At 46.1% G+C, this 57671-nt stretch carries 44 protein-coding genes and 1 CRISPR repeat array (2 of these 45 running past the window's edge); of the genes, 16 read left to right on the top strand and 28 right to left on the bottom strand.

The annotated features are described in order from the left end of the window. From ACU70B_RS02145 to ACU70B_RS02125, 5 genes are all read right to left on the bottom strand, one after another. Positions 1 to 133, bottom strand: partial view of a class I adenylate-forming enzyme family protein gene (locus ACU70B_RS02145; RefSeq protein ID WP_447184718.1) — the beginning only. It extends 1466 nt beyond the left edge of the window; the window shows 133 of its 1599 coding nt (coding positions 1-133); its start codon is at positions 131 to 133; the stop codon falls past the left edge of the window. A gap of 158 nt (positions 134 to 291) precedes the next feature. After that, entirely contained in the window at positions 292 to 2124 is a 1833-nt protein-coding gene (locus tag ACU70B_RS02140) for an acyl-CoA dehydrogenase family protein (RefSeq protein WP_447184717.1), read from the bottom strand. Positions 2125 to 2221: 97 nt separating this feature from the next. Further along, positions 2222 to 3565: an acetyl-CoA hydrolase/transferase family protein gene (locus ACU70B_RS02135; protein ID WP_447184716.1), complete on the bottom strand. Its 1344-nt coding sequence runs from the start codon at positions 3563 to 3565 to the stop codon at positions 2222 to 2224. Between the two features lie 98 nt (positions 3566 to 3663). Then, a complete protein-coding gene (locus ACU70B_RS02130; RefSeq protein ID WP_447184715.1) occupies positions 3664 to 4797 on the bottom strand; it encodes a 2-hydroxyacyl-CoA dehydratase subunit D in 1134 nt (377 codons plus the stop codon). 12 nt (positions 4798 to 4809) lie between these two features. Further along, complete coding sequence (locus ACU70B_RS02125) at positions 4810 to 6033, bottom strand: 2-hydroxyacyl-CoA dehydratase subunit D (RefSeq protein WP_447184714.1); 1224 nt, start codon at positions 6031 to 6033, stop codon at positions 4810 to 4812. A 537-nt stretch (positions 6034 to 6570) separates the two neighbouring features. Between ACU70B_RS02125 and ACU70B_RS02120 the strand changes: the two genes are divergently transcribed. The 8 genes from ACU70B_RS02120 to ACU70B_RS02085 all read left to right on the top strand — a co-directional run bounded on the left by ACU70B_RS02120 (position 6571) and on the right by ACU70B_RS02085 (position 21788). Beyond that, positions 6571 to 7380 (top strand): acyl-CoA dehydratase activase, encoded by an 810-nt coding sequence (locus ACU70B_RS02120; protein ID WP_447184713.1) that lies wholly within the window; start codon positions 6571 to 6573, stop codon positions 7378 to 7380. A gap of 55 nt (positions 7381 to 7435) precedes the next feature. Beyond that, positions 7436 to 8596, top strand: coding sequence for a YkvI family membrane protein (locus ACU70B_RS02115; protein ID WP_447184712.1), 1161 nt, complete (start codon positions 7436 to 7438; stop codon positions 8594 to 8596). A 273-nt stretch (positions 8597 to 8869) separates the two neighbouring features. Continuing rightward, positions 8870 to 10273 (top strand): sigma-54 interaction domain-containing protein, encoded by a 1404-nt coding sequence (locus ACU70B_RS02110; protein ID WP_447184711.1) that lies wholly within the window; start codon positions 8870 to 8872, stop codon positions 10271 to 10273. Positions 10274 to 10551: 278 nt separating this feature from the next. Beyond that, positions 10552 to 11985 carry a sodium:solute symporter family protein gene (locus ACU70B_RS02105; protein ID WP_447184710.1) on the top strand — a complete coding sequence of 478 codons (1434 nt, stop codon included), beginning with the start codon at positions 10552 to 10554 and terminating at the stop codon, positions 11983 to 11985. Between the two features lie 338 nt (positions 11986 to 12323). Beyond that, a complete protein-coding gene (locus ACU70B_RS02100; RefSeq protein ID WP_447184709.1) occupies positions 12324 to 14783 on the top strand; it encodes a tetratricopeptide repeat protein in 2460 nt (819 codons plus the stop codon). Positions 14784 to 14964: 181 nt separating this feature from the next. Beyond that, complete coding sequence (locus tag ACU70B_RS02095; RefSeq protein WP_447184708.1) at positions 14965 to 17667, top strand: M4 family metallopeptidase; 2703 nt, start codon at positions 14965 to 14967, stop codon at positions 17665 to 17667. 353 nt (positions 17668 to 18020) lie between these two features. Then, positions 18021 to 21148: a CRISPR direct-repeat array (repeat unit 30 nt; unit sequence GTTTTTAGCGTACCTATCAGGAATTGAAAC). Between the two features lie 163 nt (positions 21149 to 21311). After that, entirely contained in the window at positions 21312 to 21515 is a 204-nt protein-coding gene (locus ACU70B_RS02090; RefSeq protein ID WP_447184707.1) for a hypothetical protein, read from the top strand. Between the two features lie 12 nt (positions 21516 to 21527). Beyond that, a complete protein-coding gene (locus tag ACU70B_RS02085) occupies positions 21528 to 21788 on the top strand; it encodes a spore coat protein (RefSeq protein ID WP_447184706.1) in 261 nt (86 codons plus the stop codon). Between the two features lie 191 nt (positions 21789 to 21979). On the opposite strand, the gene ACU70B_RS02080 is transcribed toward ACU70B_RS02085, so the two are convergent. The 7 genes from ACU70B_RS02080 to ACU70B_RS02050 form a co-directional block, all read right to left on the bottom strand. Then, positions 21980 to 23511 (bottom strand): IS3 family transposase gene (locus ACU70B_RS02080; protein ID WP_447184705.1). Its coding sequence is split into 2 segments (ribosomal slippage): positions 21980 to 22410 and positions 22410 to 23511, totalling 1533 coding nucleotides; the frame shifts between segments, so codons are not numbered across the junction. 134 nt (positions 23512 to 23645) lie between these two features. Beyond that, positions 23646 to 24761, bottom strand: a complete 1116-nt coding sequence (locus ACU70B_RS02075) for a YVTN family beta-propeller repeat protein (RefSeq protein ID WP_447184704.1) — start codon at positions 24759 to 24761, stop codon at positions 23646 to 23648. Positions 24762 to 25125: 364 nt separating this feature from the next. Further along, positions 25126 to 26085 carry a precorrin-6B methylase gene (locus tag ACU70B_RS02070; RefSeq protein ID WP_447184703.1) on the bottom strand — a complete coding sequence of 320 codons (960 nt, stop codon included), beginning with the start codon at positions 26083 to 26085 and terminating at the stop codon, positions 25126 to 25128. 69 nt (positions 26086 to 26154) lie between these two features. Continuing rightward, positions 26155 to 27093, bottom strand: a complete 939-nt coding sequence (locus tag ACU70B_RS02065; protein ID WP_447184702.1) for a thiamine pyrophosphate-dependent enzyme — start codon at positions 27091 to 27093, stop codon at positions 26155 to 26157. After that, positions 27090 to 28280, bottom strand: coding sequence for a transketolase C-terminal domain-containing protein (locus ACU70B_RS02060; protein ID WP_447184701.1), 1191 nt, complete (start codon positions 28278 to 28280; stop codon positions 27090 to 27092). Before ACU70B_RS02060 ends, ACU70B_RS02065 begins: the two co-directional genes overlap by 4 nt. Continuing rightward, entirely contained in the window at positions 28277 to 28585 is a 309-nt protein-coding gene (locus ACU70B_RS02055; protein WP_447184700.1) for a 4Fe-4S binding protein, read from the bottom strand. The genes ACU70B_RS02060 and ACU70B_RS02055 overlap by 4 nt, the downstream gene beginning before the upstream one ends. Next, the gene (locus tag ACU70B_RS02050; RefSeq protein WP_447184699.1) at positions 28582 to 29166 is read right to left on the bottom strand and encodes a 2-oxoacid:acceptor oxidoreductase subunit gamma family protein; all 585 of its coding nucleotides are present in this window, start codon (positions 29164 to 29166) and stop codon (positions 28582 to 28584) included. The genes ACU70B_RS02055 and ACU70B_RS02050 overlap by 4 nt, the downstream gene beginning before the upstream one ends. A gap of 814 nt (positions 29167 to 29980) precedes the next feature. Here ACU70B_RS02050 and ACU70B_RS02045 point away from each other — a divergent pair. The 3 genes from ACU70B_RS02045 to ACU70B_RS02035 all read left to right on the top strand — a co-directional run bounded on the left by ACU70B_RS02045 (position 29981) and on the right by ACU70B_RS02035 (position 31211). Next, a complete protein-coding gene (locus ACU70B_RS02045) occupies positions 29981 to 30124 on the top strand; it encodes a hypothetical protein (RefSeq protein ID WP_447184698.1) in 144 nt (47 codons plus the stop codon). 12 nt (positions 30125 to 30136) lie between these two features. Continuing rightward, entirely contained in the window at positions 30137 to 30595 is a 459-nt protein-coding gene (locus ACU70B_RS02040) for a rhodanese-like domain-containing protein (protein ID WP_447184697.1), read from the top strand. 142 nt (positions 30596 to 30737) lie between these two features. Further along, complete coding sequence (locus ACU70B_RS02035; protein WP_447184696.1) at positions 30738 to 31211, top strand: MarR family winged helix-turn-helix transcriptional regulator; 474 nt, start codon at positions 30738 to 30740, stop codon at positions 31209 to 31211. A 194-nt stretch (positions 31212 to 31405) separates the two neighbouring features. Here ACU70B_RS02035 and ACU70B_RS02030 read toward each other — a convergent pair whose 3' ends face one another. Both ACU70B_RS02030 and ACU70B_RS02025 read right to left on the bottom strand, forming a co-directional pair. Next, positions 31406 to 32365: a zf-HC2 domain-containing protein gene (locus ACU70B_RS02030; protein ID WP_447184695.1), complete on the bottom strand. Its 960-nt coding sequence runs from the start codon at positions 32363 to 32365 to the stop codon at positions 31406 to 31408. Further along, on the bottom strand, positions 32362 to 32841 hold the full coding sequence (locus ACU70B_RS02025) for an RNA polymerase sigma factor (RefSeq protein WP_447185685.1): 480 nt from the start codon (positions 32839 to 32841) through the stop codon (positions 32362 to 32364). Before ACU70B_RS02025 ends, ACU70B_RS02030 begins: the two co-directional genes overlap by 4 nt. A 484-nt stretch (positions 32842 to 33325) precedes the next feature. On the opposite strand from ACU70B_RS02025, the gene ACU70B_RS02020 reads away from it, so the two are divergent. From ACU70B_RS02020 to ACU70B_RS02010, 3 genes are read left to right on the top strand one after another with little or no spacing between them, the layout of a single operon-like run. Continuing rightward, a complete protein-coding gene (locus ACU70B_RS02020) occupies positions 33326 to 33973 on the top strand; it encodes a TetR/AcrR family transcriptional regulator (protein WP_447184694.1) in 648 nt (215 codons plus the stop codon). A 56-nt stretch (positions 33974 to 34029) separates the two neighbouring features. Further along, positions 34030 to 36726, top strand: coding sequence for a PEP/pyruvate-binding domain-containing protein (locus ACU70B_RS02015; RefSeq protein ID WP_447184693.1), 2697 nt, complete (start codon positions 34030 to 34032; stop codon positions 36724 to 36726). A 4-nt stretch (positions 36727 to 36730) separates the two neighbouring features. Continuing rightward, positions 36731 to 38119, top strand: a complete 1389-nt coding sequence (locus ACU70B_RS02010) for an MATE family efflux transporter (RefSeq protein ID WP_447184692.1) — start codon at positions 36731 to 36733, stop codon at positions 38117 to 38119. A 170-nt stretch (positions 38120 to 38289) separates the two neighbouring features. On the opposite strand, the gene ACU70B_RS02005 is transcribed toward ACU70B_RS02010, so the two are convergent. From ACU70B_RS02005 to ACU70B_RS01985, 5 genes are all read right to left on the bottom strand, one after another. Beyond that, a complete protein-coding gene (locus tag ACU70B_RS02005; RefSeq protein WP_447184691.1) occupies positions 38290 to 39903 on the bottom strand; it encodes a DUF4153 domain-containing protein in 1614 nt (537 codons plus the stop codon). After that, entirely contained in the window at positions 39904 to 40131 is a 228-nt protein-coding gene (locus ACU70B_RS02000) for a helix-turn-helix domain-containing protein (RefSeq protein WP_447184690.1), read from the bottom strand. Positions 40132 to 40151: 20 nt separating this feature from the next. Further along, complete coding sequence (locus tag ACU70B_RS01995; RefSeq protein WP_447184689.1) at positions 40152 to 40601, bottom strand: DUF2975 domain-containing protein; 450 nt, start codon at positions 40599 to 40601, stop codon at positions 40152 to 40154. 431 nt (positions 40602 to 41032) lie between these two features. After that, the gene (locus ACU70B_RS01990) at positions 41033 to 41602 is read right to left on the bottom strand and encodes an SPW repeat protein (protein ID WP_447184688.1); all 570 of its coding nucleotides are present in this window, start codon (positions 41600 to 41602) and stop codon (positions 41033 to 41035) included. A 107-nt stretch (positions 41603 to 41709) separates the two neighbouring features. Next, a complete protein-coding gene (locus ACU70B_RS01985; protein WP_447184687.1) occupies positions 41710 to 43290 on the bottom strand; it encodes a phytoene desaturase family protein in 1581 nt (526 codons plus the stop codon). A 477-nt stretch (positions 43291 to 43767) separates the two neighbouring features. On the opposite strand from ACU70B_RS01985, the gene ACU70B_RS01980 reads away from it, so the two are divergent. Continuing rightward, complete coding sequence (locus ACU70B_RS01980; protein WP_447184686.1) at positions 43768 to 45807, top strand: sigma-54-dependent Fis family transcriptional regulator; 2040 nt, start codon at positions 43768 to 43770, stop codon at positions 45805 to 45807. A 308-nt stretch (positions 45808 to 46115) separates the two neighbouring features. On the opposite strand, the gene ACU70B_RS01975 is transcribed toward ACU70B_RS01980, so the two are convergent. After that, positions 46116 to 47444, bottom strand: coding sequence for an MFS transporter (locus tag ACU70B_RS01975; protein WP_447184685.1), 1329 nt, complete (start codon positions 47442 to 47444; stop codon positions 46116 to 46118). A gap of 638 nt (positions 47445 to 48082) precedes the next feature. Here ACU70B_RS01975 and ACU70B_RS01970 point away from each other — a divergent pair. Further along, positions 48083 to 48286, top strand: coding sequence for a hypothetical protein (locus ACU70B_RS01970; protein WP_447184684.1), 204 nt, complete (start codon positions 48083 to 48085; stop codon positions 48284 to 48286). 381 nt (positions 48287 to 48667) lie between these two features. Here the strand turns inward: ACU70B_RS01970 and ACU70B_RS01965 are convergent, their stop codons facing one another. From ACU70B_RS01965 to ppsA, 8 genes are all read right to left on the bottom strand, one after another. Beyond that, positions 48668 to 49357, bottom strand: a complete 690-nt coding sequence (locus tag ACU70B_RS01965; protein WP_447184683.1) for a response regulator transcription factor — start codon at positions 49355 to 49357, stop codon at positions 48668 to 48670. Further along, complete coding sequence (locus tag ACU70B_RS01960; protein ID WP_447184682.1) at positions 49354 to 50808, bottom strand: sensor histidine kinase; 1455 nt, start codon at positions 50806 to 50808, stop codon at positions 49354 to 49356. The genes ACU70B_RS01965 and ACU70B_RS01960 overlap by 4 nt, the downstream gene beginning before the upstream one ends. Before the next feature lie 210 nt (positions 50809 to 51018). Continuing rightward, on the bottom strand, positions 51019 to 51918 hold the full coding sequence (locus tag ACU70B_RS01955) for a hypothetical protein (RefSeq protein ID WP_447184681.1): 900 nt from the start codon (positions 51916 to 51918) through the stop codon (positions 51019 to 51021). 54 nt (positions 51919 to 51972) lie between these two features. Next, positions 51973 to 52407, bottom strand: a complete 435-nt coding sequence (locus ACU70B_RS01950) for a DUF6010 family protein (RefSeq protein ID WP_447184680.1) — start codon at positions 52405 to 52407, stop codon at positions 51973 to 51975. A 371-nt stretch (positions 52408 to 52778) separates the two neighbouring features. Next, positions 52779 to 53381 carry a TetR/AcrR family transcriptional regulator gene (locus tag ACU70B_RS01945; protein WP_447184679.1) on the bottom strand — a complete coding sequence of 201 codons (603 nt, stop codon included), beginning with the start codon at positions 53379 to 53381 and terminating at the stop codon, positions 52779 to 52781. Between the two features lie 127 nt (positions 53382 to 53508). Beyond that, a complete protein-coding gene (locus ACU70B_RS01940; RefSeq protein WP_447184678.1) occupies positions 53509 to 54885 on the bottom strand; it encodes an aminotransferase class V-fold PLP-dependent enzyme in 1377 nt (458 codons plus the stop codon). Positions 54886 to 54921: 36 nt separating this feature from the next. After that, positions 54922 to 55431, bottom strand: a complete 510-nt coding sequence (locus tag ACU70B_RS01935; protein WP_447184677.1) for a rhodanese-like domain-containing protein — start codon at positions 55429 to 55431, stop codon at positions 54922 to 54924. Positions 55432 to 55839: 408 nt separating this feature from the next. Further along, positions 55840 to 57671, bottom strand: the 3' portion of a protein-coding gene (gene ppsA / locus ACU70B_RS01930; RefSeq protein ID WP_447184676.1) for a phosphoenolpyruvate synthase. The gene runs 781 nt beyond the window's last position; only the last 1832 of its 2613 coding nucleotides appear in the window; its start codon lies beyond the right edge, outside the window; its stop codon occupies positions 55840 to 55842.

Genomic DNA, 57671 nt, shown 5'->3' with positions numbered 1-57671 from the left:
CTACCCTATGGTCAAATTCCTGATAGCTGATACGCCGGTCGTTATAAATCAAAGCGGTTTTATCCGGGTAATCACGGGCGTTTTGCTTTAAATAATCGGAAAGCAACCTTAAAGCATTCTCGGTTCTGTTCATTGCTATTACTCCTATCCAATCTGCGTCGGCTGCCGGAAGGCCCAATCAAAACGGGCCTATGCCGCCCGTTTCAAATCAGGCCGGTAAACCGGCAAATAATCGCTGCAAATGTCTACAGGCTTGTTTTTAATCCTGCTTCCAGCTCAGCATTATAATCTTTATCCCAGGTACTCAGGTTTAAGCTCAATAACCGATGAGTCCGAACTCTCAAGATTCCTGGCGATACTAAAGATTTTAGGAACTTCATTCAAAACATAGAAACGGGCACTGGCGATTTTGCCGTTATAGAAGTTGGCGTCAAAAGAGTCGCCGCCCAGTTCATCCAGCTTCTTTCGGGCCAGCATGCCCTGATCCAGAATCAGCATTCCGCAATAGACCATGGACATGGCAAACATGATCCGGTTGGCCCACAGAGGCTGATAGCTGATCCGGCCTGCACTCATCTTGGCTGCCAGCAATTGCAGCATATCGGAAAAGGTATCAAAGGCTTCAGCCAGCATCTGTATTTCTTCGGCAAAGTTTTTATCTTTCCGGTGGGTTTCGATAAACTGCCCCAGCTCACTCATCCATCTTTGGAATGGTTTTCCCCCGCCCATGCTGAACTTGCGGCCCACCAAATCCATAGACTGAATAAAAGTGGTCCCCTCCCAGATGGAGTAGATTTTTACGTCCCGAGCCAGCTGAGCCACCGGATATTCTTCTATGAAGCCATACCCGCCATAACACTGAATAGCTTCCCCGCACAAGCCCCAGGCCATTTCGCTGATGTAGGCCTTACACAGCGGGTTGTTTATCATATACATGTCGTGGTAGTGCTGCTTGGCTTCCGCATCGTCCGAAGCCAGGGCCATATCGGTATACCAGTAGGTTTTGAGGAGCAAGGCCCGCATGGCTTCAGTGCAGGCCTTCTGATGAAGAAGCATCCATTTTACATCTTCATGCTCGATGATGGGTACCCGGGGGCCCTTGGGATCAGTGATCTTTTTACCCTGAATGCGGATTTTGGCATATTCGCGGGCATTGTAATATGCTTCTTCGGCGCAGCTTAAGGCCATCAGCCCGGTACTGAGCCGGGATTCGTTCATCATCATAAACATCTGGGCCAGACCCTGGGCTTTGCCGTCTTCGCCTAAAGCCCGGCCGATAAGCCAGCCGTAGCAGTCATTGTTTTCCCCGTAGGACAGGGTGCAGGTGGACGACCCGTGCAGGCCCATTTTGTGCTCTATGCCGACCGTAGTGACATCATTCCATTGAGTGATGCCGCCCTGATCGTCAAAGCGGTTTTTGGGCACGGCAAATAGTGAAATACCCGCGGTTCCTTCACGGGCGCCTTCGATACGGGCCAGCACCAGATGGATAATGTTATCCCATAAATCGGTGTCTCCCGAGGTTATAAAGCACTTGGTCCCTTTAATTTTATAGAGGCCCGCAGTATCGGTAGGATAAGCTTTGGTTGCAGTGGCTCCCAGGTCAGAGCCGGCGCCGGGCTCGGTAAGATTCATGGTACCGCCCCATTTTCCCGCATACATATTAGGCAGAACTTTGGCCTTCAGTTCGTCGTCACCATAGGAGTCAATCACATCGGCAGCGGCTCCGCCGGTAATCCAGTACAGTATCATACAGGGAGCGGCAGCGGTCAGCATCTCGTTTTGACAGGCGCTGAATAAACGGGGAACATGTCCCTCTTCGCCGTAATTGAATGCCGAAGGCCCCATACCTGCGTCCCGGACGGTGTAATAGGCTTTCTTCATCGATTCCGGCAGGTATACCTTGCCGTCTTTAAACTGGGCGCCGATGGTATCGGCGTCCCCATTGGCAGGCGCCAGGACATCCCGTGCAATTTTATAGGCGACGTCTATAAAGGCGTCAAAATCGTCTACGGAATAATAATCCCGGTACTCGCCGCAGGCCAAAAGTTTTTCCGTATCGAGCCATTCCTTAACGACAAACTTAAGCTCCCGGGTATCGAACAGATAATTTGTTGCTGACATAGCAGTTCCTCTCTTTCCAAGGTTTCATATATGGGTTTGCTCCGGGCAAGGGGGTGCAGTACCTTGCCCGGAGCGATGAGTGATTTTTAACAGCATCTCAGCGTTTGTTGGTTTTTCTCCATATATTGGCTTCTTTGGAGGCCCGAACCAATTCATCCTGACAGTCGGGATGGGCAATCGATATCAAGGCCTCGGCCCTTTCCCAGGTGGATTTTCCTTTGAGATTGACCATACCGTACTCGGTAGTTATATAGCTGGTCAGTGAGGCCGGCATGGTTACCACCGTACCCGGTACAAAGGCCGGAACTATATTGGAAACATATTTACCCGTCTTTTTGTCCCAACGGGCCGAGTGCAAGCCTAATATCCCCTTTCCGCCTTGGGAATGGTAAGCGGCATAGTGAAAATCCATCAGCCCGCCGGTTCCTGAGACCTGTTTGCGCCCAATCGATTCCGCGGATACCTGTCCGATTATGTCAACATTCAAGCAGTTGCAGATGGACATTACTTTGTCGTTCTGCATAATAATCCACGGATTATTGGTATAACTGGGGCAGGCGATATTTACCGACGGATTATGGTCGATGTAGTCATATAACGCCTGCGAACCCAAGGCAAAGGAGCACATAGTCATGCCTTTATCAATATTCTTTTTCCGGTTGGTTATTTTCCCGGCAGCAAACAGTTCCAGGTAGGCATCGCAAATCAGTTCGGTATGAACCCCCAGATCTTTTACATCTGATCGGGCAATTATTTTGCCGATCTGATTGGGGGTACCCCCGACACCTAACTGCAGGCAGGCGCCGTCTTCAATAACCGGCACAATGTTATCGGCTATCTTGATGTCGATTTCGTCTGCGTGGGCTTCGGGCAGGCACATCGGCAACTGGCTGTTCTCGACTTCCACTATATAATCCACTCTGGAGATATGGAGCCAGTTGTCATTCCCATAAGCTACCGGTAATTTGTCATGGATTTCAACGATAATGCGCTTGGCGTGTTTCAACTCGCCCACTACCTTGACTCCCTGGGTACTGAGGTTAAAATAGCCTTTTTCATTCATAGGCGTAACCGATACAAATGCCACGTCAACCGGGTAATCACGGTATATATCGGGGTACTCATGGAGAACCGACGGAATCAAATAATCCAGTCCGTCCTCCTGCATGCGCCTGTCCCAGGGTGAAAATGAAATATTGTTTAGAATAAAATGTTCCTGACTGGGGTCTGCTTTCACGGTCTCACAGTAATGAAATACATTGCCTGCCATGAGATAAACCCCCAGTAATTCATCTTTACGTTTAGCCAGAGCTTTATCCAGTTCCAGGGTAGGATAGGCACATTCGCCGTAACCAACCCGGTCCCCGGATTTAATTATCTTTACCGCTTCATCAGCGCCAGCCAGCTTGCTTTTATATTCATTCCAGTAACCGTTGCTCATAATCTGCCTCCTATTTCTAAATAACCGCTACATACTTCAGATAAAGTGAGGGATGTTCTGTAGGCTGATAAGTTTTATAACCTTACTTATTGCCACTGCTAACTGTTAAGCATCTCGGCAAAGCTTTGTATCCGGGTTCTTTCCCGTTCCATTGACTGCTGCTGCTGGTCAATTTCCAAATATAGCGAAGGGATCCCCGCCGCTTCGAATTGTTCCGCAATTATGGGGTGATCAAATTCTTCCGGGTCGCAGAATTTCATCATACAGAATATTAACCCGTCGGCACCGGTTTCTCTAACCAGCTCAATCAGCATCTCCACCCGCTTTTTCTGCGGGTCGTAAGCCAACGAACACCCTTCGATCAAAGACCATTGCCGGGCCAGACAAAGCAGCGGCTCCTCTCCGGCGGGGACGTCGGTTCTAAATTGCCTGGATTCCTGGGCCAGATCGTCAGCCACCACCGTGATTTGGTTTTCGTCAAAGATTTCCAGGAGCGCGTCCGGTTCGGCGGTGATTCCGGTTAGAACCACCTTCTTGCCCTGCCATTCCTCCGGCGGCAATTTTTTGAGCTCTTTGCTCAGTTCGTCTACCAGCATGGCATGTTGGCTTTTTTCCATAAAATACCCGCTCTTGATAACCAGATGCCGCACCGCCGGGGTTATGGTTCGAGGGTAGTTCCTGGCTATGCTGCAAAACTCGCGCATGCTTCTGCGGTGCCGATTATAGACCCCAATACTCTCCTTCAGAGCCGCATCGGTAATGGGCTCACCGGTTATGGCTTCGATTGCCTGCTTAACCCGCAGAAATTCGGTTTTAAGATACTCCACCCCACCCTCAATTTTTCTCATCTGCGGATACACAATCTGGATTACTTTAATATCCGGAACGACATAGCCCCAATCCTGGGGGATCGATTTCAAGGTATCGCAGGGAGAGGACATGATTACTGCGTCCAGGTCTTTATATACGCCCTTCAAAGCCAGCTCGATGTTGGATTGCATAATGGAACAGCAGAATGATGGGACAATAGTAAGGGCCTGGGATATCTGGGTTTGCCCTCCCCACATCCCCACCGGCAGCATACCGGCCGCATGCACTATCTCTTCCGGGCAATAGATGGGGAAACAGCCGACTACGCCTTGGCCGGTCTTCTGTCGGTAGTTTTTAACTGCCTGACCGGGATGGGAAGCCACTTCTTTCATCGCTGCCAGAATTTTTTTAATACTTTCCATTCTTATCACCTCCTAATTTTCTTGGCGTCGGGCTTTGTTATTCTCCATCATTTCGACCAATGCCTGAATCCTGGTCTCAAACTGGGCCTTGGCAAAATTGCGGGGATCGGTCTGGTCTCCGTCGAAGAACACATAGGGCACTCCAGTCCGTTTATAGACTTCTTCGGAAATCTTGTAATGCATAAAATCGCACAGCTTGCAGCTCCGGTTCAGGTGATAGACGGCGCCGTCGCACTTGCATTCCTTGATGATTTTTACTCTCAGGTCGATGTTGCGCTCCAGGTTGAGATTGAGCACGATCGCAGAGTAAGCCCGGGCCATGCTGTCCATATCCCCGGCTTCATAAAGGAGAGTCCAGGCTTCGGGATAGGTTGAACCAACCAGGTTAATCCCATGGTTCTTAAAGGTTTTAAAATTATGGCCTAAATAGGGCCAGCAGGCTATGCCGTCCCACATGATGCGGTATTTTTCCTCAACCGGGAACTGGCTTTTTCCGGTCTTGACCATCTCCTCCAGTTCGTCAGCCACCATGTTAAAGAACCTGACTGATTCTTCTTTACCCCGCATGCAAACCATCAAGGCCATGTAGTTGTACATATTAAAGCCGCTCAGCGGCGACGGGGTAAGCTTGGCATATGAAGTAGCGCGATTCCACGCCTGGGCTGCTCTTATCGATGTTTCCATAACGCTGTGAAAACGATCATAATCAAAAGGCTTGCCGCAGATTTGTTCCAACCGGCGGATGGCCTCCATAAACTGAGACTTGATATAACCGATCCGCTCCCGGGTCACCTCATACTCAACGTTATAGGGTACGTCAATACAGATCAGGGGGATATTCAGCTGCCGGGAAAGGTTTTCATACCATTTGACCAGGGTATTGCAGATGTTATTGCATATAATGAGTAAATCGGGCAAAGGCATGTTGACAAAGCAGCAATCCTGCATATCCTTGTAAGCCAGGTTGATTCTGGCATATGAACATAGATCTAGCGAGTAACCTTTTGCTTCTGCATAGTCTATAAGCGGAAGGGCTCCGCCTTTGGCTCCGATGGCGGCGGCATGGTTTTCCGGGTACAGGACATGAATTCCCATGGTTTCACATAATTCCTGGGGAGCAATTGAGCTGGACCACGCTACCAGTTCGCCGCGTTCTTTGCCCTCAATAGCTTCCTGGTAATGTCTGGCGGTCAACTCGGCCAAGTATTGTTTGGAAGTCATTTTATCTTCGCTCACAGCTAACACCTCTCTTATATAATTGATGGCCGTTTATGAAAATTTTCGAGGCCCCTTGAAATCCATCACGTCAGCCTCAAGCGTTTATCTTTGCAACAAATATGCCAGTTTGAATAAGCGGCTATTACTTCGAAATCAGCTACCCGCGAGCAGCTATTATGCGAGGGGTTTTCCGCGCAGATTCCCCTCGGGGGAACTGCGTTTCTTGCCAGTACCCTGGTCATTTAAAAATTGCGGATATTGCATCACCCCGGAAAAGCTGCATCAGTACCAGCCATCTCCTGTGTGGTCTGCATCTTCCGCTTATGGTTTTTGGGGGGATAAGTATAAACTGCAGGATCCTGCATCATTTTCCTGGAGGGCGTATAAAACCCGGCGCCTGTTGACATTAATCCCGGGGTAATCGCTTGCGGTTATGGCTGATAGGAGGGTTGCAACTCACCACTACTTGAGTCCCATCGGATTAAATTGCTATTGGCATGATTATTGCTCTAATAAACAGCGGCAAGGCAAATGATAGGAAAGGAGGGATAAACGGTGTACGTGCTCGGGATTGACATCGGTTCAGCTTCATCAAAAGTAGCTATCCTGGATGAAAGTAAAACCATGGTGGCCTGCGCCGCAGTTACTGGCGGTGCAGGTACAACTGGGCCGGTTAGGGTTTTGGAAGAGGTTTTCAGCAAGTCCGGCTTAGATTGGGAGGACATCAATAGAACGATTGCAACCGGATATGGCAGAATTGGCTTTCAGAAGGCAGACAAGCAAATAAGTGAAATAACCTGCCACGCCAAAGGAGTTCATCACCTGCTCCCATCAGTACAAACTATAGTTGATATTGGAGGCCAAGATGTAAAGGCCATGTCCATAGCCAATGACGGTACGGTATCCAGATTTGCCATGAATGACAAATGTGCGGCCGGTACCGGCCGCTTCCTGGAAGTAATGGCCAGGGTGCTGGAAACGGATGTAAGTAAACTGGGGGAACTGGCCGGACAGGCCGACTCCATTGTCGATGTTAGCAATACTTGTACCGTATTTGCTGAATCAGAGGTTATATCTCGTTTGGCTTCCGGGGTTAAAGTCTGCAATATTGCGGCGGGCATACACAAATCTGTGGCCCGGCGCGTAGCCGGCCTGGCTGTCAGGGTAGGAATAAAACCGGATGTTGTATTAACCGGGGGGGTTGCTCAGAACCGGGGGATAGTCAATGCCCTGTCCGACGAACTGAAACAGCCGATTATGGTTTCACCCAACTGCCAGATAACCGGCGCACTGGGTGCAGCATTGATAGCATACAAGGAGATGGTTGATATAGGCAAATCGTGCTCTGGTCTTGACGAAATCTAAGTCGAGGTTACACAAAAAGAAGTATGTGGTATTTCTATATTTAGGAGGAAAACACATGAGTGATAATAAAGCAGCGGCAAAAACAACCTTATCGGCAGGATTCATAATCGCTATGGCCTGGTTTGCAACTCATTGCGGCGCCGGCTTTGCTACCGGCAACCAGGAAGTAAACTATTTTGTTAAATTTGGCTGGGTTGCTATTTTTCTGCCTATTATTTCTATGGTGCTTTTAGCATGGGGCCACAGGAACGCTCTGGTGATTGCCAAAGATAATAATGCTCATGATTATAAAAGCTATACCAACGCTCTTTTCCATCCCTATGAGAAAATCATGGGACCCGTTATGGAGATTTTGTTCCTCGCTTTTCTGGGCACCGGCGTTTGTACTTCCATTGCCGGAGCCGCATCCCTGCTGGAGACCTGGGGAATATCCTATGGGCTGGGGCTTGTTATTGTAGGCGCAATACTGCTGCTCTTAACCGCATTTGGCAGCAGTCTGGTTATCAAAGTCCTTAATTTTAAGGCCTATTTTATAATAGCTTCTCTAGCGCTGGTTACCATCCTGGGCATTAAAGCCGGCTTTCCTAATATAAGCCATTTGGTAGGTACTAAAGCCAGCTTCGGACCAGGCTTCGGCGCGGCTCTCTGGTCGGCTATAATATATGCCGGCTTCCAGTCAGTTACTATATTTGCCCTGGTCTCTCTCTCCGAGAGTATTAAAACCACCAAAGAATGTAATACGTTTTTTGGGGTAGGCTTACTGGTAAATGGTCTTATGCTGCTGGCCGTAGTTATCATGTTACTGGGATATGCACCTGAAATCTTAAAAGAGACCCTGCCGGTATATTCGGTCAGCATGGGTTTGGGACTGCCCTGGCTGAAAATATTATACAGCTTGGTTTTATTTATTGCTCTGCTCGGCACCGGGATATCGGTAGTATTCGCAGCTGTTGCCCGCTTTGAGAAACTGGACTTTTGGGAGAGAGCCTCGGATGCTTTTAAAGATATGAGGCTGCGCCGGGGAACTATTTCTTTAATCACCATAGTAATATGCACATGTATTTCCGTAGTCGGATTAACCAATATAGTTGTCAAAGGATACGGCACCCTCGGCTATTGCGCTATATTCTTGCTCTTGATTCCCGAAATCGTAATCGGCGGAATTAAAATCAAAAAAACGGCCGAGCTGCGCCAACAACAGGGTATTGAGGAATAGGTAAATAATGCCTGACTATTACTGCTGCGATTAGATGATCGGAGAATATGACAGGGGCTGGATTCCCCTGTTATATTCCTCTTATTCGCACAGGCTGCCCGGAGGCAATATGGTTGATTATGTCGAACACCACTGCCTGCTAACTGCAAGACCATTCTGAACTTCGCAGCCCTGTTGCACTTGGCGAACTAATGTACTAGTATAATAAGTAATAAGCTTCAGTATGCTGAGATTATATAAGTGACGTTTTTACCCTTCAGGAGGGTTATAAACATGACTTTTACATCCTCTTCCGTACAGTCATCCGATATCGGCCTTTCCTACCCGGATATGTTAACGGTTATCCAGGAATCCTACGATGGCATTCTGGTAACCGATCGCAATGGCAATGTCATAATGGTAAATGACTCCTATTTACGCATTATCGAACATGATGTGGCGGGCATTAATTTTCCCGAATACCTGCAAACTATCCCCTATCGAAAAGCAGCCTGCCTGGACGTATTAAAAAAGAAAAAGCGGGTAAATTATACCCATTTTGACCTCATACCAGGCAAGACTATCTCGGTTACCTCAAGTCCCATATTCGATGAAAAGGGTGAAATCCGCCTGGTGGTCACCAACGTCCGGGATATGACCGAAATGATGCAGCTCAAGGAGCAGCTCGAAGAGGCTCAAGAGATGGAGAGACTATTCTATAAACATCTCGAAGGGCTAAAACACTCCAATGACGGTCCTATAGCTGTGGATCACAGCATGAAAAAACTAATCGCTACCGCTCTGAAAGTCAGCTCCGTGGATGTTACTACTTTGATAACCGGCGAGTCCGGGGTAGGCAAGGAAGTGGTGGCCAGGTATATCCACACTTGCAGCAACAGGAAATCAGAGCCTTTTGTTGCCGTAAACTGCGGCGCTATTCCTGAGCAACTGTTGGAATCAGAATTCTTTGGCTATGTTGCCGGCGCGTTTACGGGAGCTTCCAAAAATGGTAAAACCGGCTTATTTGAAGCTGCCAACGGCGGAACCCTGTTCCTGGACGAGATTGGCGACCTGCCCTTTAATCTCCAGGTCAAACTGCTGCGGGCACTGGATAGCGGTGAAATCACCAAAGTGGGAGCCAACACTCCCATCCCGGTAAATATCAGGTTATTGGCTGCTACCAACCAGGATCTTGAGGCCATGGTCGATGAAAATAAATTCAGAGAAGACCTGTATTATCGCCTGAATGTAATCAACCTGCGCATCCCCCCGCTCCGGGAACGCCGGGCCGATATCCGTCCCCTTTCCATGTACTTTTTAAACATTTGCAACCAGCAATACGGCCAGAACAAACGGATCAATCTGGAAGTTCTAAGAGCTCTGGAAAAGTATGACTGGCCGGGCAACGTGCGCCAGTTGAAAAACGTTATCGAACACATGGTGGTTCTAAGCAGCGGGGATTATCTGGAATTATCTTCACTTCCCTTCTGTGACAGCGTTAAACGGAAGGAATCTGACCATACCGGCGATGCGGTTACAATTAACCGCTATGTCCCTATGCCCCAGGCCGTGGAAGAAGTGGAAAAAAAGATTATAGGCCATGCCATGCAGGGAAATACCAGCAGCCGCCAGATAGCAAAGGCTATAGGCGTCGACCAGAGCACGGTCGTTCGTAAAATTAAAAAATATGGCCTGTAGTTATCATAAGGAAGAGGTGGTGTAAATCTTCAAAACCCCTGCTTTGTGTCAAGCTTGCCACAAGCCAAGCATATCTAACCCGCTAGTAAATCCTTCAATCGGCGTCTGCCTTATTTTCCCAACCTTCCGTAAACTGCTGTTTCGCTAAATTGCATACGGTTTTTGTTTTTTCCTTGCCCTCCTGCCTTTATCCCCTTGTCACCAGGTTTCAAAGGTGTAAAATAGACAAGATACCTTTTATATTTACAGTATAAAATGTCTAATGGAGGCGAATTAAGTTGATTTTAGGCATGACCATAATAACCTCGGAGCACATTATCGGCATGGTGGTTACGCTCATCCTTATTATGGGCGTTGGAATATATGCCGGCAGCAGAGTCAAAACGGAAGCGGATTTTTCAGGCAGCGCCCGTAAGGCAAGCGGGGTGCTGGTAGCCGGTACCATCATGGGTACCCTGGTAGGGGGAGCCTCCACCATCGGCACTGCGCAGCTGGCGTTTAATTTCGGCCTGTCTGCCTGGTGGTTTACGCTGGGGGCTGGCATCGGATGCGCCGTTTTAGGGCTGGGCATGCTTAAGCCTCTGTATGCCAGCAATAAGACCACCATCCCCCAATATCTGGTTGAAACCTATGGCTATAAAATCGGCCCCATATCCAGTATTTTCACTTCGATCGGCATGTTTTTTAATATTATTGCCCAGGGCATTGCCGCCGTAGCATTGCTTACTTCGGCCTTTCATCTTAATTCAACCCTGGCTTTGCTGATTAGTGTAATCCTGGTGATAGCCTACGTATTGGTAGGTGGTTTGCAGGGCACCGCTCTAGTCGGAGTGGTAAAGCTGGGCTTATTATACATGACTATTATAGTAGCCAGTGTTGTTGCGTACATGATGTTTGGTGGATATCATGGTATTTTGGAAAGTTTCCCCGAGCATTTCCCCTGGTTCTCCCTATTTGGCCGCGGATTTTCCACTGATGCCGCCGCCGGTTTCTCCCTGCTGGTTGGGGTTATTTCCACCCAAACCTATATTCAAGCAGTGTTGTCCGCCCGAAGTTTGGGCCAGGCCCGTCGGGGAGCCCTGCTATCAGCGGCGCTTATACCTCCGATCGGGATTGGAGGCATCCTGGTAGGCCTGTATATGCGGGCTAATGTTGCCACTTTCCCGGGGTTAAAATCCAGCGAAGTATTGCCGGTATTTGTCCTGCACTACCTTCCGCCGCTGTTGGGCGGTGTCATCATGGCAACCCTGCTCATTGCCGTAATCGGTACCTGGGCTGGCTTAAATCTAGGTATTTCAACTATGCTTACCCGTGATATTTATGTGCGCTTTATCAATCCCGCTGCCGATAGTATAAAAACTTTAAGGTGCCAGCGTATAATAATATTCGTGCTCTGCGCTCTGGCCATCATCCTGGTAAGAAGCAGCGCCGGCAGTTTAATTCTGGGCTTCAGCTTTATGTCCATGGGATTGCGGGGCTGTACAGTGCTCTTCCCTTTACTGGGAGCTATGTTTTTCAAGCGCTGGGTTACTCCTGCGGCAGGTTTGGCATCGGCTCTGCTGGGACCATTAACCAACTTCGTCTGGCATTTTCTGTTTCCGCAGGGCATGGACCCGCTGTACCCGGGACTCATAGTTGGCGGTCTGATGTTAATAATAGTCAGTATGCTGACTCGAAACCAAGACGACAAAACCACCGGCTTTTCCCATTAGACCCCAACCGGCTTAAAAGCCCGGTTGGGCTGCATCCAAATAAATCTTAGCCAGCAGTTTTCGCTGTTATCGTGCCAACGCAATTATTTCGACTCGTTTAAGTAAAAATTATTACATCCCGCTTGTGTGCAAAACAGACCTGGAGAAGCTTGCTTCTTTCCAGGTCTGTTTTATAAACGAATCCGACTCCTCAGTACTTTATCGGAATATTCCTATTATTAGCTAGAATTTAATATATTGCCAATAATTTTATTAACAACCAGATTAACTAGTTATATAATATATCTGGTATTATGTATTGCCCATTTTATACTTTTAATATAAGGGAGGATCAGCGGTTGAAGAAAACATCACCCGATAAAATATTAGAAGATTTTTATCAGGTTTTATCTATTCAAATCAAGCCTACCATGCAGCTCGAATTGAATTCATATCTTAAAGGAAGCTTGAGCGAGTTGCATTCCATGATATTTCAAGGCTATAAAAAATTATTGCACGACCAATACCAAGGTGCGAAAAAGATATTTGAAAAAGTTCTGAATATCGACTTAATACACGGCTCTTATGGTCTGGGCAATACCTATTACGAACAAAAGGATTATAAAGCTGCAATTCAGCAATATACAACTGCGTTAAAGGATTCAAAAAACAGTTTCAGCTTTGCCTATTACGGCTGGGCAAATTGTTTGAAGCAGCAGAGAAAATATGCTGAAGCTATTGAGCTTTTAGATAACGCTATCAAATTAAATGCTCAGATTGCCTCTTTTTGGAATGCCAAGGGATTTTGCCTCAAACAACTGCGGCAGTATTCGCTGGCTACCGAGTGTTATGAAAAAGCAAAGAATATCGCCTCTGATTATCCCAATCCGATAAATGGATTAGGCAATATTTTTTATGAGCTGCGGGAATATGATAAGTCTCTTGAGCATTACAATACAGCAATAAAGATCAATGAGAAATTTGCCTATCCCTACACAGGATTAGGCAATGTCTATCGTAAAATCCATCATTACAACCAGGCCATAAAATCCTATAAAACCTCTATCGGCCATGATCCCAATTATTATTATGCCTTCAACGGCCTGGGCAACGTATACCGGGATCTTAAAAATAATAAAAGAGCAATCATTAATTACGAAAAGGCTATTCACATTGATCGCAACCTGCCACTGGCCTGGAATGGGCTGGGTTTGATGTACTTTGAGAAGGATTTTGATGAAGCAGTCAGGTGTTTTAAGGAAGCTATTGGAGCTGACCCCAGCTTCCCGCATGCATACCGGAATTTAGGATTATTGTATTTAAGCAACAATAGATTTGAAGAATCTCTGGACTATTTAAACTCTGCTTACGAATTGTTTAATGATTATTATAATAATTCCTACTGGCAACGGGTAATCAACATAGAAAGGAAACATGCTTTAAGAGGAGTCAAGACCGAGGAACTTTGGGCATCCAGTAAAAAGCTTGATCCGGCTGCCAGGATTCTTAAGGCCACTCGGGACGAAGGAATCGAGGAACAGGTCTTAGCCAATAAAAAGCTATTTTCAGATTTCCTGCAGGTTAAAAACGATGAAAAGAAAGAGAATGACGTTCATTTTATAGTGTTAAGAAGATGGAATTCTTACACCCCATTGATTAAAGCAAACAATACCAGCAAGGGAGGGGGATATTTTCTAAGATGCAGAGAACTGGGCATTGTTATCGATCCGGGGTTGAATTTTATTGATAATTTAATAGAAGCCAATTACAAATTCCATGAGATCGATAAAGTGCTGATTTCACATGCCCATAATGATCACACTGCAGATTTGGAGGCAATCCTCACGTTATTGTACAGATATAATGAGGAGATTAAGGAATCAGACGACCCTTTGAAAGAAGATACCATAACCAAGCAGCTTTATGAAAAAAAATATCTGAAGGAAAAAAATCTCGCGGAACAACAAAATCGGCCTATGTCTCAGGTAACTGTAACCAGAGAAGAAGTCGAGGAGGAATTTCTTAGTGACCCGAGAAGAAAAATTATTGATTTTTATTTTCCAATGAGCGTATTTAAGAAGTACTCCGGGTTATTCCAGCTATATGAACGCAGCAACTACAATATCCATGTTATCGAACCAGGGAACAAACTGTTATTTATGTCCAAAAATAAAGCATATCCAAATTCGAAGGACGGACGGTATGATATCGCAATCAATATTTTAAAATCTTGCCATGACGACATTATATCCGATAAAAGTGCGGTCGGATTTATCATTAAATATATACCCAATAACACAACTATCGTATATACCGGTGATACCGGCTGGCGAGATGACAAACCAGATTTCCTTGGGCAGTATGATACATTAAATAAAAAAACCGGATATAAACTGCTTGTCGCACACATAGGTGGATTTAAAGTAATTGAGCATCAGGGTATCTGCTATAAAAATCATTTAGGGAGGATAGGCTTAGCTAAGCTGGTCGAAAAAGTAAAACCAGATATTTGTTTTCTTTCCGAATTCGGTGAAGAATTCCGTAATGATCATAGGGTACGGCTGGCAAAAATCATGCAGGATGCCTTCAATAACAATCCCCTCTTTTTTCCCGCTGATATTGGTCTGAAATTCAACTTGAAAACCAGAAGAATCGAAGCCATTGCCCAGATCAATAAAAACCGGATGGTAAGAAAATTTATCGAACCTGACCAAATCGATTTTTTTGAATTGGATAAAGACTATTCATTACACTATTTTAATAAGGATTTGGATTGGAATCTGATTGCAAAACTAATCAGGAAACAGATGCAGCTTTAAAAGAATTGCGCTTATGCATTCCTTCCCATCCCAATCAAAATTTGTTTAGACCAGAGCACTAGCGCCAGCGGCTATAGCTCTAACGAAGAGGCCTTAGGCGTCTTTAAACCCAACACCTCTTTTATAATTGCTTTTATCATAAAAAATGGTAAAATATACAAAAGCCTAAAGGAGGTAGTTTATGGATACGAGGCAAAAGCATCTTGTTGACAAGTTGAGGCTGCGTGATGCAGCCTTGCGGTTGAGTTGGAATGAGGAACTGAAAGCTCCTGCCATTATTACCGGAGCCTTATCTGAGCCCTTTGATGGCGGGAGTGCGAAAATGTTTGAGAAGGCCGCACTGGAGTTACTGGATGACTTGAAACCGCTTTTTCGCATCCGCGAACCTGCCGAGGAATTGAAGCTGACTAATCAATCCAGCGATTCAGCGGGAAATGTTACCCTGGCTTTTAAGCAAGTTTACCAGGGGATACCGGTTTATGGCGCCGGTGTACGTATTCAATTCGGTACGGACAAAGCAGTTAACCGGATTATGAATAAATATGTACCCGGTATCCAGGCGAAAGTGCAAGCCGAACTTTCGCTTGACGAAGCGATATCGAAGGCTACGGAAGACGCCGGGGGCGGGCAGTTGGATAAGGCCTTCCCTCCTGAATTGTTTTTAGTGAACGAGGACGGCTCCTGGACTCCCGCCTGGACTTTTCGCCTTGCACTCCTCCAGCCTCCTAAACCACGCATTATTCGTTACTTCATAAATGCCGAAAAGGCTCAGGTAATGTTCCACTATGATGATTTGCAGTCCGTTCCTGACGTAAGCGGGAATGGCACAGGCTACTATAGCGGAGGGGGTGCTATAAATAGCTACTTCACGGGCAGTACTTATCAATTGATTGATAATACCAGGGTAGCTGCCGGCGGTCCGTCGATACGGATATGCGATCTTAATGGTAACATGAATAACCCGACGGATGCTCTTATAAGTGAGGATTCCGATAATCAATGGAATGATTTGACTGCTAATCCGCGCCAGCGGAACCAGGGGCCGGAAGTTGATGCGCTGCGTTACCTGGGCATGGTGGTGGATTACTATCGGGATACCCATCACTGGAACAGCTTTAACAACCAAGGCTCATCGGTTTACGCAGGGGTCCATTTCGGCATTAATCATAATAATGCCTATTGGAACGGTAGCGGGATTGTCTTCGGTGACGGCGACAACAGCCTCTTGGATTACACTACTACAGTTGATATCGTGGCCCACGAATTTACTCACGGTGTAACCCAGCATACGGCGGGATTAGCCTATTACAACCAATCAGGCGGTTTGAATGAGTCCTTTTCGGATATTTTTGCCATTATGGTCGACCGGGAAGATTTTGAGATTGCTGAAGACTGTGTTACGCCAACCATACCCGGTGATGCGGGCCGAACCATGTCTGACCCCAGCAGTAATACCGCTCAGTGGCGTCAGCCCAATCATGTGCTGGCCGCCATGGATACCCTGGGCACCGGCTATTACGATGGTCAAGACCCCCATGACGCCAGTGGTTATTTGAACTTCGCCGCCTATCTACTGATTCATGGAGGAACCCATCCCAACAGCGGTATTTCGGTTAACCCAATCGGCCATGAGAAGGCAGAGAAAATATTCTTTCACACCCTTTCGGTCGGCTTGTTGGGGAATTCACTCGCTACCTTCGTTGAATGCCGTGAAGCCGCACTGAATGCAGTTAATTTATTATATAAAAACGATGCCTATTATCTGGACATTATGGATTCGGTAAAAAATGCCTTTACGGCGGTCGGCATCGGCCCGGATATCTATATCCGCGATAGCCTGAACGATACCGGTATTATCCCTTCAGCCGGCACCCTCTATATGAGCCCGGATATTATTATTCGCAACGAGCTCCTGGCTAATCCCGGGGTGGATTTGCAGGATATGAATGATGCCGGTCTGAGCCAGGATGTGGAGGCTGGTCAGGACAACTACGTTTATCTGCGTTTACAGAACCGGGGCTCGGTCAGTGGCAATACCCTGGTAAGGGTGTACTGGTCAGAACCGTCTTCTTTTTCCAGTCCTGCCAACTGGCATTTGATTGGCAGCCTGCAGGTCAACAGCATTGAACCGGACACAGTACATATTGCAGGTCCTATTACCTGGGCCGCTGCCGAACTTCCGCCTCTGGGGCATTTTTGCCTGGTAGCCGAACTGGACGACCCCCTTGACCCGGCTCCAGACAAAACCCTGATTACTACGGGTGAGATGTACAACAAATTTATCTCCCGGAGCAACAATTTTGCCTGGAAAAATATCAATGTTATCGATATGATTCCTGGCGGCGCAATTCAACAGTCTTTTTCAGTTCAGGGCCCGCCGGCCGGCGGGCATGGCGATCTTCTGTTTGACTTGCAGGAATTACCGGGCGGGGCAGAAGTGCGCATCCGCATTTTGAAACGTCTCTGTGAAAATGTGGAGATGCAGGGTTTACGCTTCGAAAAGGCCTCCACTCGATACAACTACTATATGCTGACTCCCGGACAGTGGAATTATCTTAAGCATATCCTGTTCAAGAGCAATGAAATAAGTGAAGTTCAAATCTATGTAAACATGCCGGAGGAGATTTCGGGGACCTATAAATTTCAATGCTGTCAGCAATTCGGTTCCGAAATCACCAGCCGCATCACCCATGTAATAAACCTGATGGGGGCAGATGCCTTCGACTTTATTGCCAACAGCAACAGCAAAGAACTGCATCGCAAGGGATGTATCTGGATCACTCATATGAATGCCGTACATAAGGTAGGATATCATTCTGCCGAGCATGCCCATCGAGATGGCTATGACAACTGTGCCTTCTGTCTGGGAAACAGCAGTCGTTAACCCCCCAGCTAAACAGAGCCGGCCTTTGCAGCCAAACCAGGGGAATGCCAGATGCAATCCCCTGGTTCTACAGGCAAAAACTCAGTTGGCTCCGGCTAATGAAGCTGCCCGCCACCCTGCCGATTGATTATCGGCTTTCATCCAGCATCTTCAAGTACAATTCAGTAACAAAGAGGGATTCTTAAGCAGGCAAAAATGTCGTCTACCTACAGTAGCGTCAAAAACCCCGGGTGGCGACGACACTGTAAAATGAGGTCGTTCTTCGATGTTTACCCTCTTTCAGCATTTGGGTATAATAACAAATAGACAGATGGTCTTCAGGTATAGATACCGATTTTTTTAGACCTAAACGGGTTTTTAGCGTACCTATCAGGAATTGAAACGAACTAGGGCTAATACCACTGAGGATATAGCTGAAGTTTTTAGCGTACCTATCAGGAATTGAAACACTGTACCGGATAAAGTAATGAAAGTGCTGCAGGAGTTTTTAGCGTACCTATCAGGAATTGAAACATGCAATCAATAATAAACCTATTGTGATATAAGTGGTTTTTAGCGTACCTATCAGGAATTGAAACCAACCAAAATCGCAACGGCTACCCCAGCAATAGCCAGTTTTTAGCGTACCTATCAGGAATTGAAACTTTCTTTATCCTCGGGTATTGCGGCACCGAAGCCAGGTTTTTAGCGTACCTATCAGGAATTGAAACTCATATATGCGACAAAGAATGCTTTTCCCTCGGCCGTTTTTAGCGTACCTATCAGGAATTGAAACAATTCTTTCGCATTGATTGCCCCCTTTGCGGTAGTTGTTTTTAGCGTACCTATCAGGAATTGAAACTGTGGTATTACACCGCGAGCCTTTACATGGGGCCCCGTTTTTAGCGTACCTATCAGGAATTGAAACGGTTCCTTGGCATACTCCATTGCCCGGGCGGCAAGTTGTTTTTAGCGTACCTATCAGGAATTGAAACAAAGGACTGTCCTCGGGGTACCCACATCTTCCGGCCGTTTTTAGCGTACCTATCAGGAATTGAAACATTCTCTACCCTGGCGGAACATAGAGCTCATAATCGTTTTTAGCGTACCTATCAGGAATTGAAACAAATAACTCTATTTGAACCGCTTGAACCGCTGTCGGTTTTTAGCGTACCTATCAGGAATTGAAACGCAATAACCTTAAGTACCATAAGGTCGCATTTGAGTTTTTAGCGTACCTATCAGGAATTGAAACATTAATTCAGATGATAGGATCTCGCCCTCATTCCGGTTTTTAGCGTACCTATCAGGAATTGAAACCGCGGAGATCCCCAATAATCATCTTCCTCGACAATCGTTTTTAGCGTACCTATCAGGAATTGAAACAAAAGCCTGTACGGCTGGCAAACCAGCACTATTCCTGTTTTTAGCGTACCTATCAGGAATTGAAACTTTTCAACGAAATCAATTCTATGCGGGAGTGGTCTCCGGGTTTTTAGCGTACCTATCAGGAATTGAAACTAATCAGAAATATATGGAATTGCAGGCAGAAACAGTTTTTAGCGTACCTATCAGGAATTGAAACGTAGGTACCGGGCACGGTGGGAATTAAGCCACCAGCGTTTTTAGCGTACCTATCAGGAATTGAAACAAGAAATCAAGTCATACCGCTGGAAGCCAGACGCGGGTTTTTAGCGTACCTATCAGGAATTGAAACGGGAAAATACAGCGCGGGTGTTCAGCCTTCCAGCGGTTTTTAGCGTACCTATCAGGAATTGAAACTTGGTTCTCCATTGGTCAGCCTTTCATGGGTATAAGGTTTTTAGCGTACCTATCAGGAATTGAAACTAGGACTGCTGTGAGGCACGTAAGGTAATGGTCTGGTTTTTAGCGTACCTATCAGGAATTGAAACATGGGATGTCTGTTGGTTATTCAGTATCGAGCTGGGGTTTTTAGCGTACCTATCAGGAATTGAAACAACAATATACTTGCCAAACAGGCAATAATAAGAACTGTTTTTAGCGTACCTATCAGGAATTGAAACCTGCGCGGTATGAAGTCAGTTAACCAGCGAATAAACGTTTTTAGCGTACCTATCAGGAATTGAAACTCTGAGGGCAAAGCCAGGAGTGCAACTGCCTGGGAAGTTTTTAGCGTACCTATCAGGAATTGAAACATGGGACCGCAAATTCCAGATTGCAGCATGCGGTGAAGTTTTTAGCGTACCTATCAGGAATTGAAACGAAGATGTTGAGCGCACAGGATTAAGAAAAATACGAGTTTTTAGCGTACCTATCAGGAATTGAAACGCCATCGTGCCTTCCCAGTCCTCATAGGTTTTCATGTTTTTAGCGTACCTATCAGGAATTGAAACTGTAAACGCTAAACCAGTTGAGATACATGGCTTGGGGTTTTTAGCGTACCTATCAGGAATTGAAACTTAATTGTAGCTGACTTTGTTCCTGCAAAGAAATTTCGTTTTTAGCGTACCTATCAGGAATTGAAACATAATATTCCCTCCATTCTCCCCGCACGGGGCTTCTGGTTTTTAGCGTACCTATCAGGAATTGAAACAAGTATTGTGTGACCCCTCTAACCCCTGTTCGTCGCGTTTTTAGCGTACCTATCAGGAATTGAAACTTGTTCTTTTCCGGGTTAATGGTGCGGTATTCAAAGTTTTTAGCGTACCTATCAGGAATTGAAACCCGTAATATGAATTCCCGCAAGGAGTTATCCCCATAGTTTTTAGCGTACCTATCAGGAATTGAAACATGGAAAGCTCTGTGCCATAGGGAATGACATTCGGGTGTTTTTAGCGTACCTATCAGGAATTGAAACTTTATTGGCGGTGTTTTTTGAAAGGCGGTGGGGAGTTTTTAGCGTACCTATCAGGAATTGAAACATGGAAAGCTCTGTGCCATAGGGAATGACATTCGGGTGTTTTTAGCGTACCTATCAGGAATTGAAACTTTATTGGCGGTGTTTTTTGAAAGGCGGTGGGGAGTTTTTAGCGTACCTATCAGGAATTGAAACCTGCATTTGTAAATATAATACACTTGCTTGCTTTATAGTTTTTAGCGTACCTATCAGGAATTGAAACGCCGAAGGAATTCGCCACGCATGCGAATTTCCCCCATGAGTTTTTAGCGTACCTATCAGGAATTGAAACCGGGGATATAGGCTTCGAGGAGTGTCTACATGTGCAGTTTTTAGCGTACCTATCAGGAATTGAAACCTGTAGGGCCCACTTTATTATCACTGCTATGTCTAGGTTTTTAGCGTACCTATCAGGAATTGAAACTTTATTTCGAGCATGACCCGGCTAAACGCAGTACCACCGTTTTTAGCGTACCTATCAGGAATTGAAACATCCTTGACGATTTGGGGGCGCATAAGTGGTATGAGTTTTTAGCGTACCTATCAGGAATTGAAACCATTATGGTAGAGTGCAACTACTGTTTGGAAACGCTGGTTTTTAGCGTACCTATCAGGAATTGAAACGCATGCTATACACAAATATTACAAATCCCCTGCGGAGCACAACGGCTCTGCAGGGGATTTTAGTCAATAATACCGGTGCCGGCACCGTATACCCGCCTTTTTTGGCATATTGGATAAAACATTGCACATCCTAAGATTAGATTTGTTTAAAGGAGGTATTTTTGTGAGTCAACTTTCAACCAGGGAGCTCTTGTATCTGGAGGATTCCAGCAAGATCTTTGAAGCTATTGAGAAAACGTGCCGGCACGCCATGAGCGAATGCACTGATCCCCAGGTTAAAAACCTTATCCAAAATATGAGCAGCCAGCACCGGCAGTGGATCCAGAGTTCAGCTTCACTCGTTTCCGGAAGCGGCCGCATGCAGTAAGGAGGAATGGCAATGTCTAAAGATATGGAATGGATGGGTATTCTCTTATATGAGCACAAGCTGGCCGCCAGCATGCTGACCAGCAGCGTTCTGGAAAGTGCTGACCCACAGGTAAGACAGCACTTCACCAGCCTTCTCAATCAAACTCTCGATCACCAAAAGCAGATTTTCGATGTAATGAATCAAAAAGGCTGGTATAAGGTCGCCCCTGCTCCCCAGGACGAGCTTAGCCGAATCCAGCAAAGCTTCTCCATGATGCAGCAGCAGATATAAAAAAACAGGTCAAAACTATATAAACACAGGGTCATCCTATGGAGGCCCTGTGCTTTTTATTGAGCGGAAATTTAAAACAAAGGCGGTTTTTAAGTTAACTAAAGCTGTCATGGGAATTAGATTGGAAAAAGGTGTTATTAAAAACTATTTAATAATTTAGGGTAGGAGGTGCGGACGTTTTTTTGGACACCTTAGGCGGCCAAACCAAGGCTTCGCCTATATTCCAACGGACTCATCGCACCCAAAGAAAGTTTGATCCTCTTCTCATTATACCAGACCAAATATTCGTCAAGGATATCCATGAATTCCTCTATGCTGACCCCTGTCCATGATCTATTGTAGAACATCTCGTTCTTGAGCCTGCCGAAGAATCCCTCACAAGCTGCGTTGTCGGGCGAGCAGCCCTTCTTTGACATCGAGCGTTGAAGACCCGCTTTTTCCATTCGTGATATCCACCCAGGCCAACGATAATGGCCGCCCCGATCTGAATGCACCAGCGGATGTTCACCTTCTTTCAGGGTTTCTGTCGCGCGGTCAAGCATGCTGTTGACCAAATCGGCATCAGGGCTAGTCCCTATAGACCAGCTTGGCAGCAACCCATCAAAACAATCCACAATGGGGAAAGATATACTTTCCCAGCAGGGATAGCGAATTCCGTTATGTCCGTGAGCCATTTGACTTTCGGCCCATCCGCATGGAAATTGCGCTCGATTAAGTTGTCTGCGCCCGGAGTCTTCTCGCCTTGGTACGAACTGTATTTCCGCCTCCTTTTTTGGAAAACAACAAGCTCGGATTCCCCCATTATACGTCGCACAACCTTTTCGGAAACGCGTGTTTCTTCTCGCGCAAGCAAAGCATGGATTCGTCGGTAGCCATATCGTCCACCGTTCTCCCCAAACAACTCTATGATACGGCGCCTCAGTTCTTCGTATTTGCCTGGAATTGACGCGAGCTTTCGATGGTAAAAGTAACTGCTGCGTGGCATTCCTAGACACGCAAGCACTTCCTTCAACGGATACTCATTTCTCAGGGCGTCGGCCAGAATCGCCTTCTCTTTGTTTGTTAGGTTCTTCGGATCGACGCCCGGATCTTTTTTTATAATCTCTGCTGTCCCTTCCAAAATGGCCTTTTCAAGCTTCAGTCCTTTAATCTGACGTTTCAGCGATTCGATTTCGGATAAAAGGGCATCCTTGTTATCGGGGAGCGGTTTGTCCTCTGCCTCAGGCATCGTTATGCTATCCTCCTTGCCGAGCAGATCGTTTTTCCAGTTGTATAGTGCCTCTCGGGTGACGCCATATTCCCTGGCGATTTCTTTAGCATTGCCGGTTCTGGTGCATAGTGCAATTACGGCTTCTTTCTTCTGCTCTTGAGTGCATTGTACACCTCCAACACGCTTTTTGCGACTTCCTGGTGCCAACTCATCACACCATAATCTGAGTGCCTCCTTAGAGGGGTACCCCAGTAATATTACCGTCCTTGATAAATTGCGACCATGCTCAAAATAGTGTTCTACAGCAGCTATCTTCTGCTCTAGTGAATATTTCGAGCATCGTGAATATCGATCCCACAAGATCCCAGTCTCTTGTTCTTTTAGATATGCTTTATACCATCTCGGCAATAATCCACGGCTTGGATAGCCAAGTTCATGAATTACAGCAGCTATACTTTTATCATACTTGATGTATAGCTCAATTGCCTTCATGCGCTCTTCTCTTGAATACATACGGACACCCTCCTGTCTCTATCAGGGTCCAAGATTTTGTCCGCACCTCCGTAAGCATATGTTGTGCCGGGTACCATGTGCAATCGCTGCCGCAGCCCATTCCCCATAGGCAGAATCTTAAACAAATGCTTAACTTAGTCTTTGACAGCAACCAACTGAAGAACCGAATTCAAATCCACCATTCCTGTAATCTCATAGTTTCGGGTATTGACAATCGTTACGGTACCGGCCAAAACATCAGAGACAATGAGTAATTTCCCGTCTTTTGTCAGGCCCAGCCAAGCCGGAGTATCCCCAGCCTGGATATTGGCTATTTCAGCATGCATGAAAATATCGACGATAGAGACAGTTTCTTCCCCTTGACAGGCAGTATAAACCAGATCAGCTGCTGGAGATAAAATCAGACCGAAGGGGGTATTGGCAGCGCCAATCAGGTCGGGGGATGTCTCCGCCAAATCTGTGTTGATCATACTTAGACTGGAATCGGCCTGTCTGCTCACCAGGGCCAGCGGCTTGTGTTTAGCGATATCAATGCCGATTGGAAAAGAATTGCCGATATCGATCAACTTAACCAGCAGATTGGTGTTCAGGTCGATAACGCCCACCTGTCCGCTTAGCATGAGCGTAACATAGGCCAAATTACCATCAGGAGCAATATCGATAATCAGTGGATGGCATCCACTTGGCAAAGGAACATCAGTAACGACCTGTCGCAAACAGGAATCAACAACTGATATATTATCAGTACCACGGTTGGCAACGTAAATATATCTTCCGTCCGGCGATACTTTTACCCCCGCCGGAGAGGAAGATTCGTATGGGACATCATTTAATTGAATCGTGTCGATTACTTTGTTGTCTGCGGTCCGGATTACCGACAAGGTAGCATCTGTCGAATTTGCTGTATAAACAAACCGACGATCCGGGCTGATGTCAATACCGGTCGGATCATTGCCCACCGGTATATCAGTTACCTTAACTCCCCGCCTGATATCAATCACCGCTACCTGATTATTCCCCATATCATTCACATAAGCCAAGGGCCGATACTGATGTCTATAGGATGAATAGTTCCAGCTTTTCGCAACACTGCCCGCTCTATATACATTTGCCGTGCCGGATAAAATAGTATCTGCTGCATTCTCTTTCCGGTTTATGATTGCCTCCAGTTTTTTTATCGCCTGCTGCTCGTACTCGCTCCCTCCGATAACCCCAACGAGTCCGGATATGATGGATGAAATATCTTTCATGTTCATTGCTCCCTTCAAATATTTGCCATATAATATGCATTCGCCAATAAATTGGTTTGCAGCAGAGGGAGCAGTTAACAGTTATAATGAAAATAGGCGCCAGGCACACACCTGACACCCTTCTTCCCCGCAATTATACCTTTTTGGTAATTTTCTCATCCAATTTTCTAAATACGTTTCCCTCACCGATTCTCTCTTTCAGCCAAGCCCTTTTGCTCTACGCCCCATTGATGTTTCCATCGGCTATGGGACAGTACAAATGCTTATGATCCAAATTATCTATGTCAGATTAATATATTCAGCCCCCATGCATCCGCCTCTCTGTAAAGACCAACGATTTATCTGCACGGAAGCACCTGATAAATCAAATCAGATCACCTTTACAAACACCCGTGTTATTTAGACTGCGGTTACTGCTATCTTTAGCGCTTCTGGCAGAAATCAGCCAAGGAGCTGGAAATGGCTCCGCCATTTTTTTGCTGTTGACTCGGGACACCTCTATGTGGATGGCTTCAGTGCGCTCCAAACCGTTTTCCCGAAACAAAGCCGGAAGAGACGTCAGTATTTCGAAATCCAACGTGTAGATCACAAAATCCATATCGGGATTGATCGCCAGCAGAGTCTTGATTTCACTGCCGATCCTCGGAGACCCCACGATAAAAGCTATGTCCGGCGCCGGCAGTTCATCCAGGATGCCGTTTTCCAGAGACTCAACGATTATAACGTTGCTCAGGCCAAATTTGTCAACATTACATTTCATGGTTATCCGATCCCTGCGGTCATATTCCACCGCAATGACACTGCCTTCAGCCGCGATTATGGCGGCCTCCACCGCTATACTCTCACCTGAGATTATACATATATTATCCTGATCCCCCAGATTGAGCTTGCTCATTATAACAGCCCGGACTTCCCGGCACACATACTGAACCGAGCCACAGGAGAAACGGCTGTTCTCCATGCCTATCTGATAATTGGTGGCAGCATTAGGATTCAGGATCAACATGGCCGCAGAGGCATTGATCCCGCGGTTGATCATGTCCGAGACCTTGTCATGCTTTATCCCGCCGGACGGATCCGAGCCCTCATTGTACCAGATGTCGCAGTCCCCCAGTTCCGCATTCCACATATCGTAAAAGATGTCCGGATGTCCGGCGTCCGTAAATACCAGTACTGCCCGGTTGCTCATAACGGTCGGAATCAGGTTCTTATTCTTCCCGGTAATGTCCAGCATCTTCAGTTTTGCCAGGTTTATCGGGGCGTTTTGTGAAAAATACTGCAGCCAGGATAAAATCACCTCATTGGTAAACATTGTCTGTTCCATAGGCAAAACCTCCTTGTTAAAAGTTATGATACCATATTATTTGGATTTATTCCCATCCTCAGCTTAAGTTTAAGCGCCGGTGAGCTCCAGCAAGCGTTCCCATTTTTGATCCACATAGGACTGCGCTTCTTCAATCATCCACTCATTGCCTTTCCGGAACATATGGCGGAATCTGCCCTGAGGGTGGAGAAAGTCTTCCACGGGCAGCTTTTTCTTCGGCGTGTAGCTCAGCCGCCACACTCCCTCCTCTACTTCGTAAAGGGGCCAGACACAGGTATCCACCGCCAGTTTAACTATCTCTGCAAGCTTTTCCATAGGATAGTCCCAGCCGCGGGGACATGGGGACAATATGTTCAAAAAGCAGGGGCCCTCAGTGTAAATGGCTTTATAAGACTTGGTGTGCAGATCCTTGAAATTGCCCATAGGGGCAGTCTGAGCTATATAAGGGATATTATGAGCCACCAAAATCTCAGTCATATCTTTCTTGTTCTGTTTCTTACCCTGCCCCGCAGAGCCTACCGGCGTGGTAGTCGTGCGGGCAAAACGAGGCGTTGAAGATGAACGCTGAATTCCGGTATTCATATAAGCCTCGTTGTCATAGCAGACGTAGACCATGTCGTGACCGCGTTCCATGGCCCCTGACAGGGACTGAAACCCTATATCATAGGTGCCGCCGTCACCTGCAAAAGTGATGAATTTGACGGTCCCTTCCACCTTGCCCCGGCGCTTCAAAGCGTTATAGGCCGCTTCCGCCCCGGAACAGGTAGCCGCGGAATTTTCAAAAGCGGAATGAATATAGCTGTCCAAATAAGCAGTGTAAGGATACATAAAGGTGGAGACCTCCAGACAACTGGTGGCGTTAACCACCACGGCCCGATCCTCTCTGTCCAGAGCACGCAGAACCCCTGCCACAACCACCCCGGCGCCGCAGCCGGCACAAAGCCGGTGCCCTCCGGTGAGACGGGCCGGTTTTTCCACTTCCTGCTTCAGATTATATACCTTGCTCACGCTCTCGCCTCCTTTGATCTCTGTCCCATATGGGTATATACCGGGTGGGTCTCGCCGGTCACGGCAATATCCGCCAACCGGGCAAACACTTTTTCAATATCCCCGGTCTTTACGTCACGGCCGCCCAGCCCGTAAACGATATCGATCAGATACGGGCGTTCCTTCAGATCATATAAAGCACTGCGGGTCTCGGCAAATAATGGCCCTCCGTTGGCTGAAAAGCCCTCGGATTTATCCATTACGGCCACGGCCTTAGTTTTGGCTAGAGCCCGGGCCAGCTCCTCTCCCGGGAAAGGGCGGAATACTCTGATTTTAATCAGCCCTGCCTTTATTCCATCCTCCCGCAGTTTTTCGACAGCCGCTTTGGCAGTTCCAGCCGTGGACCCGATCAGAACCAGTGCCAGCTCAGCATCTTCCATCCTGTATTCTTCAAGCAGGCCATAGCTTCGGCCGGAAATCTTTTCAAACTCTGCGCCTACCTCCAGTATGCGGGCCTTGGCCGCTTTCATGGCCTCAGCCTCCTGGACCTTGTGTTCCATATAATAGGGGCTCACATCGTACGGTCCCACCGCCAGCGGATTTTCTTTCTTCAGCAGATAATTTTCCGGGTTATATTCCCCGATGAACTTGCGTACCGCCTCCGTCTCCAAGAGCTCTATATTTTCTACGGCATGACTGGTAATAAAACCGTCCATACAGGTCATCACCGGCAAGCGTACGCTCAGGTGCTCGCCAATCGGCGCGGCCATGATAAAATTATCATAGGCCTCCTGATTGTTTTCGGCATAGATCTGGACCCAGCCGGAATCACGGGCTCCCATAGAGTCGGAGTGGTCGTTGTTTATGTTGATCGGACCCGAAAGGGCCCGGTTGACGCAAGCCAAGATAACAGGCAGACGGCATGAAGCCGCCACGTACAAAAGTTCGTACATCAGTGCCAGTCCGCAGGATGAAGTGGCACAGACGGACCTGGCTCCTGCAGCTTGCGCCGCAATGCATACGGACATGGAACTGTGCTCAGACTCCACGGTTACGTATTCGGTATTTACCTCGCCGTTGGCCACATAACCAGCGAAGTACTCAGGAATTTCGGTGGAGGGAGTGATAGGGAACGCTCCCATGACATCAGGGTTTATCTGCTTCATGGCATAAGCTACAGCCTCGTTGCCGGATAGGCGGTTGCTCATTTGACCACACCTCCAGTCACCATCGTGATCGCCGGGAAGGGACACACGTCCTCACAGATGCCGCAGCCCTTGCAGTGCATGTAATCGAAGTCCAGGCGTTTCCCGTCCTTAACCGGGATAGCGCTGTCCGGGCAGAATGGAACACAAAGCATGCAGTGTTTACATGCTTCCTCATGAAAAACGGGCGTGTTGGTCCGCCAAGTACCGGTATCAAAGGCCCGTGCGGTGCCCGGTTCGTAGATCTCCCCGCCGGGAGTCAGATCCTGCCAAGGGGTATGTTCATTGATATCCTTCGCATAAATCACCCTACCTGCACCTCCTCCAGAGATTTTTTCAGTGTCGCCATGTTCCCCTCGATAACCTGGGGCTTGGCTGCAAATTTATGTTTAAAGGATTCTTCTATGCGCTTTAAAAAACGCTTGGTTTCCAAAACGCCGCTTACCTTAACCACAGCGGCGAGCATAGGGGTGTTGGGGAAGTTTCTGCCCAGGAACTCTTCCGAAATGCGGCGGGCATCTACGGTGCATACTTTTCCGGTCCATCCCCGCAGCCTTTCGCGCATCTCCTGAGGAGAACCGGGAGTGTTAATGATTATCGCACCGTCTTCTTTCAGTCCTCCGGCAACGTCGACGCTGTCCAGCAGGCTTTCATCTACCACGACCACATAGTCCGGATCGTAAATGTTGGAATGGATAGAACAACGTTTTTCACTGATGCGATTAAAAGCAGTAATAGGCGCTCCCATACGTTCCGGCCCATACTCCGGGAATCCCTGCACGAATTTTCCCTCTGAAGCAGCCACATCCGCCAGCAGCAGACAGGCTGTCTTGGCTCCCTGTCCGCCCCGGCCGTGCCAGCGAATTTCTACCATATCATTGGTCGCCATTGTTTATTCCTCCAGTCTGAAAATTAAAAAGGCTTTCGCCCCGCAAAGGGACGAAAGCCCGGAAAAGACATTCGCTATACCACCCATTAATACGACATACCATCATATGCGTTCCCGGTGACGGGGGAAAGCCGTCGGAGCCTACTGGAATACTCGTTCGGTCCGCAGCTCAGGAGTGATTTTCGGTTTCAGACTACTGGTACCGGGCTTGCACCGTCCCCGGCTCGCTGAAACGTTTAACTGAAACGTACTCTCTCCGTCAATGCCTTTGAAATGTTAAATTATAAATAAATATACCGGCTTAACCGCATTTTGTCAATCACTTGTCCGGTTTTTAAGTAAGTTACGGAAAACTAAGGGACGTTTCGTCTGTCTTATCTTTTATAGCATTAACTCAACAGGGTAAAAGGAATTGTGGTCGTGATGTTTTTTTGATGAAGAGGATAAATTATGGTTATTGCAAGTTAAAACAAAGCTCATTGCACCGGCGTAAGCAGCAAATAGATAGCCCCTCCTGTAGGTATCAGAAAAAGATAAACGAAATGTCCCCTCGTGATACCCTCATCATAAAAAATAACACTTGAATTTCAACGATATATTTTATAAAATTAAATTGTGCATTATTTAATTGCGAGTATATCAATAGACAGGAGGTGAAACATGAATTTATAATTGGATTTTGACAGTTTGGTCAAAGAAGCGCCAGCTCTTGTTAAAGCTGTGAGATTTGTTCAGACACCGAATGCTACATTACTGTGGGGAGAACGGATTCCTCAACCAAAATCATAAATAAAGAACAGAAGGGGGAATTATAATGCAGACCCATCGATGTGAAAACTGTCCCTGGCGTCAAAAAGCCCAGGCTCAGCCCGATGCTCTATTAAGCAAACTATGGCGTTGGCATACCGGTTTTTGTCCCGGTTGGAAAGCTTACCAGAAAAGTCTGACCAATAAATAGGAGGCAGGAATTATGCGTATTGATACTTTAGGGAAAAAGTTGGCTCTGGCCGGTGGTCTGGTAATAGGGGTTTTAATATTGATCGCCGTCGTTTATCTGACTGTAATCGCTCCTTCTTTTATCGGCAAAACTGGAAGTGACGGCGCTCTCCTAAAACGCTACATAGACCCCCAGGACCTTCAACAATTAACGATACAGCCGGATGATGAAATATGGATTATAGACGTCAGGTCGGCAAAAATGTATAATCAGGGCCATATACCCACGGCCCGATCTTTTCCTTCCAGTGAAATAGAAGACCGCTTAACCGAACTTCCCCAGGATAAATACTTGATAATGTACTGTGAGACCGGCGGGCGAGTTCAAGTGGTAATGAACAAACTTGCCAAACACGGCTATAGCAGATACATGAATTGGGGAGGATACACCAGGTGGCCTTATAAATTTGCCACAGATGATGGGAATCTATAAAGAAAACCAGAGTCAGGCAATATCCCCAATGAAATTGGCGGTAGGGTTGCGGGAATGTATATGCATAACTATGGTTATAACTTGTTGCTTTTAGTAAAATTATTATAGAAATAACAAATCTACTATAGGGCAGGAAGATAACATGAATAGTGATGAAATTTTGAGGTTGGACAACCAGTTATGTTTTTTGGTGTATGCCTGTTCACGCGCTATGACCAATGCCTACCGACCTATGCTGGTGGATTTGGGGCTGACCTATCCCCAATACCTGGTGATGCTGGTACTTTGGGAAGAAGGTGAAATATCGGTAAAGCAGTTAGGGGGAAGACTCTATCTGGATTCCGGAACTTTAACACCATTGCTCAAGCGTATGGAGGCTGCAGGGTTGATTACCCGAACCCGCTCTAAAAGTGACGAAAGAAGTGTTGTTGTGCATATAACCCCGCAAGGGCAAAGTTTGAAACAAAAAGCCATAACCGTACCGGAAAAATTGTTTTGCCGGGCTGGTTTGACACCAGAAGAATTCTACCTGCTGCGCCAACAACTAAGTGATATATTTCATCATTTGCAGGATGAAACAAGCTGCCACGTTGATAATACCGGCGCTGATCAGTAAATGGAAGCGTAGGGACGTTCTTCCTTTGGTTTTGCCACTTCGTGCATGTCCTAAGCCTGCAGATATACAGCTTTTATACTGATGCCCAATGCCAAGAGACAAGATAAAATAGCTGCAGCCGCAAATTTCTTTTTCCTACATTGCGCCCTCTTTTTACAGCCAATTTCTCTTATTCTACCATTTAAAAAGTGCTCTTATTCAGTCAAGAAATACCTGGTGAATATATAACCTAATCCCATAACTATCATGATAAATACATAAAGCATGAATAGCTCGGCTTTTCCTATTCCCGAACTCACCCGGTCGCCAGCACCCTCCTGGTTTATGAATTTTTCAGTGATTTCCCTGCCGTCCGCATCATACATGGATGTTGTCACAAGATGAGGATTATATAAAGTGTCCCCGGCAGATTTCTCAAAAAGGCTATCCAGTTCTTCCGCATGATAAATCTCCAGAAACTGCGGATTCTTCACTTTAAACTTTATCGATTTCCTTACCCTGTCTTCGGAAAGGTATCCCGGACTTGAATAGGCGTTATAATCGAGTCCATAGTATTCAATCTCATCTGAAAGATTATAGCCGCTTACGGCAACATATCGCTCATCTTTGATTTCAACCGGATACATCTGCACAACCGAGGAATAATCAGAAGACTTGACTTGGGCACGAACGATCCGGTATTTCTGATTGAACCCCTTCATCAGAACAGCCATTCCATAAACATCCGTATCGGCTTGATCTTTGAATGAAGCCACCAGCCTACCGTCAACCTCTTTTGTCTCCAGTACGTAAGCGTCTACCGGATTTTTGAACGGAGCGGTAAATTCTGTGACGGCCGCTGCCAGACTACTTTTATCATTGGTGAACTTATATTCCGAAGCATAGATCAGATAGGACAAAACCAGGGTCAGGACAACGCATAATGCCGCGGCCAGCAGTCTGGTCCTTTTGACTTTTTTCAGGAATCTGAGCTCGATCACCGGTACTCTTTCAGGGCTGCCGATATCATCAGCCATCTGTTCATATGCTTTTTTACAGCCCTCACAGGCATCCAGGTGCTGTTCCAACGCCTGGTTTGTATCATCGCCGGTAAGTCTTTCAATATAGTTCGGAAGTAAATCCTGAACAATGCTGCATGGCAACTCTTTTTTCATTCCTGTCCCGCCTCCGCCAATTTTTGTTTGCCCCGGTAAAAAGTAACGCGTGCCCATGTCTCGTTTCTGTTTAATATTTCACCGATTTCCCGGAAACTAAGCTCCCCTGTAAGCCTTAAATACACGACCTCCCGGGTCTTTTCATCCAAACTCTGAAACCTTCGATACAATGCAACTTTAGACTCGCTTGCCAAAACCGTCTGTTCAATATTTTCTTTCGCCGGGAGGCTGTCTGCAATTTCATCGATCGAATTTGAAGCATATCGTTTTCTTTTTTCATATTCCTTAAACCATAAGTACTTGGCAATCTGACAAAGCCATACGGATACTTTGCAGTCCCCTCGAAAGCTGTCATATGTTTTAAGTGCTTGATAGAAGGTTTCCTGGGTCAATTCTTCAGACAAGTCAGCATCATGACTCATGCAGAACAGGTACTTGAAAACCGTTTGAAAATAATCATTATATAGCTTTTCCATATCCTGCACTCAATCATCTCCTGCTAATAAGTACTTATAAAACTCGATTCGTTACAAAAAAATAAATATTTTCATATTCTTCATTTGGGTCTTAAATCAGTTTCATATCAAGCAAACAGCAGCCTCGAATATGCACTTGAAACTTACAGTACTTTGCATATATCCGCTCATAACCAAACTGCTTATTTGAACACAAGTGCAATCACTGCAACTATTTATTTTTAATATTATCATAATCTTTTTTCCTCCTTGCGTTTTAGGCTTGGCCTGATTTCAAATATTCCTGAGACAGGTGCAGAGATGATTGAAATATCCCTGGCTTTTCTTCCTTTTACGGCTTCAGCACTGAGTCTATTTATTTTCTCTAAGGTTATTGACGAGTAATGGGAAGCAGCATATAATTTAATTATACATTGTGTAATCTTATACATTGTGTAATTACTATTTTAAGATTTATCAAGGGTAAAATCAGGAGGTGCAGATTATGGAAATAGACAGTATATCCGGTGAAGGGCGGATGGAGAGAAAAAAAAGGGAATCGCGGCAGAAGATAATTAACGTTGCTATGAAACTGTTTGAGCAGCAAGGCTTTTCCAATACTACCATGGAGCAGATTGCCGAAGAAGCGGATGTGGCTCGGAAAACGGTGTACAACTATTTTTCGGAGAAAGAGGCTATCGCTGATGAATATGTCAAAGACATTTCTAACGGCCTGGCGCAGGAGGTATTGGTCAAACTTCAAAGCCTGCCTGATACCCGGTCTCGCTTGCTCAGCGCCTTAAACAACGCCTACGGGTGGGTGGAGATCAACGCGGAGCTTACGGGAATTGTTCTCGCTTATCGCTTTAAAACCTCATATTATTCTTGTGATAAATATCAGGATTCAGAAAATCAACAAGAAAGGGGTACCCATAGGATTATAGCTGAGATAATCCGACAGGGGCAAAAGGCTGGAGAAATAAGGTCCGATGTCCGATTGGAGCTGCTGGTTCGCTATATTGATCTGCTGCGCGGTACTGTAGTCTGGGAATGGCTGCAGGATACTTCCGGCTTTGACCTCCGCGAGGAGATCAGCAGAATGGTAGATATAGTCCTGGATGGCATAAGCAGTGGTGAGAGCAGGGGGAAATAGCCAAATTTACATCCAGGCTTGGATGAAGTGCTTGATTTAGGAGAGGAGTGCTTATTATGCAGAAACAGGGCGGGACGTTCTTTATACCTTGGGAGCAGGCTTTTGACCTGGGAACTGCTCAAGCGGGCGGCAAGGGCTGGAACCTGGCGCGGCTGGACCGCTTTGGCTTTAAAATTCCATCCGGCGGTATACTATCAACCGATGCCTATATGGAGTTTATCGACTGCAACGGTCTAAACGACGACATCGCAGATATGTCTGGCAGAATAACTGCCACAAACCTCGGCGATTACGCCCGTGAGTTGTCTCAGCTGGAGGAAAAAATCAGATCAGGCTTAATACCCCAGGCCGTTATAGATGAAATATCTGCTGCACTGCAAAACCTGGAGCTGGTCGACAAGGCGATTGCGGTAAGATCATCAGCTTCGGCGGAAGATTCGTCTACCGCGTCTTTTGCCGGCATTCATGAATCGTTTCTTAATGTTCGCGGCTTGGAAAACATACTTGCCGCAATTAAAGGCTGCTATGCCAGTTTGTGGTCGCCGCGGGCAGTTGCCTACCGGCGCAGGATGAAACTGGATGATAATGAAGTACTGCCAGCTGTTGTGTTGTTGGAAATGGTGGAAGCTCAAGCGGCCGGGGTAGGCTTCACCTGCGACCCTCAGACCGGGCGCCGGGATCTTTTGGTTATCAACGCCAATTTCGGCCTGGGAGAGTCGGTAGTAAACGGCGCAGTGGAGCCTGACACCTATTATCTGGACAATCGAGCCTGGAGTGCGCTACCCGGCCTGCTTGAGCGCAACACCGGAGGCAAACAGGGCTTCACCCGGCCGGCAGAGGATGGAGGTACCCAATTTATATTTAGTGACGAACTGTCATCCCGACCGGTGTTGAGCGATGAGGAAATCGAGAAGCTGGGCCTGCTGCTGATGCGGGTTTTTGAATCCCTGGGGGAATGCGAACATCAGCAGGATGTGGAATGGGCCTATGACGGCCGGGACTTTTTTTTATTGCAGGCCCGGCCTGTGACCGCCTTACCGGAATATACATTTGCGGCACTGAAAAACCGGCAGACCATATGGTCAAACGGCAATTACCGGGATGCGCTGCCCATGGTCATTTCCCCCTTGCAGCGCCGCCTGCTGAAGGCCTTGATTGATACTATTCAATACGCCCAGTTTCCCGCGAACGGCTACCGGATGCCGGAGGGGTTTCAGTTTTCGCGCTTTTTTAACGGGAGGCTATACTGCAATACATCCGCTCTTCAATGGGTCTACTATGATTGTAACGGTTCGTTGCCCGACGGCTTTAATGACTTCTGGGGAGGGCACCAACCCCAGATAGAAATAAATGATCCTGATCCATTTGCGGGGGAGGTTGGCCGGGAAAGGCAGAACCGTATGATGGGTATGATGAATCTCGTTATGGAAGCGGCTGCCTACGCGCCCCGTATTTTCGCTGAAGTTCCTCGTTCCGCTGAAGCCGTAGCCGGCACAGGATTTGCTCAGCTGCCAGACTGGGAGTTTGCCGATAAATATATTGAACTCGGCGGTATCGTAAGGAAGTATTGCGAGAAATTCACTTTCCTGGCCGGAGTTGGTTCCATGCCTGTTGTATCGCTTCTGCAAAAGCTATATGAATATTTCGGCTCTCGTGCGTTTAAGATTCTGAATGGCTTGATGGTAGGCGGTCAAGCGGGAATAACCAGTGCCGACCACGGGTACCGGCTGCTCGAAATGGCGGAACTGGCCCGCCGGGATGAGGCTGCAGTCCGGTATTTGACAACTGCAGCTTTTAACCCGTTTTTGTGGGATGAAGCACTGCCGGAAAGCTCTCCCTTCAAACAGGCTTTCCGGGCTTTTATAGAAGACTACGGTCACCGTGGGGTATATGAATTGGATATCATCAACCCCCGCTGGAAGGAAGACCCTACTTACTTGCTGGATACAATCAAAGATACTATGGATACCGCCAGTCTCGGCAACTTGAGGGCTCAGCAGGAAGTGCAATTTGAGCGCACCTGGCAAGAGGTGGCGGAGGCTGTTCCCCCCGATGTCCTTGAGGAGATTAGCCGGGGAATTAAGGAATCTCAGGAAGGTGCGGCGGTAAGAGAAATGACCAAGTCGGTTTTAGTTATGGCTATGGGGCCCTACCGCCTGATGGCCCAGGAACTGGGAAAACGCCTATGCCAACAGGGCCTCATTAAGGAACCGGACGACGTATTTTTCTGTTCCTGGTCAGACCTTTTTTCAATTCTGCATAAGGAATGGAGCGGTGACGGGCTCAAGGCCCTGGTAGATTTCAGAAAACTGAGCCGCAAGCAAAAAGAAGCCCTTCCTGCTCCCGATATTATCTGTGGAGAAAAGCCGGTCTTTTCCGAGCCGGTCGGCCAGGGTTCCAAAGGCTGCCTGCAAGGGGTGGCGGCAGCAACCGGCCGGGCTTCCGGTATAGCCAGATTAATTGCTCAGCCGTCTGAAGGAAACCGACTGCAGCCCGGGGAGATACTGGTAGCACCCTCCACCGACCCGGCATGGACCCCCTTGTTTTTAAAAGCCGCTGCCGTAGTGATGGAAACCGGAGGTTTTCTATCCCATGGAGCCATCGTTGCCCGTGAATACGGAATACCCGCCGTAGTGAATGTAGCCGGGGTAATGCGGATCATTCGGGATGGGCAGGAAATCGCCGTCGACGGTGATGAAGGCACGGTAGGAAGCAAGGGAATTACCTGGACCAATCCAAGTCAGCGCGAGTGAAGCAATGGATTATTCTAAGCAATTGGGAGAAGGAAGTATTAGCGCGCTCCTTTTAAAATTCTCGATACCCGCTATAGTTGGAATGGTAGTAAGTGCTTTATATAATATCGTGGACCGGATTTTCGTTGGCCGGGGGGTTGGTTCTCTTGCCATTGCCGGTACCACTATGGGATTCCCTATTATGCTTATCATTATTGCCTTTTCCATGCTGGTAGGGATGGGAGCAACATCCTTGATATCCATTAGATTGGGCGAAAAGAAAAAGGCGGAGGCCGAATTGATAGCGGCAAATGCCCTGCTTTTGCTGATTGCTCTTTCATTAGCCTTGTCCATTACGGGCTTGCTTTTCTTGACTTCTTTATTGCGGCTATTTGGAGCCAGTGATGACGTATTACCCTATGCCGGCGACTACATGAGAATAATTTTACCGGGCACAGTATTGTTAGGAATCAGCTTCGGCATGAACAATTTCATCCGCGCCGAAGGAAATCCCCGCACAGCTATGTATACTATGCTGGTTGGAGCAGTCGCCAATATTATTCTGGATTATTATTTTATCTTTATTCTTGGTCTGGGGGTTAAAGGAGCAGCCCTGGCTACGGTGATAGCACAGGGGATTTCTGCCGTATGGGTTTTGCATTATTTTTTTAGGGGAAGAAGCTTTTTAAAAATTTGCTGGAGAAAATTAAAACCAGAGCCTTTAATCATACGGCAGATTTTGACTATTGGGTTTCCTCCCTTTGCCATGCAGTTAGTTGATAGTGTTAAACAGGTGATATTGCTTAAAAGCCTGGGGATTTACGGTGGAGACCTGGCTATCTCAGCCATGGGAATTATTTTCAGCATTTCGACGATCCTGGTAATGCCAGTAATCGGCATAAGCCAGGGAGCTCAGCCGATTATCGGGTATAATTACGGGGCCGGACAGTATAAACGGGTTAAAGAAACACTGCAGTCAGCAATTGCCGCCGCCACGTCGATTCTCTCGGTAGGTTTCGTTTTCACCCGGCTCTTTCCCGAGACCATAGTCGGTCTATTTGCCAAAAATGATATGCGGTTGATTTCCCTGGGCTCTCATGGCCTCTTAACTGTTTTTCTCCTCCTTCCTATTGTCGGTTTTCAAGTTGTCGGCTCCAATTATTTTCAATCAGTAGGCAAGCCTAAACAAGCTACCATTTTAACTTTATCAAGACACGTATTGCTCTTTATTCCTGCTTTACTTATTTTGCCACGCTTCTGGGGCTTGGAAGGTATATGGAGAGCAGCGCCGGCTGCCGACCTGGGTTCGTCTATTTTAACCGGCATATGGCTTTTTTGTGAACTTAAGCGTCTGGACTTAAATGAGATCAGGCCCGGCAATAGACATGAGCGCTTGAAGGATTTCTTATTCTGACCGGGTCGGAAGCCGCCAATACATAGGCTAAACCGGTCAAGGCATCGTGACGGAAGCGGGCGGTATGATGATCCATGGCGTTGTTATTGCCGGCGTAATCCAACCGTTTTTTTAAGTTCCTCAAAGTTCAGGAAATAGATATCCTCCTTCTTCCGGATAACCCCGGTTAGTTAATTGAAGTATTCAGTAATTCTATCCCGGGCATGTGCTCTTTGCAGACTGTCGCCCGGCTTTCCGGCCAATCCGGCCGCTTGTTGCCGCTGAATAAGCAGGTATTCCCTCAGTTTGCCCTGCAAAACCTGATCATCGGTTTTGTCATATACCTTCAGTGCCGAATCGACACCGGCCGGCCCCGATCTATACAATATCTCCACATCAAAATTTCTGAGTGTTCCGGCCAGATAACGGTCGGCATTATAGCGGGCAACAAAGCTGTCCGGATTCAGCAGGCATAGCATGCAGAACATAACCACACCGGTTCCAACTGCCAGGCGGGTAATGGAGAATGACCATTTTTGCAGCGCTACAACTCCACCGCATATGACGGCCATAAAGATCATAAAAATACAGGGAAGCAGCCGGCGCATAGACAGCCCGTACGCCCCAATGTACATCGCCATTTTGCTGAAAGCGGCGGCAATAAGCACCAGGGTGAGAACCGCCAGCAATGAGTTGAGTATCTTCAGAGCCATACTATTTCTGCACTGCTTCAGAATCAGAATATTGGCTGCTGTCAGCACAATCAGGTTTATAACAGCAATGCGGCACAGTTCAAAAAATCCGCTGCGTGCATATTCGGAATAGATCTGCCAACCCTCCGGTCGTTTACCAACAAATGCGGAGAAAAAATAAGGCAGCTGGCTCCCGATAAATACTATATAAATCATACAGAGCAAACCCAACAGGATGTATACCGTAGTCACGGGAAGTACCCGCAGGGCTGAAATTTTCTTGAGCGTACTGTCCCTCTCCAACAAGTAGGTGCCTCGTTTATGAGCGCCGCCGACAACCAGCCCGAAGATGTATGCCGCTATGGGAATGGCAAGAACGATATCCCGGAATAATTCCCAAAATCCTGCCCCTATCCCGCGAAAGCCAGTTAATATTCCATTGACGATTTTGGCAAAACCACCGCTGTCTGCCTCCATTAATAGAGGCAAGACCATGGCCGCCACTATAAGGGATAATAATAAGCCCAATGCTATGGAAAAAAGCTGTCTTCCCCCTGCAAGATAATTGTTTTTGCCCAGGAAAGCCAGGCCTTTATACTGGCAGCCAAAATTGCTAAAAGAAATCACCAACAGGGCATTATAGCTGTCCCATAAAATCAAATCCCCGGTTTTGCCCAGGATAAGCAGTCCGGCAGCACATAGGATCCAGTAAACGGCGCTGCCGAATAACATCAGACCGTGCAGCGGGGCCAGTCCGTTGTTGGTCCATAAACTAAAGCTTAGCCCTATGAGCATAACCACCGCCAGCCAGAACCACCCGGCCTTTGGCATATGTATACCCTTTTTCAGCAGATAGACGGTTACCGAGCTGCAAAATGCAAGGGTAAACAGGGTTACCCCCCAGCCCTGCCAGGAGAACAGTACCCACCGGGTAAAAACAAAACCCAGTATAAAAGCAAACAGGGCAAAAAGGCTGTCACTGCGGTCTGCAACAAAAGGCACTTTTGCCTTTTGGGGCAAAGGGATTCTCCGTGGGCTTCCGGCGGAAACGCCCAAAGGTTCTGATTCTGAAGTCAAAGCTGCATAGTCTTTATCAGGAGTAAGCTCATCCATTCAATCAGCCTCCTTAAGCTCATCTGATTCTTGGTATTCGAGTATGTCTCCGGGCTGACAATCCAGGGCCTTGCAGATTGCCTCCATGGTGGAGAAACGAATCGCTTTGGCCTTGCCGGTTTTCAGGATGGAAAGATTAGCCTGGCTGATACCGATCTTTTCAGCCAGTTCGCCGGAGGACATTTTTCTTTTTGCCATTATTACATCCAGATTCACTACGATTGGCATATTCCCGCGCTCCCCTTCCCTTATACCGTGTAATCGGCATCGTTTTTAAGCTCCACCGCCTGTGCGAATATATTTTTCACGACCCGTACAATCAAGCCCATAAAAGCGGCAGCCACCGCCACAAAGAACCATGGAAAATAGTAAAATACCGAAACAAGAGCTATTCCAGATCCCACAAAACAACTCCAGGAAATCCGTCTCAATAGTTCCACATTCCCGGCGACAAACACCCGACCGGCATCAATCCGGCGGAGCAGACATAACAGGCTGCAGAGCAGATATGCAGCAGGAAAAAATCCTACGTAAATGGTGGCCAGAAAATAGGATTCAGTTTCCTTCAGCCCGGCCTGTGAGAAGTTCACAAACCAGTGCGTCAGCCAGGGTGCAGACACGACTGTAGCTATAAGCAAGCCCAAAAAAAGTAAAATGCACAATTTACTCAGGGTGATAGATTTCTTTCCATTCCACATAAATTTCTTCCTCTCTCAACTGGGCGGATGCACCCTTATAATACTTGCAGTATAGCAAAATTTTTATTGCTATACAATATATATTTATTGTTTTTCGATATATTTTATTCGTTTTTCATTAAGCTGCAGGGAGTTAGGGCACGGGAAGCAAGGAAGCGAGAGGACGTTCTTCCTGCTTCTTGTTTTTCTAAATGGATAAAACAGGGCTGCATGGTTTATTGCGGCGGGGAAGACGCTGTTTTAAGAGGAATTGGTCGTCAAAATATCTATTCGACGAGGAGGACTATAGAGGATTCTAAATACGAACGTTTGATTAGTATTAAATCTCTGCAAAGCTTCGTAATCTATCAGGCAGGATCGCGATGCTCCGCTTTTTAGAATTATTTGAGGATTTTGCATAAATAGCAAAATCCTCAAGCTAACTAAGAGTTTTAAGCATCAATTTTTTCTTTACTCTGCTTCCAGCCAAGGTAAAGTAATTTAGGCATATGCACAATTATTTCAAAAGGCACCATACCAAGCATTTGCCAAATCTCATCAGGTCTTACGTGCATGACTTGGGGCATTGAGCCGAAAGCCTTCCCCTTCATCACAATAATCCCGTTTTTATAATTCATCTTGGACATCTCGACCAATACACTGCCCTCTTTAGTATAGACATAAGCCTTTTTACCCTCAATTATCTGGGTAGCAACAGCAGAAAACAGTGCCAGCAAAATACCAACGATAATTTCATTCAAGCGTATTGCAGTCGATATCGATCCGAATATAACTATACCTGAAATAGATAACCACAATCCGAGAATAAGATTGGTAACATGCGGCCAGTTTATAGGCTGATCTACCTTGGCATAATTAAAAACAAGACCTAAAATGATGATAACCAACCCCCAAATGGTATCATGCCATTGGGGCAGCATTTCCCTATAGTTCAGTAACCATGGAGTTATCACTAACCAAATCCCTAGTAATATCGCTATCCATGCAAAAAACTTTTTCATAAAATATTCACCTTGCCCCTTTAATGGATAAGATTTAGGCTGTGAGGGCCCAACCTTCTGATATGGGCCCCCACCTGACCTATTTCAACTTTTTGACTGGAGAATAGTTAACCAACTACATCATCAAAATCAATTCCCAGATCTTCCATGACAACCTGAACTGCTGCACGCCCACCTCCGATAACACCAGGGCCGGGATAGGTGCTGGGGCCGCAAAGATATAACTTTTCTACTGGCAAACGATAATCTTGCACCTCCGGGAAGGGACGGTTGCCATATTGTTGTATCAACTGTGAGCCGATGTGATTAAAATTACCCTGAATCCAGGCGGGATTCCGACGTTCCTTATCAAGGGGCGAACTTATCCATCTGCCTATAATGTTTTCGGATCCCATGTTAGTGGTGCGTTTACGATAATTATTTAAGATTTCGTCTGCTACCTGCTCCTTGATTTCATCCCATCTTTGAGCTCCGCCCGCTAGATTGTAAGGCTCATAATGATAAAGATATAAAGTATGCTTTCCAGCCGGTGCACGACTAGTATCCCACCGGGTCAGAGTCATACATAAGGGAGATGTTGTCCAGGGCTGGCCGTAGGAGTAAGAATCAAATTCTTTGTTAAAATCCAACATAGTGTCAGGAGCAAACTCTACCAGGAAGCTTTCATTGACATCCTTACCCGCCTTATATGAAGGAGCTTCATTAAGCGCATAGCCCTGAAGCATAGCCTGATACTCCTGAAAGCACAAATTCTTTACCCGGGTGGAATAATGTTCGGTGACGTTTTCAGCCCCAAGCATACGCTCATCCAACTGCTTGATGCTGAAGTTGGTAACAACCGCCTTGGTCGCCAGAATCTCTTCACCGCTTTCCAGAATAACGCCTTTGCATTCGCCAGCCTCGATTTTGAATTTCTTAACCCAACTGGAAGTGCGAATTTCTCCACCATGATCTATAATGCATCTTCCCAGAGACTGGGACAGCGCTCCGGATCCTCCAACCGCGAGCGGCCAGCCAAATTTATGGCAGACCGGTATAAATAGGTACAAGTTAAGAGCACTACCATCAACGCGTGGATCCATCATATTTTCCGATACAAATCGATTACAGGCGATCAAGGTATGATCGTCCTCAAACCATTCGTTGGCTATATCATTGCCACTGATCAGCATGGCATGGAGCAGATCACGTCCCTCCTGGGTACCCTCCAGGGCGGCTGAGAAAGCTCCAAATCTCGGAGTTGGTGAATACAGACCAGCCGTGAGCATGTCCAATTGCTTTGAGGTTAAATCGTAGAATTTGCGGTATGCATCGGCATCCTTTTCAGAGAATTGGGCTATGGATTGGCAGGTCTTATCAACATCCCGGTGGAATATTATAGCGCGGTCATCGGGGAAAACAACAGCGACCTGTTTCTCGGGGGTGATATATTCAAGGCCATACTTGGACTTTAGTTCTAATTCGTCATTTTTAAGCACCGGATTAGGTTGAATAAAACCGTGACATACTGAAGCCATATCTGTTACAAAGCCAGGTGCAGCCAAGCCTTCTTTGCTCATCACTCCCCCCCCGATTATATCCTGACCTTCGACTACGAGAACCTTAACTCCGGCTTTGGCTAGATAGGCTGCTACAATAAGTCCGTTGTGGCCTGCACCGGCAACAATTACTTCATACTTTTGCGTCATTTTTATTTCCTCCTTTTAATATGCTTATCTTCTGTTTTCTTGCCTGATAGACAGATGTCATTCATAGACTTTTATAATCGTCAGGGAGGAAGATATTGCTTTTTAAATACCTGCCCGTCTTGCTAATTAACAAATAAAATACGCTTTACCGATTTACTAAAAATTAATGTACGCCTCCTTTCGCTTCCGCCGAGTTGAATCGCTATTTATCACCCCTTAATTACGAGCTTTATCTTCCTCAGTCCCCTATAAGAGCAAAAAGCATACCACATGCTAATTCGTGAATATTAAGGGATTGTTGAGATGGTTTTTCAGCAGAGAATCATAGAATGAACACATAAAATTAGAATGGTACATAAATTTTAAAAAGCGGTACAAAATAGCATAGCTTTGTATCGCTTTACCGTACTGTATTTTATACTTTAACCATAAGAGTAAGAGTTGCTACATTGCTACATCATGGAGGTGTCATCAATTATGCAGCAGGATCAATTGCTTAGTTCAATTATTAAAAACAGTGAAAAGAGCAAAGATAATCGAAACTTACCTTATCGGGATCGAAATCTTATTGAACAAGTTAAACAGCTTAAGCTTGATGTTATCCATAAAAAAATCAGCCCCTCTAAAATCAATATTGTCAGCCCTGAAATAGTTGAGTCCTGGATAAGATCTTACAATTACGGGATCGACGTTTTTCAGCCCAATAACTGCCCCAATGTTGAAAAACACGCCTTTAAAGAAATACTACGTAAAAATGATTTTCTGATAAAGGCAACCATCTCCAGCCTTCATCAATTTGAACCTCTATTAAATGCCAATTATGATGTTCATCTTTCCGACCCCCAAGGAGTGCAATTATTAGTCAATATAGGTGAAAATGATACCGTAGCGTCAGAAGTATTCAATTTAATACCCGGGGCAATCTGGAATGAAAAAACTATGGGAACTACATCTTTTTCCTTATGTCATTTACTGCATCGGCCAGTTCAGGTTTGCGGCCCGGAGAATTACCTGGCCAGCACTGATTTGATGACTGGAAGTTCGGCCCCAATTTTCGACCCGGATAACAGACTGGCTGGCGTACTTACCATCGGTACAATGTTTTTTAACTGCGTAACCTCACAAACGCTCAGTCTGGTGGTTTCTATTGCCGAACTTATACAGAAAGAATTTCAATTGGCTATGTATAAGGAATTGATTAGGACTACTCACGAATCATCCTTGGAAGCCGTCATAATAATAAACAAGAAGGGAATCATAACAACTGCAAATATGGCAGCAAAAGAATTGTTTAAGGATCAGCACCAAGAATTGATTGGCATTCCGATCGATCTTATTATCGGAAATCAGCCAATCATTAAATCTTTACTGGAGAAAGGGAAACTGCTATTTGAATCTGAATTTGCTATTGAAGCTATAAATAAGAAACTTTACCGTTGTGCCTTACATCCGATAAGAGATTTTTCGGGCGGTATTTTCGAATGTATTTTGAAATTCAAATATTTTGATCGTGCTAATAATATAAAACCTCATTATCAGAACACAATTACCGGATTTACTTTTGATAGAATAATAGGGAACTCACCTGAGGTTATAAAATCCATCAATCTCGCCAGGAATTTTTCCACCCTCGATTCAAATATATTATTACAAGGTGAGAGCGGCACCGGCAAAGAAGTATATGCCCAATCAATCCATGCTGAAAGCAGACGAAGCGGGCCTTTCATAGCGGTTAACTGTGCCGCCATTCCCAGGACCTTGATAGAGAGCGAAATGTTTGGTTATGAAAAAGGTGCATTTACAGGTGCTGAGCGCACGGGCCGCCCGGGGAAAATCGAACAAGCCAGCGGTGGAACCCTGTTCTTGGATGAAATCGGTGACATGCCCCTTGAGTTACAACCGGTGTTATTACGGGTGCTGGAAGAAAAAAAGGTAGTTCGAGTAGGAGGAAACCGTTCTATACCTGTTGATTTTAAGCTGATAGCAGCTACCAACAAAGACTTGCTGGATCTGATGGACAATAATAAATTCCGCAAGGATCTTTATTATCGTTTGGCCGTTTTTAAAATTACTATCCCGCCTCTGCGCGATAGAGGCCCGGATATCTTTCATCTGACTAAGCACTTTATAAAAATTGCAGCCGCTGACCAGAGTATACCTGAACCATCCCTGAACAATGCTGCAAAATTTATGTTATTGCAGTATAGTTGGCCAGGCAACATAAGACAGCTTCAACATTCAGTCATATACGCTGTCAATATGTCCCATGACGGTATAATCAGACCCGAAAATTTTCCGGAGGAAATAAAAAAATCCGTGGGCATATGCGACAGTAAAGCCCGCTACACTGAACCAAAGCATGTAAATAACCAAAGAGTTTTAGAAAGGGAGAAAATAGAGAAGAGCACAATTACCCAGGCGTTACTCAAATCAGGATATAATATAAGCCGTACTGCACAAACATTGGGAATCAGCAGATCCACTCTGTATCGGAAAATTAAGCAATATAATCTCTAAACGGTCAAGGCCCTTTACCTGTATATTCTTTGACCGCTTATTCACTGCGGCCCCTACCAAACCGAAGCAAAAATCTTTATTCCGTTCCTGCTTTTAAGGCTTCACTCATTGACACGGTGTTAACTTTTTTGCACACAGCACCTTGTTGAGCTTATAGGTCAACATAACGGCTGCGAAGCAGACAACCACCTCATTTCTATTTGACGCGAAGCAAATGACCACAGTGGTCACTATTTACAATAGGCTAAATGACCACTGTGGCCAAAGGATTATGAATATACAGCTAAATACGCTTTTGGGGGGAACAATCAGCAGGCCTTATTGGCAGACAATTTCATTAAACAATAACCAAAGGCGGCAATCACTGCAATTGCCAGCCCGGAAATGAAAAACCATCGGGCTACCCCTATATTTTCTGCGAACGGACCCGCGACCATCAAACCCAAAGGCGTGGACAGAGACATCAGGCTGGTAAGCATGGTTAAAACCCGCCCCAGTGATTCCGGAGGAACGACCTCCTGAACATAGGCAATAAAGGGGACGTTAAAATAGGTTCCGGATAACCCCATAAATGCCGAGAGAATTGCAAACGCCCAAAAGCCAGTGGCAGGAAGGGCTCCTGATACAGCTATGGCAAAACCCATAGCCAACAGGGACAGATTGATCATCAGAAATTTATCCCTGAGCCCTCCCCATACCCCCAAAATCAGGCCTGATACCAACATGCCTCCGGCAAAAAAGGACTCTACTATACTGGCATGCCAGGCAGTACCCCCAAAATGCAGATATGACATTAAAGGGAAAAGTGCGCTGAGGGGAATATAAATCAAACATGTCAGCAATACAGGGATACTTATCAGGATAAGCGGTTTGTTTCCCTTGATCTCCTTCAAACCGTCCAGCATCTCGCTCAGCATGTGCTGCCGGGTGTTGGGGTCAACTTTCGGATCCGGGATAGTGACTAAAAGCAGCGCGCCAACGGCAATTATGGCCCCGATAATGTCGATCAGCATAACCGCTGGAATAGAGAACACGGTCATAAAAAAAGTTCCCAGCACCGGCCCCAGCATTAATGAGCCGGATTGAATGAACCCGCTCCATCCGCCGACTTTCACCAGCTCGCTCTCCGGTACAAACATGGGCATAGCTGCCTGCATGGCCGGAATGTGGAATGATTGCCCAACCCCTCTAATGAAGAGCATGGCATAGATAAGCCAGATCGGCGGATTTCCAATGAGAAAAACGATAGCCAATATTACACTGGTAGCGGCGATTAATAGATCGGCGCCTATCATGACGGTTTTTCTGCTGGATCGGTCTATCCATACGCCGGCAAAAGGTCCTATCAAAGCCTGGGGAAGAAAAATTGCCAGAGTGGCCATAGTCAGTGCCATGGCTGATCCGGTCTGTATCGTTAGCCACCATACGATGGCAAAGCCAGCGGCAGCACTTCCCAGAATAGAAAAGGCCTGTCCGCTCCAGATGGTCCAGAATATTCTTTTCCAATCGCCGGCCCGGTTTATTATTGTCCCCATGGGTTCTATATCCGAGGCAGTTTCGGGTGCAGCCAAATGTTGCCGGCCCGGATCGGAATGCTTGGTTGATTTATGTTCGGTTTTATGATCTGATCTGGTCAATTATTATTCCTCCGTTTCTTAAAGTAAAAGCGCAGGCTACTGCCTGCGCTTTAAACAACCGGAATTATATGGGGCCTGGAGATAGTTCACTGCTGTTAAACAGAAAGCAAAAATGAAAGTAAAAAAGGAGAAGCGGTTGGCCTCTCCTTTAAAATACCCAAAATAAATAATGCTAAAATGGACAGATCAATCCCGATTACCCCGCAAGCAGGCAGGGCTTTTGTGCTATGCAATTAGCAGCCAAAAGCGTTGAACCGGAGTCTGATGCTGGCCATTACTAATTCCTCCTTTAATTAAGTCATGCTAATTATACACAATTAACGTGGTTTTGTCTGCACCAGGATATTACTGCTATACCCCCTGGGGAAGTAAGGGGGAAACAAAAAGAACGCCCCCCTGCTTCCCTGTGTGCCATTATCTACTAGCACCTGCCGATCGCTGAAACTCAGGATAATACGACCATAAATACCTTTGTTAGACAAGCAGTGAACCAATTATCCATATTTGCCAAAAGGCAGTAGCATATGTGAGTCGAATTGCTTGATACAAGGAGACGCGAAAAGTTACAAACCAACCGAATTATGGAATAGGGACTAATTGTAGTCTCTTATTCCCGACACTTTGGAAAGGAGGAACTTATGCTGACCTTACGCTACAAAAAATTATTTGTTCACTGTATATTAGCCTTACTGATGGTTGCTATAATGCCTTTGTCTGCTCCAGCCACTGATTATGGGACACAGGATTTATCTTTGGGCAGCAGAGGTTCAGCCGTTAGTCAGGTGCAGAGAGATATTACCGGATTAGGCTTTTATACATATGCAAGTGCTGCAATAATCTAAGTAGAAGTGTGGTTTACTGTACCTTCCACATTTGGTTTATCCTGAGCTGCTTTTACCCTTGCCGGAATGATGGCGGTATTATAATACTCAGTATCAGTATGCCCTTTCATTATAGGGAGAATATATGAGTTGCCGGCCTACTGTATCGGAGCCCCGGCCTTATTTTACCGTATCCTTGGTATTATCCTATCGTAATACACAATATAATACATTGTTAGAAACTACCTTGTTTAACGCTGGTTTTAACTAACATGAAAAGTATCCCCTCTTGTGTGATTTGGTTTGTCAACTTAATTGTACTATGATATGCTTTTTGTGCTTTTATCAGACTTTTTCAGTGGTCTCGAAATCCTCTTGCTTCCCCCGAATTCCGTTGTTTTTTCATACTTTGAACCGGTATCCCACTCCCCAGATTGTTTCAATATACTGGGGATTGGATGGTACGGGTTCAATTTTATCACGTAGCCTGCCGATATGAACGGTAATTGTCGCCAGGTCGCCCATGGAATCCATACCCCATATTCGTTCGAACAAGTCATCTTTGCTGTACACCCGATTGGGATTAGAGGCCAGAAAAACCAAAAGCTCAAACTCTTTATTGGTCAGGTTCACCTCAATATTGTTGATGAAAACACGGCGGGCTGCCTTATCAATCGACAACCCTCTGATGTTAATCAGGTCGTTTTTTTGATGGCTGTTTCCCAATAATCTTTCGTACCTTGCCAGATGAGCTTTGACGCGCGCAACCAGTTCACCGGGACTGAAAGGCTTGGTAATGTAATCGTCCGCGCCAAGTCCTAGTCCTCGAATTTTATCTATGTCCTCCTTGCGGGCGGACACCATCAGAATTGGAATATTCGTGGCAGTACGAAGCTGCCGGCAGATTTCAAACCCGTCCACGACGGGCAGCATCAAATCCAGAATGACCAGATCATAATCCTCATTTAAGGCTAGACGAAGTCCATCAGAACCATCACGAATAATATCGGCGTAAAAGCCGTCAATTTCAAGGTAATCCCGCTCCAATTCGGCGATGCTGATTTCATCTTCAACAATAAGGATCTTTTTCATTTATCCATAAGCTCCCTTTTTAGCGTAAAAGAAACTGCGGTTCCCTTACCAATTTCAGAAACGGCCCAGATAGTGCCGCCATGTTCCTCAATAATACGTCGGGCAATAGCCAGTCCGAGTCCACTGCCACCAGTGGCTAGATTACGGGATGGTTCAATACGATAGAATCGTTCAAAGATCATAGAAAGGAATTCTCTGGACATTCCAGGCCCATTATCGGCTATCGTAATGGTTACCATTTCTGGAGCAATTTCGAGCTGGATTTCAATCCTGCCATCATTTTTATCCACGAATTTTACGGAGTTATTGATAATATTAGAGATCACCCGCTTCACCTTTTCGCGGTCGGCAATCACTGTGATTGCTTCCGGGCCTTCGGTTAATAAACTCAGTTTGATCCGCCGCTTATCCAGATCAAACACCAAATCTTCAATACTATGCTGCAGATAGTTCCCGATGTCCACCTTTTCAAAGTTGAAGGTTTCTCTTCTAAGATCGAGTTTTGAATAAAGGAACAATTCTTCAATCAATTTGTCCATATCCGTGGCCTTGATGTGAATGGTTCGAATATATTTATTCATCTTCTCGGGGGAATCGGCCACCCCGTCCAGGATGCCTTCCGTGTAACCCTTTATGGCGGCAATAGGCGTTTTCAGATCGTGGGAGATATTAGCGATCAGTTCCTTGCGGTCTTCCTCATACCGCAATTGGCGGTCGATCGACTCCTTCAACCGGCAGCGCATTTCTTCGAAATCTCGGCACAGTTCCCCAATCTCGTCCCGAGAATTGACGTTTATAGCGAAATCCAGGTTTCCTTCCTTTATCTTGCGCAGGCCTTCCCGCAAAATCGCAATGGGTCTCAGGATTCTTCGGGATACGAAATGGGTCAAGAGGGCATTGGTCAGGATCAGGATCATAATGATGACCAGCAGAAGCGTTAAATGGGTAACAAAGAACCTATGCCGGTTGTTTCCGGTTAGTACGTATAGACTGCCCCGGCTGTTATCGGGATAATAAAAATCTATCTGGTGGATGAGAAATAAACTGGCTTGGGTCGGAAGAATTGAGTTTGTGCGGGATGTGGCCTCGAAATCCGGGAGCTGATTCAGAATGCCTGCTTGATTCAGGAATGGAGATACATACAGGTTCCTGCCGCCTTTTCTGACAATAATCCCCGAACCAATTGATCGGGCGGCCCGGTCTATTTCTGCCAGATAATCCCGGCCGAGCAGTTTATCCGGGGTTGATTGCGCGGTTGTTTCCAGTTCTTTTAGAAAATGAGCCGATACTTTGCTGAACCTTGGAGTCCGATTTTCGCGGGTTGGTTGTTGGTAGGGACTACCGACGCTATCAAGATATTCGGATACGATATTAACGACCATAAATGATAATATGGTCGGTATCACCAGAATGGCAATATAAGATAAAACCAAGCGTGTTCGTATCGACATTAAGTTGACCACCTTAAAACTCTTTAAATTCAATAAAGATGTATTCGGCCGCGAAAACTGGACATCGGATAACCAATCAAGTACTGGCCGGTACAAGTTATTCGAGCTAATTGGGCAGAAACCGGCCGCTACCATCGTTTAAAACTTTAATAAGCACCGAACGGAAGAGTACATTGTCCCCCTGTTCGGTGCTGCCTTTGATCTCTTGGTCTAGAAATGGCCTCCAAATCTATGCTTTTCCTTCACTCCTAGGGTTTCAACCTTTTTACCGGATAAATCAACTGTTTCCGGATTCGTTTCATTCAGATTAGTTAAGCTCATGGTAAGGTCAATAGTAATTTGGTGGGATTCCCCTGCCGCGTCCTTACCGGATATCGCCAATTGACCGGTCTGGTTGGTGATGATATTGGCCTTATCGACAGCTGTTTCCATGGCAATACTGTCGATTTTGATATTGGTGACCAGCTTAGGAGTGGTGTTTTTCAACGGCTCGCGCAGGTCTCCCATTACGCTGTAATTTTTTTCCGTAGATTCAAGCATCATAAAATGGCGTTTTATGGCTGTACCGGCCAGGGCCTTGACCGGAGCGGGTACTTTCGTCCCAGCCAGTTTAAAGGTTATGATTTTGCCGCCGTCAGCCTTGTTTTCCAGAGTAAAACTAGACTGCAGATTCGCAAACAGGATATCCATAACCTGTTCTTTTCCGCCGGACAGCGAACGGCTTTCTTGCTCCTTCATCCGATTACGCTCGGGATGCGGCGTTACCTGATAGACGTCGGACTCACCGGCTTTGGTAATGGATTGACCGTTCTGACTGAATGTTTCCCATGTTCGGGTAATGCCTCCCACAGTAACTTGCATGCCGCCGCTGAATGTGCAGTTTTCCGTGTTTAACTTCATGTTTTTACTGCATGTCATTAGCAGGTTCCCGTTGTCACGCAGCGACGCTTCCGCCTGAATAGTTACGCTCCTGGCGTTATGGGTGCTTATCAATGCCGATTTGAAAGCCTCATATCCATTGGATGGTGCGAGGCCTGCCAACGCAGTTGTGCCAAGCAGCGTACCGGCAATCAGTAATCCTAATCCGATCATCAGTGGTTTTCTTTTCATGCTTTGAACCCCCCTTTTTGCTAATTTAAACCCGCGGTCATATTAGTAACATTATCAAGACTGCAGGCCGGTTCTCTTGGGGTGTGACAGCTTATAAACAGTGGGCGCGCCAAACAAGAACCAGATGGCTATTACGGTGTCGCTGATCGCACAGCCAAAAGATGAAGTGGGTTGGAAGACAACAATCGGGTTGCCATAAAGGTGGTGCATAATGTCCCAGCAGGTATGGAGAAGCCAGGCCAGGCCGATGTACCGATACGAATCAAGCCCCTTGTATGCGACCACGGTGGCAACCGCCGTAAAAGCGAACTCCCAACCACCCAGTCCGCCGCTTAAATATGCGGCGCCCGCACCGGCAACAAAGATGGCGTTGAACTTTTGGCGTGAAGGTTCCGAAACAAGAGACATAATGAGGATAAAGACTAATCCGATAACTACAGGTATGATATAGTTAAGTGGTTGTAATGCGGGAACAGCATGTGTGCCCATTAGGGTTCCTCCTTTTTATCAGTCGTTTTTGGTGTGGGCTACGAACTTTGGAATAATCCGACCAGCCGGTTTTACAGGGGACTGCTTTAAAGTTTTACCCGCGGGTTTTTCTAGTTCTAGTTTGGCAGATAATTCTAAACTGCCTAGAACCGATATCTAAACATTTTCTAAACAAACCAAAAGGAAAATAAAACATGAAGCGGCGTGGCAGGGAAAGCATTTCGGGGTGTCTTTACGAAATTGTTGTCAGTGAAAAGGCTAACAAAAGAATTGTTTCCCTTAAGATGCTCCTGGAATGAGCCCCGAAATTGAATAGACCGGCGATTAACGGGGAGGTTCCGTTTAAAGGAACCTAAGAGAAGAATTCTAGACTAGTGATTGTCATCTTTATTCGTCAAACCAAACAGGAACAGATCAAGCTTACACCTTAAATTCTCTGCGAACGAGATCTCCGAGCGGCTGGCCAAAGCCGATTGAATCAAGCTCATAAACATCTCGGCAATGATGTCCTGGGGGATATCTTTTCTGAATTCCTGATGCTCCTGGCCTTCCTTGATCACCTTGGCCAAAATCTCTTTAAACAGAGGACCATGAGGTGGCTGTCGCCTGGTGTGGTGACCGCTCTTGTTAAATTGAAGATACAGGCTAAACAGCTGCCGGTTTTTTTGGTAGATGCCGCCAATAACGATCAGCATTTCGGACAATTTCCTGGTAGCATCGGTTGAAGATTGGAGTATTCCCCGCAGAATATCTTCGGTCTTGCTGATCTCCTGCGTTATGCAGTATTGTAGGATATCTTCTTTGGAATCAAAGTAGTTATAAAAGGTTCCGGTACCAAGGTCTGCGACTTCCATGATTTCCGATATGGAAGTCTCCGCAAAACCTTTCTCGAAAAACAGTTTCAAAGCGATATCCACAATGGTATTTCTGACCTGCAGCTTTTTTCTCTCTCGGCGGCTAATCGGTTCTTGCATGGGATTGCAGCTCCTGACATTCACGTAATCTTAAATGTTCTTAAAAACACTTCTAGGTAAATGGTACCAGAATATTAAATGAACCAAAAGACTATCCATTGGAATGAAGAAAATAACCATTGTTCGATTATTTTCTCCTCCCGCAGATGCCATAGTTTATATCATATTTCTGCTGGTAGTAGTCCCTGTTGGAGGCGATTTTGTCAAGAGCATCCAGAAAGACAGCAACCTCATGATACCGATTATATAACCCCAAGCTTATTCTTACCAAACCAGGACCCGGCAGATCGGGATTTTGCCTGTAGGTCTGCAAGTCTTGCTGACTGACCTGCAGCAGTTTCTGAACATATGGGTAAGCACAGAACCAGCCGCTCCTTACCGCAATGCCAAATTCATCGGATAATGCCTGGGCTACGGCGTGATGATTGATTCCTTCCAGGTAAAAGGAAATCAAACTAACCCTTTCTTCATCCGGCTCTTTATCATCTGGGCCAAACAGGTGACAATGGGGGATACTTTTTAGTCCCCGAAAGAGGAAAGATACCAAATTACTTTCATATTCGTGAACCGTATCCATCCCCAGGCTCTCCAAAGTCCGAATAGCGGTCATTAAGGCCACTATCCCCATTATATTGGGGGTCCCGGCTTCCTCTTTGGCCGGCGCCTCGTCCCACTCCACAAAATCGGTAGAGACCAGTCTTACCGAACCTCCTCCTTTGAGTAAAGGTACTTTATCACGAAAAACTTCTTTCATCCCAATTAATACGCCGATACCAAAGGGGGCGTACATTTTGTGTCCGGTAAAAGTAAAAAAATCAATATGCTCCGGGGAAGAATGCGGCTTCAAATCAACAATATGGTGCGGAGTCAGCTGTGCTCCGTCCACATGAATCAGCGCCCCGTATTCATGCGCCATTGCTGCCATGGCGTGAATAAGATTTAAATAACCGGTAACATTCGAAGCGCCGGTTACCGTTACCAATTTGACTTTGCCTTGATGCTTCACCAGCTTGTTTTTTAAATCGGCTAGAGACAACCTGCCGAGTGGATCAACCTCAATATAATCTACTGAAAATCTATCCCGCCATGGTAAGTCATTGGCCAAGTGCTCCATTCCAGTGGCGAGAATTACGTCGTTCCTGCCTTCCTGGCTTAAAATATGGGCTAAAACGTTAATCGCTTCAGTACTATTTTTGGTGTAAATAATCGTATCCAACTCTTTATCTGCTTGTACAAACCGCTTTATCACATCCCTCCCTTTTTCGTAAACCTCTGAGGTAATTACAGATTTGTACCCCTTTCCCCGATGTACCGATGAATACCAGGGTGCAAATTTTTGAATTTCCTTCATTACCGAACGAAATGGTGGCGTTGTGGCTGCGTTATCAAAATTGATCCCTTTTATGTACTTGCCGTTCGCCAAAGGTATTTTTTGATCTACGCCGACAAACATGCGGCGATAATTGCGTCTCCCCTGTTCAATTGTCTCTATGAAATGGAACATAAATTCACCCTATTCATTAGAAGTCATGTGCTTAGCCTATTTATAGCCTGATCCGCGGAAAAAGTTTAGAACCGGGCAGCGATCAAAAATCCCGCCAATCACAAGAAATATGCCTGCAGCAAAGGTCAGTAACCCAATCCAGGGATTTAAAATAGCGGTCCCAAGTGTTGACAGCAGAACCATACCGCCATAAATGATCCGGACATAGCGATCCGCGCTCCAACCGGGAACAATAAGATCGCTGACTAAATCTCCCTGCCACGCGCTCATGCCGCCTTTAAGCCGGAGTACTCCCTTTCGTTCTTTTGCAAGCTCTTTCGAACAATTCCGGTTATATCCCCCGAAATAACAGACAACAGCAACATCTCCCTCGGCCGAAAGGTTGGCAGGTCTTTTTTTCCAGGGTACGGGAATATTAATAGCGTCCGGGATATGACCGCGGGCAAAATCTCTGGGAAAGCGAACATCCACTACGGTGATCTTGTTGCCCTGAGCCAGCATTTCTTCAAGCTGCTTGGCGGTAATATCAGTTACCGGGTTGTTCATAAAAGATCCTCCTCTTCATAATAATGTGAATTGGTTCAACTATGAATTGATTCACATTATTATCTTAATTGTACTCCATAACAAAGTCAACGAAAAAATGAATAGAAAAATCAACTTATCCTTTTGCAGCGAACCCATCATTCTTTTAATTTGCAAAAAAGCATCCGGTAGTAAAATTGGCTTTTTGTCTAGAACAAGCCGGAGTACACAAAATTGGTTCACAACTGATGACAGCGAGTGGTAATATTAAACTCGACAAGAGAAAAGGAGCCTGAAAAGGGCTCCCTCTAGTATTTCATGATGCCAAAAGAGTGGGATCTTGTGCCCGGAACGGGTGTTCAACCCGACTCAGGACACTCGATTTGATCTTTTATTTAAATTCCCAAGCGGAAGGTAACATCTTCCCCATTATAGGATTTCTACATAGCCTTCGGTTCCATTTACCCGGATTCTCTGTCCGTCCTTTATCAGCTTGGCAGCATTATCCACTCCGACAACTGCCGGTAAGCCATATTCACGGGCGATAACTGCTCCATGGGTCATCAGTCCGCCGACTTCTGTGACCAGGCCTTTTATGGATACAAACAATGGTGTCCAGCTGGGGTCGGTAAAGGAGGTGACTAAAATATCTCCCTCTTCCGGTTCAGCCTCTTCCATATTTAAGATGACCCGTGCCCGTCCCTCTATTACTCCGGAAGAAACCGGCAGGCCTATAATAGCTTCAGCCGGGAAATTTTCTCGTTTGTACTGACCGGCAACGATTTCACCATCAGAGGTGATAACCCGGGGGGGAGTTAGTTTTTCATAGAATTGGTACTCGTCTTTTCGTTGGCTTATGATCCGGTAATCCAGTTTATTGGTGCGCACCGCTTCGCGAAGTTCTTCCAAAGTGAGATAGTATATATCTTCTTTTTCATGAATAACGTTGGCTCGTACCAGTTTTTCGGCTTCTACCAATAAAGCCTTTTTATAAACGAAGTAGCGATTGATCATGCCGTATTTCGGATATTCACGATAACCGATGAGGTTCCGCATTAGATCGATCATTCGTTTTGTTTCTGAGGCTTTTTGTTCACCATCGGGTAATTGCTGCAATCGCTCTAATAACTCTTGTTTTTTGTTCAGAGCGACACGCCGCCCTTGCTCAAATATCCGCTGGCTGGCATTAGGCTCAAAGTTTTTGATGTTGCTGAGAATCATGGGGACAAGCGCAGCTGGTTTTTCGCTCCAACGAGTTTTGGTAATATCGATCTCTCCGACACATCGCATTCCGTATTTGTCAAGATAAGCACAGATAGCGTCTTTGGTTTCCTGTCCGCCATCAAACTTGGCCAGTTCATCCAAAAAGTTATCATCCTCTACCTGTCGTAAATAATCAATCACTTCCGGACAAGGACGAATCACATCGGCGACATTGAGCAGCTCCAGACCCATTTCCGAAGTAATATTGCTGGGTACGGATTGAGAAAGCGTGTCGGCTGGGTTTTTTTCCCCTAACCACTCCTCCATTTTTTCATTGATCCATGATGAAGCATACATAGCAACATTAATCACATCCGAACTTTTCGGGTCAAACAAAATCTGCTTTAATTGCTGGATATCTTCCACAATAAAATCAATTAAATCTAATCCTGATTTCGTTTGGATGTTTTGTTTCAACTCTTCTATCGATGTCTGACTGCTCTTGATCAAATCAGCAACGATGGTCGGATTGTTTTCGAATTGGGCTAGAAAATCCCAAGACATACCTTCATTGCTTTTAATGGGACCCCCTTCTTTCTTATCATTTGGCAACGATTTTTTGAAATCTCCTCGCTCTGCTATGGTCATGAGTGCGTCTTTTATGCGCGGATCGTGTTGTCCCATGGAATTTAATAAAATTTCTCGGCTGTCAGGTGAAGCCAGCATCTGTGTAACATCAACAAACAACCTTCCACCAGCTTTAAACCTGGGCCCGTAAGATGTTAGCTGGAATATCGACATTCCCAGTGGTTTTATGGGATCGGTCATCATTTGTTGATGACCGACAGATAAATAAACGCGATTTTCCCCGTCATCTGCTTCCGGGATGGGGTATAAGGCAGTGATGGGCCGGCTCTGAACAATATAAAATGTATCATCAGCCAAACACCATTCGATGTCCTGGGGGCGGCCGAAATGTGCTTCGATCGTTCTGCCCAAACGCTCCAGCTGCAGAATCTGCTCATCCGTCAGCACTTGCCTGTTCTGCTCCCCAGGCA

It is taken from the genome of Syntrophomonas curvata (assembly GCF_052976825.1).
The sequence above is the reverse complement of the archived record's forward strand: the minus strand, read 5'-3'. Positions and strand labels throughout refer to the sequence as shown.

Coding starts and splice junctions, on each gene's coding strand:
- ACU70B_RS02050 (WP_447184699.1), bottom strand. CDS start 29,166: ATGGCGACCAATGATATGGTAGAAATTCGCTGGCACGGCCGGGGCGGA.
- ACU70B_RS02140 (WP_447184717.1), bottom strand. CDS start 2,124: ATGTCAGCAACAAATTATCTGTTCGATACCCGGGAGCTTAAGTTTGTC.
- ACU70B_RS02060 (WP_447184701.1), bottom strand. CDS start 28,280: ATGAGCAACCGCCTATCCGGCAACGAGGCTGTAGCTTATGCCATGAAG.
- ACU70B_RS02030 (WP_447184695.1), bottom strand. CDS start 32,365: ATGAAAAAAGAGTTGCCATGCAGCATTGTTCAGGATTTACTTCCGAAC.
- ACU70B_RS01955 (WP_447184681.1), bottom strand. CDS start 51,918: ATGAAAAGAAAACCACTGATGATCGGATTAGGATTACTGATTGCCGGT.
- ACU70B_RS01950 (WP_447184680.1), bottom strand. CDS start 52,407: ATGGGCACACATGCTGTTCCCGCATTACAACCACTTAACTATATCATA.
- ACU70B_RS02130 (WP_447184715.1), bottom strand. CDS start 4,797: ATGGAAAGTATTAAAAAAATTCTGGCAGCGATGAAAGAAGTGGCTTCC.
- ACU70B_RS02095 (WP_447184708.1), top strand. CDS start 14,965: ATGGATACGAGGCAAAAGCATCTTGTTGACAAGTTGAGGCTGCGTGAT.
- ACU70B_RS02070 (WP_447184703.1), bottom strand. CDS start 26,085: ATGGAACAGACAATGTTTACCAATGAGGTGATTTTATCCTGGCTGCAG.
- ACU70B_RS01990 (WP_447184688.1), bottom strand. CDS start 41,602: ATGAAAAAGTTTTTTGCATGGATAGCGATATTACTAGGGATTTGGTTA.
- ACU70B_RS02115 (WP_447184712.1), top strand. CDS start 7,436: ATGAGTGATAATAAAGCAGCGGCAAAAACAACCTTATCGGCAGGATTC.
- ACU70B_RS02000 (WP_447184690.1), bottom strand. CDS start 40,131: ATGCCAATCGTAGTGAATCTGGATGTAATAATGGCAAAAAGAAAAATG.
- ACU70B_RS01980 (WP_447184686.1), top strand. CDS start 43,768: ATGCAGCAGGATCAATTGCTTAGTTCAATTATTAAAAACAGTGAAAAG.
- ACU70B_RS02035 (WP_447184696.1), top strand. CDS start 30,738: ATGAATAGTGATGAAATTTTGAGGTTGGACAACCAGTTATGTTTTTTG.
- ACU70B_RS02015 (WP_447184693.1), top strand. CDS start 34,030: ATGCAGAAACAGGGCGGGACGTTCTTTATACCTTGGGAGCAGGCTTTT.
- ACU70B_RS01960 (WP_447184682.1), bottom strand. CDS start 50,808: ATGTCGATACGAACACGCTTGGTTTTATCTTATATTGCCATTCTGGTG.
- ACU70B_RS02020 (WP_447184694.1), top strand. CDS start 33,326: ATGGAAATAGACAGTATATCCGGTGAAGGGCGGATGGAGAGAAAAAAA.
- ACU70B_RS01970 (WP_447184684.1), top strand. CDS start 48,083: ATGCTGACCTTACGCTACAAAAAATTATTTGTTCACTGTATATTAGCC.
- ACU70B_RS02040 (WP_447184697.1), top strand. CDS start 30,137: ATGCGTATTGATACTTTAGGGAAAAAGTTGGCTCTGGCCGGTGGTCTG.
- ACU70B_RS02045 (WP_447184698.1), top strand. CDS start 29,981: ATGCAGACCCATCGATGTGAAAACTGTCCCTGGCGTCAAAAAGCCCAG.
- ACU70B_RS02075 (WP_447184704.1), bottom strand. CDS start 24,761: ATGAAAGATATTTCATCCATCATATCCGGACTCGTTGGGGTTATCGGA.
- ACU70B_RS02085 (WP_447184706.1), top strand. CDS start 21,528: ATGTCTAAAGATATGGAATGGATGGGTATTCTCTTATATGAGCACAAG.
- ACU70B_RS02010 (WP_447184692.1), top strand. CDS start 36,731: ATGGATTATTCTAAGCAATTGGGAGAAGGAAGTATTAGCGCGCTCCTT.
- ACU70B_RS02005 (WP_447184691.1), bottom strand. CDS start 39,903: ATGGATGAGCTTACTCCTGATAAAGACTATGCAGCTTTGACTTCAGAA.
- ACU70B_RS02135 (WP_447184716.1), bottom strand. CDS start 3,565: ATGAGCAACGGTTACTGGAATGAATATAAAAGCAAGCTGGCTGGCGCT.
- ACU70B_RS02110 (WP_447184711.1), top strand. CDS start 8,870: ATGACTTTTACATCCTCTTCCGTACAGTCATCCGATATCGGCCTTTCC.
- ACU70B_RS01940 (WP_447184678.1), bottom strand. CDS start 54,885: ATGTTCCATTTCATAGAGACAATTGAACAGGGGAGACGCAATTATCGC.
- ACU70B_RS01985 (WP_447184687.1), bottom strand. CDS start 43,290: ATGACGCAAAAGTATGAAGTAATTGTTGCCGGTGCAGGCCACAACGGA.
- ACU70B_RS01995 (WP_447184689.1), bottom strand. CDS start 40,601: ATGTGGAATGGAAAGAAATCTATCACCCTGAGTAAATTGTGCATTTTA.
- ACU70B_RS01945 (WP_447184679.1), bottom strand. CDS start 53,381: ATGCAAGAACCGATTAGCCGCCGAGAGAGAAAAAAGCTGCAGGTCAGA.
- ACU70B_RS01965 (WP_447184683.1), bottom strand. CDS start 49,357: ATGAAAAAGATCCTTATTGTTGAAGATGAAATCAGCATCGCCGAATTG.
- ACU70B_RS01935 (WP_447184677.1), bottom strand. CDS start 55,431: ATGAACAACCCGGTAACTGATATTACCGCCAAGCAGCTTGAAGAAATG.
- ACU70B_RS02025 (WP_447185685.1), bottom strand. CDS start 32,841: ATGGAAAAGCTATATAATGATTATTTTCAAACGGTTTTCAAGTACCTG.